The 57,671-nt window shown below is 42.0% G+C and carries 42 protein-coding genes and 1 pseudogene (2 of these 43 cut by a window edge); 18 read left to right on the forward strand and 25 right to left on the reverse strand.

Features of this window, described 5'->3' with window-relative positions:
• A protein-coding gene (locus PROVALCAL_RS10880) for a TcdA/TcdB pore-forming domain-containing protein (protein ID WP_006659301.1) crosses the window boundary here: on the reverse strand, positions 1-1,400 show its 5' portion. It extends 4,912 nt beyond the left edge of the window; the window shows 1,400 of its 6,312 coding nt (coding positions 1-1,400); its start codon is at positions 1,398-1,400; its stop codon lies off the left edge, out of view.
• Between the two features lie 283 nt (positions 1,401-1,683).
• Between PROVALCAL_RS10880 and PROVALCAL_RS10885 the strand changes: the two genes are divergently transcribed.
• The gene (locus PROVALCAL_RS10885; RefSeq protein WP_006661067.1) at positions 1,684-2,295 is read left to right on the forward strand and encodes a hypothetical protein; all 612 of its coding nucleotides are present in this window, start codon (positions 1,684-1,686) and stop codon (positions 2,293-2,295) included.
• Positions 2,296-2,399: 104 nt separating this feature from the next.
• Here the strand turns inward: PROVALCAL_RS10885 and PROVALCAL_RS10890 are convergent, their stop codons facing one another.
• The 9 genes and pseudogenes from PROVALCAL_RS10890 to dgt all read right to left on the reverse strand — a co-directional run bounded on the left by PROVALCAL_RS10890 (position 2,400) and on the right by dgt (position 20,970).
• On the reverse strand, positions 2,400-3,785 hold the full coding sequence (locus tag PROVALCAL_RS10890) for a DASS family sodium-coupled anion symporter (RefSeq protein WP_006659303.1): 1,386 nt from the start codon (positions 3,783-3,785) through the stop codon (positions 2,400-2,402).
• Between the two features lie 375 nt (positions 3,786-4,160).
• On the reverse strand, positions 4,161-8,213 hold the full coding sequence (locus tag PROVALCAL_RS20040) for a TcdA/TcdB pore-forming domain-containing protein (protein WP_006659304.1): 4,053 nt from the start codon (positions 8,211-8,213) through the stop codon (positions 4,161-4,163).
• Entirely contained in the window at positions 8,108-11,008 is a 2,901-nt protein-coding gene (locus PROVALCAL_RS20045) for a T3SS effector HopA1 family protein (protein WP_006659305.1), read from the reverse strand. Before PROVALCAL_RS20045 ends, PROVALCAL_RS20040 begins: the two co-directional genes overlap by 106 nt.
• 207 nt (positions 11,009-11,215) lie before the next feature.
• Positions 11,216-12,517, reverse strand: a complete 1,302-nt coding sequence (eno, locus tag PROVALCAL_RS10900) for a phosphopyruvate hydratase (RefSeq protein ID WP_006659306.1) — start codon at positions 12,515-12,517, stop codon at positions 11,216-11,218.
• A 64-nt stretch (positions 12,518-12,581) separates the two neighbouring features.
• Entirely contained in the window at positions 12,582-14,219 is a 1,638-nt protein-coding gene (pyrG, locus tag PROVALCAL_RS10905) for a glutamine hydrolyzing CTP synthase (RefSeq protein ID WP_006659307.1), read from the reverse strand.
• Between the two features lie 333 nt (positions 14,220-14,552).
• Positions 14,553-15,347, reverse strand: coding sequence for a nucleoside triphosphate pyrophosphohydrolase (gene mazG, locus PROVALCAL_RS10910; RefSeq protein WP_006659308.1), 795 nt, complete (start codon positions 15,345-15,347; stop codon positions 14,553-14,555).
• 323 nt (positions 15,348-15,670) lie between these two features.
• Positions 15,671-17,902, reverse strand: coding sequence for a GTP diphosphokinase (gene relA / locus PROVALCAL_RS10915; RefSeq protein WP_006659309.1), 2,232 nt, complete (start codon positions 17,900-17,902; stop codon positions 15,671-15,673).
• Between the two features lie 16 nt (positions 17,903-17,918).
• Complete coding sequence (gene rlmD / locus PROVALCAL_RS10920; protein WP_006659310.1) at positions 17,919-19,250, reverse strand: 23S rRNA (uracil(1939)-C(5))-methyltransferase RlmD; 1,332 nt, start codon at positions 19,248-19,250, stop codon at positions 17,919-17,921.
• A 191-nt stretch (positions 19,251-19,441) separates the two neighbouring features.
• Positions 19,442-20,970 (reverse strand): annotated as a pseudogene (dgt, locus tag PROVALCAL_RS10925) (dGTPase).
• 131 nt (positions 20,971-21,101) lie between these two features.
• Here dgt and mtnN point away from each other — a divergent pair.
• On the forward strand, positions 21,102-21,794 hold the full coding sequence (gene mtnN / locus PROVALCAL_RS10930; protein ID WP_006659313.1) for a 5'-methylthioadenosine/S-adenosylhomocysteine nucleosidase: 693 nt from the start codon (positions 21,102-21,104) through the stop codon (positions 21,792-21,794).
• Between the two features lie 77 nt (positions 21,795-21,871).
• Positions 21,872-22,705: a vitamin B12 ABC transporter substrate-binding protein BtuF gene (gene btuF / locus PROVALCAL_RS10935; protein WP_006661060.1), complete on the forward strand. Its 834-nt coding sequence runs from the start codon at positions 21,872-21,874 to the stop codon at positions 22,703-22,705.
• Positions 22,706-22,891: 186 nt separating this feature from the next.
• Here the strand turns inward: btuF and erpA are convergent, their stop codons facing one another.
• Entirely contained in the window at positions 22,892-23,236 is a 345-nt protein-coding gene (erpA, locus tag PROVALCAL_RS10940) for an iron-sulfur cluster insertion protein ErpA (RefSeq protein ID WP_006659315.1), read from the reverse strand.
• 237 nt (positions 23,237-23,473) lie between these two features.
• Here erpA and hemL point away from each other — a divergent pair, with 237 nt between their 5' ends.
• Positions 23,474-24,763 carry a glutamate-1-semialdehyde 2,1-aminomutase gene (gene hemL, locus PROVALCAL_RS10945; RefSeq protein WP_006659316.1) on the forward strand — a complete coding sequence of 430 codons (1,290 nt, stop codon included), beginning with the start codon at positions 23,474-23,476 and terminating at the stop codon, positions 24,761-24,763.
• A 198-nt stretch (positions 24,764-24,961) separates the two neighbouring features.
• On the opposite strand, the gene mrcB is transcribed toward hemL, so the two are convergent.
• The gene (mrcB, locus tag PROVALCAL_RS10950) at positions 24,962-27,508 is read right to left on the reverse strand and encodes a bifunctional glycosyl transferase/transpeptidase (protein WP_006659317.1); all 2,547 of its coding nucleotides are present in this window, start codon (positions 27,506-27,508) and stop codon (positions 24,962-24,964) included.
• A 191-nt stretch (positions 27,509-27,699) separates the two neighbouring features.
• The gene (gene hrpB, locus PROVALCAL_RS10955; protein WP_006659318.1) at positions 27,700-30,159 is read right to left on the reverse strand and encodes an ATP-dependent helicase HrpB; all 2,460 of its coding nucleotides are present in this window, start codon (positions 30,157-30,159) and stop codon (positions 27,700-27,702) included.
• A gap of 143 nt (positions 30,160-30,302) precedes the next feature.
• Between hrpB and sfsA the strand changes: the two genes are divergently transcribed.
• The 7 genes from sfsA (at position 30,303) to panD (ending at position 36,626) form a co-directional block, all read left to right on the forward strand.
• Positions 30,303-31,019, forward strand: a complete 717-nt coding sequence (sfsA, locus tag PROVALCAL_RS10960; protein ID WP_006659319.1) for a DNA/RNA nuclease SfsA — start codon at positions 30,303-30,305, stop codon at positions 31,017-31,019.
• 190 nt (positions 31,020-31,209) lie between these two features.
• Positions 31,210-31,665 (forward strand): RNA polymerase-binding protein DksA, encoded by a 456-nt coding sequence (dksA, locus tag PROVALCAL_RS10965; protein ID WP_006659320.1) that lies wholly within the window; start codon positions 31,210-31,212, stop codon positions 31,663-31,665.
• A gap of 380 nt (positions 31,666-32,045) precedes the next feature.
• Positions 32,046-33,554, forward strand: a complete 1,509-nt coding sequence (pcnB, locus tag PROVALCAL_RS10970; RefSeq protein WP_006659321.1) for a polynucleotide adenylyltransferase PcnB — start codon at positions 32,046-32,048, stop codon at positions 33,552-33,554.
• Between the two features lie 57 nt (positions 33,555-33,611).
• On the forward strand, positions 33,612-34,094 hold the full coding sequence (gene folK / locus PROVALCAL_RS10975) for a 2-amino-4-hydroxy-6-hydroxymethyldihydropteridine diphosphokinase (RefSeq protein ID WP_006659322.1): 483 nt from the start codon (positions 33,612-33,614) through the stop codon (positions 34,092-34,094).
• Between the two features lie 67 nt (positions 34,095-34,161).
• Complete coding sequence (gene panB / locus PROVALCAL_RS10980) at positions 34,162-34,953, forward strand: 3-methyl-2-oxobutanoate hydroxymethyltransferase (RefSeq protein ID WP_006659323.1); 792 nt, start codon at positions 34,162-34,164, stop codon at positions 34,951-34,953.
• A gap of 34 nt (positions 34,954-34,987) precedes the next feature.
• Positions 34,988-35,851 carry a pantoate--beta-alanine ligase gene (panC, locus tag PROVALCAL_RS10985; protein ID WP_036961573.1) on the forward strand — a complete coding sequence of 288 codons (864 nt, stop codon included), beginning with the start codon at positions 34,988-34,990 and terminating at the stop codon, positions 35,849-35,851.
• A gap of 394 nt (positions 35,852-36,245) precedes the next feature.
• Positions 36,246-36,626 carry an aspartate 1-decarboxylase gene (gene panD, locus PROVALCAL_RS10990; protein ID WP_006659325.1) on the forward strand — a complete coding sequence of 127 codons (381 nt, stop codon included), beginning with the start codon at positions 36,246-36,248 and terminating at the stop codon, positions 36,624-36,626.
• 82 nt (positions 36,627-36,708) lie between these two features.
• Here panD and PROVALCAL_RS10995 read toward each other — a convergent pair whose 3' ends face one another.
• A complete protein-coding gene (locus PROVALCAL_RS10995; RefSeq protein ID WP_006659326.1) occupies positions 36,709-37,479 on the reverse strand; it encodes an ABC transporter permease in 771 nt (256 codons plus the stop codon).
• Positions 37,479-38,417, reverse strand: coding sequence for an ABC transporter ATP-binding protein (locus tag PROVALCAL_RS11000; RefSeq protein ID WP_006659327.1), 939 nt, complete (start codon positions 38,415-38,417; stop codon positions 37,479-37,481). Before PROVALCAL_RS11000 ends, PROVALCAL_RS10995 begins: the two co-directional genes overlap by 1 nt.
• A gap of 269 nt (positions 38,418-38,686) precedes the next feature.
• Between PROVALCAL_RS11000 and can the strand changes: the two genes are divergently transcribed.
• A complete protein-coding gene (can, locus tag PROVALCAL_RS11005; RefSeq protein ID WP_006659328.1) occupies positions 38,687-39,340 on the forward strand; it encodes a carbonate dehydratase in 654 nt (217 codons plus the stop codon).
• Positions 39,341-39,406: 66 nt separating this feature from the next.
• Here can and hpt read toward each other — a convergent pair whose 3' ends face one another.
• Positions 39,407-39,943, reverse strand: a complete 537-nt coding sequence (hpt, locus tag PROVALCAL_RS11010) for a hypoxanthine phosphoribosyltransferase (protein WP_006661051.1) — start codon at positions 39,941-39,943, stop codon at positions 39,407-39,409.
• 114 nt (positions 39,944-40,057) lie between these two features.
• Positions 40,058-41,689, reverse strand: a complete 1,632-nt coding sequence (gene cueO, locus PROVALCAL_RS11015) for a multicopper oxidase CueO (protein ID WP_006659330.1) — start codon at positions 41,687-41,689, stop codon at positions 40,058-40,060.
• A gap of 313 nt (positions 41,690-42,002) precedes the next feature.
• Here cueO and PROVALCAL_RS11020 point away from each other — a divergent pair, with 313 nt between their 5' ends.
• Entirely contained in the window at positions 42,003-42,350 is a 348-nt protein-coding gene (locus PROVALCAL_RS11020) for a YacC family pilotin-like protein (RefSeq protein ID WP_006661049.1), read from the forward strand.
• A 65-nt stretch (positions 42,351-42,415) separates the two neighbouring features.
• Here the strand turns inward: PROVALCAL_RS11020 and PROVALCAL_RS11025 are convergent, their stop codons facing one another.
• Together PROVALCAL_RS11025 and PROVALCAL_RS11030 are read right to left on the reverse strand one after the other, a co-directional pair.
• A complete protein-coding gene (locus PROVALCAL_RS11025; protein WP_006659332.1) occupies positions 42,416-43,456 on the reverse strand; it encodes an AbrB family transcriptional regulator in 1,041 nt (346 codons plus the stop codon).
• A gap of 170 nt (positions 43,457-43,626) precedes the next feature.
• The gene (locus PROVALCAL_RS11030; protein WP_006661047.1) at positions 43,627-44,265 is read right to left on the reverse strand and encodes a TetR/AcrR family transcriptional regulator; all 639 of its coding nucleotides are present in this window, start codon (positions 44,263-44,265) and stop codon (positions 43,627-43,629) included.
• Between the two features lie 379 nt (positions 44,266-44,644).
• On the opposite strand from PROVALCAL_RS11030, the gene PROVALCAL_RS11035 reads away from it, so the two are divergent.
• Both PROVALCAL_RS11035 and PROVALCAL_RS11040 read left to right on the forward strand, forming a co-directional pair.
• Positions 44,645-45,865, forward strand: coding sequence for a Tm-1-like ATP-binding domain-containing protein (locus PROVALCAL_RS11035; protein WP_006659334.1), 1,221 nt, complete (start codon positions 44,645-44,647; stop codon positions 45,863-45,865).
• Positions 45,866-45,875: 10 nt separating this feature from the next.
• Entirely contained in the window at positions 45,876-46,703 is an 828-nt protein-coding gene (locus tag PROVALCAL_RS11040; RefSeq protein WP_006659335.1) for a phosphoenolpyruvate hydrolase family protein, read from the forward strand.
• 83 nt (positions 46,704-46,786) lie between these two features.
• Here PROVALCAL_RS11040 and PROVALCAL_RS11045 read toward each other — a convergent pair whose 3' ends face one another.
• Positions 46,787-47,536, reverse strand: coding sequence for a hypothetical protein (locus PROVALCAL_RS11045; RefSeq protein ID WP_006659336.1), 750 nt, complete (start codon positions 47,534-47,536; stop codon positions 46,787-46,789).
• Positions 47,537-47,719: 183 nt separating this feature from the next.
• On the reverse strand, positions 47,720-48,616 hold the full coding sequence (locus PROVALCAL_RS11050; RefSeq protein WP_006659337.1) for a diaminopimelate dehydrogenase: 897 nt from the start codon (positions 48,614-48,616) through the stop codon (positions 47,720-47,722).
• A gap of 192 nt (positions 48,617-48,808) precedes the next feature.
• On the opposite strand from PROVALCAL_RS11050, the gene PROVALCAL_RS11055 reads away from it, so the two are divergent.
• Both PROVALCAL_RS11055 and PROVALCAL_RS11060 read left to right on the forward strand, forming a co-directional pair.
• Positions 48,809-50,155 (forward strand): MATE family efflux transporter, encoded by a 1,347-nt coding sequence (locus tag PROVALCAL_RS11055; protein WP_006659338.1) that lies wholly within the window; start codon positions 48,809-48,811, stop codon positions 50,153-50,155.
• Between the two features lie 196 nt (positions 50,156-50,351).
• Positions 50,352-51,677 carry an L-cysteine desulfidase family protein gene (locus PROVALCAL_RS11060; protein WP_039861890.1) on the forward strand — a complete coding sequence of 442 codons (1,326 nt, stop codon included), beginning with the start codon at positions 50,352-50,354 and terminating at the stop codon, positions 51,675-51,677.
• Between the two features lie 148 nt (positions 51,678-51,825).
• Here the strand turns inward: PROVALCAL_RS11060 and yjiA are convergent, their stop codons facing one another.
• The 4 genes from yjiA to PROVALCAL_RS11080 form a co-directional block, all read right to left on the reverse strand.
• Complete coding sequence (yjiA, locus tag PROVALCAL_RS11065; RefSeq protein ID WP_039861892.1) at positions 51,826-52,791, reverse strand: GTPase; 966 nt, start codon at positions 52,789-52,791, stop codon at positions 51,826-51,828.
• 55 nt (positions 52,792-52,846) lie between these two features.
• A complete protein-coding gene (locus PROVALCAL_RS11070) occupies positions 52,847-53,050 on the reverse strand; it encodes a YbdD/YjiX family protein (protein WP_006659341.1) in 204 nt (67 codons plus the stop codon).
• Positions 53,051-53,151: 101 nt separating this feature from the next.
• Positions 53,152-55,305: a carbon starvation CstA family protein gene (locus tag PROVALCAL_RS11075; protein WP_006659342.1), complete on the reverse strand. Its 2,154-nt coding sequence runs from the start codon at positions 55,303-55,305 to the stop codon at positions 53,152-53,154.
• A 394-nt stretch (positions 55,306-55,699) separates the two neighbouring features.
• Complete coding sequence (locus PROVALCAL_RS11080) at positions 55,700-56,188, reverse strand: WG repeat-containing protein (RefSeq protein WP_006659344.1); 489 nt, start codon at positions 56,186-56,188, stop codon at positions 55,700-55,702.
• 358 nt (positions 56,189-56,546) lie between these two features.
• Between PROVALCAL_RS11080 and PROVALCAL_RS11085 the strand changes: the two genes are divergently transcribed.
• Positions 56,547-57,671, forward strand: partial view of a GMC family oxidoreductase gene (locus tag PROVALCAL_RS11085; protein WP_006659345.1) — the 5' portion only. The gene runs 483 nt beyond the window's last position; 1,125 of the gene's 1,608 nt are visible here — the first part of the coding sequence; the start codon lies at positions 56,547-56,549; the stop codon falls past the right edge of the window.

Below are 57,671 nucleotides of genomic sequence, written 5' to 3' on the forward strand. Positions count from 1 at the left end.
ATATAAAGCTCTCGCATTTTTGATCCCGACATTCCCTCATCGAAATTTGTAATGCTGAATTCTCTGTAGTGCTTAATACCTTGATTAAAATCACCATGATCATTCCATATATCATTGTTTAATAGAACCGTATATTTTTCTCTATTACTCACAGATTCTGATTGAATACCTGATTTAATACTCGGTTCATCTAATTTAATAACCGCTGCAGATCCATGGTGATTTTTAATTTGTAACCATAACCAACTACGTTCGACAGATGCACTTTCAGATAAAATCACATCATATTTTTGTTTATAATATTCTTTTAATTGTTTATTTAACTCAATTGTTTCTTTTAATTCGCCAATTCTAATTCTATCTTCTTCTGAGGGTAGCACTTTATTTGATTTATTTATTTTATCTTGTAATTCAATAAGCTCATCTCGCGCATTTTTTATTTTTATATCTATTTTTACCCTCTCAATACTGAGGTCTTGTTTTATTTTATTTCGTAATTCTATCCAAGAAAGAATCGCTTGATGATCTAATGAAAAATCGCCTCCTGTATAAATACCTTGTCTGAAATTTTCAGTGTCAATATTAATCTCCCTCGCAAGATTAAATAATTCTTTATGGATATGACTACGGTATTGATTAAATTGTTCTAAACGTGATTGATAAAATGTATCATCCGGATATAGCAAGATAACGGATTCATCTTGTATTCGTTGTTGTGGAGTAGGAATGCCATTCATCACCTCATATTGTTGGCGCTGTAAAATTAATTCCCATTGGTCTTTGTGAAACCTCATGTAAACCATAGCAAGACCTTCATCAGTACCTGCAACCTGGTAATCTTGAAAATCAAATGCCATAACCACATTGTCATAGAGCACTGAACTATTTACTCTTCCATCATGGTACACTCGATATGTTGTAGCATTATGTTTTGTAACGATAACTGAGCATCCCGTTAAAGACCCCGTAAAAAGAAAACTGTTTTCAGCTGCCTGTATAGGGATATCAATATAAGCCGGTTTTGCACTTAATTGATTACCGCCATTGTAACCTAGAAAGTAGGCATCAACCGTTAACTCTGGGTCAAGATTTGAAGCTCCGGATATAGGATTAATAACATAAGTCTTAGGTGATTTTTGCGTGAATTTGACTAAACCTTGTGGGGGTAATTTCCCCATATGAGTCATTTCATCAGCGCTAATAGTATTGGCATGAGAAAACACTATCGTATTTTCCTTAAATAGCTTGATATCACGACTTGCTGGCGTCTCTTTAGTTGATGAGCCCCACCACAAAGGAGATTTTAACTTCAAATCACTGAATGCTTGAGATATCACTCTAGGATTAATGTTCTTTTTGTTAAACGATTCAAACGATGAATAATAAAGATTATTTTTCATTTCTATAACTCCATTTATTTAATAATAAATTCCAGAATAGTTTAAATGTCACTTCAAATATGATTATTTCACATCAAATTTAAATTAATAACAAAAAAAACCATAATTTTAATTTTAAGATTAAATATAAAATGAAATTAATTCATTATCATTGAAAAACAAAAATTTATATATAATTAAATTTTTTAATAGTTCCATCTCAATTTTTGATAGCTTCAGAATAAAAAAATAGCGTTATAGTCATTCTCGTTAAGGACATTTAATAGCAAGGAACTTATAATAGATGACTCACTCAATAATGCTAACTACACCTTTTTTGCTCAGTGGAAATTTTCTTTCAACATCTGCTATTGAGCATGATTTTTTCTTGAGTAATGAAAATAATGATCAACGGAATTTGATCATCAAAATAGCCAAGATGATGTTGGCTCAAATCACTAAAATGGAGGATACTTCACAAGGACAACGAGTCATCAAACTAGCTAATACAATCACGGCTAGTCAATCCTCATCATTCTCACCTTTTCAATTAGCAACGCGTATCTCGTTTGCTAATCGCTTCAATCAACAAAATGCCCCTTATATCACATCTTCTATACACATTAACTTAGAACCATCAAGAAACTCCTCTAATCCCCCTCATGACGGTATTTTGAGCTCTGGTTGTTATACAAAAATCGAGATTTTTCATCAGCAAGTCTTTCTTTTAATAGTAGACAAGGACGTCGTGATTTTTGGTAAAACCTGCACTCTTGAAAGCCATCAAAAATTATGCAAAGTATGTTTTATTTGCCCGCTGGATACAATTGATATTAAAGGACTTATTCAAATTATGAATTTCTCACTACGTAATATGGGTGAGAACTCACTGACAAAACAGGAGCCTTTCAGCTAGAGAAGAACCAAAAAAGTGATTGTCTCATTGACAACACTAGAAATAAAAAAACGGCCTCATTCTCTGAGGCCGTTACTATTTTTAATTTATTTTTCTTAACGTTGTTATATCCAAAAAAACCAAGCAAATAAAGAGATAACAATAATACATGCCACGTTGAGTACAGCACCCACTCGAACCATCTCAATTTGGCGAATATAGCCAGAACCAAATACAATCGCATTCGGAGGTGTCGCGACAGGCAACATAAAGGCACAAGAAGCACCAATACCAATAATCATCGTTAATGCCATTACTGGCATACCTAATGCTTCAGCGACCGTCGCAAAAATTGGTACTAGCAGTGCGGCACTTGCTGTATTACTGGTAAATTCAGTCAGAACAATAATAAACGTTGTAACCGCAAGAATAATCACAAACCAATGGCTTTGCCCGAATGTCATTTGCATCCAATCCGCCATGATTTTACTAGCGCCTGATGAGCTTAAAATTGCACTCAGCGTTAAACCACCGCCAAATAACATTAATACGCCCCACTCAGTGTTTTTCTGGATCTGTGACCAGCTAGCTACTCCGGTGATCCCAATTAACACCGCCGCGCTCAGCGCGATGATAGTATCTAAATCTTTAACGCCGCCAAGCGCATCACTAATGAACGTACTGGTGATCCAACATACAACCGCTAACAAGAAAATACTCATCGCAGTAATACGTTTTCCATTCCATTCCACTTTTTCTAATTCAATTTCAAAACGGTGTTTTAAGTTAGGACGTAACATCATGTACATCAGGACAAACATCATTGGCAGTAAAACCACCATGATTGGGATGCCATATTTCATCCATGATAAGAAATCCAAACCTAGCGCGGAAGCTGCAATTGCGTTAGGCGGGCTACCAACAATTGTCCCTAAACCTCCGATACTCGCACTGTAAGCTACCCCTAATAACACGAAGACAAATGTATTACGTTCGTGTCGAACATCAAGGTTAGACAAGATCCCTAAAACTAACGGTAACATCATTGCGGCAGTTGCTGTATTACTGATCCACATAGATAAACCTGCAGTAACACCAAACAACAAAATGACAGCAACAGATAAACGCCCACGTGCAGCCATTAATAATCGGTTAGCGATCAGGCGATCAAGACCTTGAATATGCAGCGCGGTTGCTAACGCAAATCCACCGAAAAATAAGAAAATGATTGGGTTCGCGAAGGCTTTTAGCGCATCTCCCGTCCCCATCAAACCAAGCCCTACCGCCAACAATGGGATACAAAGTGCGGTAATTGTGACGTGAATCGCCTCAGTTAACCAAAGCACACCGACGAAAACCATTAAAGCCAGTCCAGCATTTGCTTTGTCATCAAAAGGCAAATATTTCAACAGCAAAATCAGCAGTACAATATCAACAGCCAAAATTATCCAACCACGCTTGTTAGAAGGGGTTGGAGGAACTGCTGGTGTCAAAGATTCAGAAGCATCCATGTTTACTCCATAGCTCGGAAGCAATTTAAGTTTTCAAGTAATTTTTGTTAATCTTTTTTTACAGGAAGTAAAATATAGAGTTAATTGAATGAGATGGAAATGTAGATAACCTAAAACTGCGATCTGCGCCCCGCAATTTACTTGTTTTAAAGCTAAAAACTTAAAAATCTCACTAGTCATTCACAAAAATAGCAATTTAATTACCTAAAATAAGATATAGGTAAGCATACTGACTGCTTTCACTCCTATAAATTATTCGCTATGAAAATATATAACAATTTGATAGTTCAGATAAATCATCCAATATTCATTTTGTGAGCTGTAAGCCAGCTCACTGTGTAATTTCAGCTAGCTTACATTTTTCTTGATTTACCCTTAAGAAAGATAACTTAGCAAGACATTATGGGTATTCACATTAGGTAAAAATGGAGAGTCCATTCCCGGCATGACCAATCCATCTTTTTTCGCAAATCCCGCTACGTGCTCAGACAGCAATGATGAGTGAACATCGTGTTCAATATGCTGATAATTGTTAAGTTCTATGTGAGTTTCAGCTAGATCAATCGCCAAATTCAATGAGTGATTCTGAATAAATTGTTCCAATGATACGTCTTGCGTTTGATCGACAAAACGTAACTGTAAATGCTGATGAGCTTGTTTTTGATCACCAAAAACTTTCCTAAAGACTAGCGTGGTATTTTGCTTCATATCGGTGATAAATAGATCGTCATTATGTTGGCTCACGACCAACTCATCATTCTCTGAAACGGGTAGAATTAGCGTATCCATCAGTGAATCAAGCGCATTATTATCGATAATAATGGAGTGATAATGCCCCCACACTGCTTTCGAAATAGTATAAGTATCCTGCCCATTCCCTGCACTCAACACAATATTTTTCACAGACTGAATAACAACGGGAGATAACTTATCATTTTGATCACTCCCACGAATAATCAATGAAGAACCGAGGTGACTACTTGTCGTGTTGTCTTTATTCTGTAAAAGATCGACAAATAAAATTTCGCCACTTTTAGCAAACATCAGTACTCCATCACCAACCATTTTCACATTCGAAAATTGCAAATCCGGGTAAACATCGACAACGTTTGGTAATGCTGACTCATCAAGAAGCTCTCGTCCTTGTCCAAATGCGGAAGATAATTGATTCTCCGTCGCAAACTGTTGGCGATACAGTTTTTGAGTTGTCGGATCAAAAATTAATGCCCCCAAATTATCCGCATCTAATCCTAAAAGCTGGATATTATTTTCTAATGATAATTCATGAGCAATAATCACTTTCCCATTCAAAGACCAGGCTGGAATTGTTTTTTCGGCGCTTCCTTTATTAAGTCCAACCAAGGTTATTGTTTTGCAGCAATAGTAATCTCCTAATTCTCTCCACCAATTTGCACGTTCTTTGAACCAATTCTCAGTTAATGCAGATGGATGGTAATTTCCTTTATCATCAATTTGACAAATAACACCATCAATATTAGATATAAATAAATTACCTTGCCAAAAGGCAGCATTTTGCATGCCATACGGGGTATTTAAAAACCATGCAGTTGGCTTCGTGACATTTAAAATGTCCTGCCCAGGACCTTCTTGACGGTACAGTTCTTTATTTTTATGACTGTAAAAATAAAAAATTTCTGTTCCTTTTTCATCAAATAGGCTTCCCATTAATGCTAAATCAGGTGGGATAGCCCAATGGCTCTGATGTAACCGGATATTGGTCGGGGTTTCTCCATAACCAAGAGAGGGGGATAAATTGGGCTTAATGAGTAGGCTGTCAGCCACTCTTAACCAATAACGATGCAGAGCTTGATTGCTATCTACACCTGAAATAGCCACCACTGACCCTAAATCTGCTTCAATCTGTACAGGTTGTTCACCATTTGTTTTGTAAGTGCTACTTAACATATAGTTTCGTAGGAACGCTTGAGGCGATATTGCTGAAAACTGGGTAGGTGTTTGAGCTAAGCGCTCTAATAACGTTGAATCTGCGTCTAAGCTAATTAATTTAATTATATTTTGTTCGATTTGAAAATTAACGACCTCATTGGTATCAGTATATCTACATGAAAAATAAATATGCCCATAACCTTTCCACAATTGTAAGATTTCAAATGGTCGATTATTTGGATTTTCAAATTGATATTCAGAACTGATAGTGCCAGTCGCAATGTCCACCGCCCATATTTGCTTTTGTGTTGGCAAGTAGAAATACGCAACATCGCCTACCACTGAACTTAAAATAGCGTATTGCTTATTAGCATCCAGAGTATCGATAAAAATATATCGCTGATTGCTTACATCATAGAATGCTCGTCCCACATCCTTGCCGTTGTACTGGTGATTAGCGATAACAATGAACTGCCCATGTTTTTTATGCTGCTCTGCATAATGATTTAAATGTTGTGCTAGATCTTTTGCATCGCCTTGACATAATTTTTCATCTTCGCTTAGAATCGTTGACTGAGCCGATGACAAATCAATTCTCTGCACTTCTTTATGTTTATTCACGACGATGATTTGACCTTGCACACTGTCAACATCAACGTCTATTTGAATATCACCGACAGTGAATTGATTATTTTGTATTTTGACTGTGCTGTTTTCCAGTTGGCTAGCATCTATAATCCACTTCGAATTTTGATTATTTTTTGTATCGTCCGTTAATTTGATACGAATACCGCTGTTTAAGCTGAGCTTATACGTTCCACCATTGCCTTTTATTTTATACTCAATTTTTCCATGCCACTCCCTCGCTAATTGGGGAACAATCAATGCGCGATTTTTTTCATCCAAAATAATCTCAATCGGCGTATCAACATATTCATGGAAAATCTGTGTAATCGTATTTTCGCTGGGGAAGATATAGAAATCATAATCAAAATTATCCTCCTGTTCTAATCGCCGAATGACATCAAAACCACTATCGTGGCGCAATGTACAACCAGGCCATAAATTATAACTGTATTTAATATAAGACTTAGGAATAACAGGCAACATAAGTGTATCAGTATCAAAAAAATCCAATTTATGTATCGCTAATGGATAACCAATACCTTGGCGAATATTAATAGCTTGGGCTCGATTTTTAACCATTGTAGGGTTGTTTCCTGCCCAAAAAATATAATTACGGCGGCCACCACCCGATGAACGCTCACTCGTGCGATATATATACTGGCTATCAAATTGAATTTGATTATGTTTAAGATCAAGAGTGCTAAATATCGCACCAAATTTTGGAATCAGTATCTTTTGGTCTGGAATATAATTAAATCCATTTCCTTTATAAGCCTCATCGAGCGCGTAAAAATAGCGTCCAACTGCTTTTGCATCCTCTCCAATGATGGCAAAATTGCGAGCTAAACCAATAAATCCTATTCCAAGCCCCGCTACAAGAACACTGGCACCACCTAATGCGGTTGCCGCCCCCGCATACCCTGCGGCGCCTAACCCTATTCCACCTGAGACTGCGGCGAAACTCATAGAGTCAAAAGCGAGTTGAGTACCAAATATAATGCGTTCAGAGTCACTTTCCGCATTTGATAACTCATAAATATCAAACCCCACGAGTGCGCCACTAAAAATTACCGCCAGCCCTTCATTCGCTGTTTTTGCCATTGATGAAAAGAAACTGTTCATCTCCGTAGCGGTGATTTCACGTCCAGTTTTTAAACCGATTTTAATAATTTGATTGATTTTCGCCATATCATTGGCGATGCCATACGCTATCATTGAATAATTCAAATAGGTATGAATTTTTAACGCCAATAACAAATTCGGTGAGTTTTTTCTCTCTGAAGCTTCATTACGATTTTTATTTTCTACCCACTGAATAATCGATTGAATAGCTATACCCACATTCAAACCATCAACTGAAGTAGCATCAGCCTCATTAAGTTGTGCTTTTATTTTACTTTCTTCAAAACGATAATATTTGTTGAATAACTCCATTTGCTCGATAGAGTATTGGTGAAATTCAATAAATGTTTTGTCCGTAGTCTCAACCCAATGAGTAAGATCGGGATTTTCAATATGAATAAATTTAATTCGATACAGGTTATCTGAGGCTTGCTCTACACTTGAAAATAGTGGAATCCATTTTCCATTAAAATGTTTTTCTGCTGAGAGTTTTAATGTGGCGTCATTGACTCTCTCCCCCCATTGCTGAGCATCCAATATCGTCAATGAAGCTTTCAATCTTGTATCTTCAATAATTTCTTTTTGTTTAAAAATCAATTGTTCAACTTTTTTTCCTCTTTCGCTTAAATCAGATAATTTTTCATCAATACTTAAATCATTAACTGTTAGATGGTTGCCAATAGGCACCTTCGCCATTTCATCCGTATTAATAAAAACCAATTCAAATGCAGGTTTATTATCAATTTCATAGGCTGAATAGTAATCAGCCATTTTCTTTTCCTTAAAAATTTATTTAAAGATGAAAATAATCGCTTACTATTTTTAAATGAGAAAAGACCAAAATTAGGATCATAAAAATAATAAGTACTTTGCTCTCCACTTACTGTTTTACCTACTAACATTGAATGGCTTTTACTATTGATGGCAAACATCATGGTTTCAGACTTTAACTCTAATAGAGTTTGGATCTTTTTCAGATCCATAATTCCATGGGAAAATGAAGCCTCTACCGCTTCAACATTAGAATGTAGTCTTTTCAGAGAATCTTGCAATAATAAGGCATCACGACCCTCAGGATCGGCAGCTGCAATATATAGCTTATCAATGAGTTTATCCGCACCCAGGTGTCCTTCTCGCGCCAATCCCACAGACATTCCTCTTACCAATGGGTAGCAGCGCCCGCCAGATTCACTTCTCACTAATGATAAGTAGAAGTCTTGAGGAATTAATCGATTCGTTTTACTACCAGCTTCAGAGAAGAATTCACTAATTTTTCCGGTTTGAGTTAATACATGACTAATATACTCTTCATACGTGGTTTCTTGAATGACACGATACAAAGCACCTCGTTCTCTCGCCGTATACTCGTTTGTGACATACATTTTTTTCAATAACTGTGAAGGCACTGTGTCATTCACATCCAGTATGCTAATTTCTTTATACTGTTTAATTCCCTCACTAAATTCATTTTTAAACCGCATATTTCGCGTTAATTTATGCAGGTAAATTAAATTCTCATACCGTTCATTAATTGTTAAATGATAAGCATAAGGTGAATTTATTCCCATATTCGGATCAAACTCTTTAATCTTAACTACTGCACTCATGCCTTGATTCGCTTTAATACGTTGCCATAACCAACTGTATTCCACTTCACGTAAATGGTAAAAAAGCTCGCCATATTGTCTATTTTGCATTGAAATAATGGTTTTATTCATTTCAATGGCATTTTCTATTTTCTTTTTGCGCGTTATGTCCATAACGCCAATTAAGCTTTCCTCTAATATCTGCCGATTTTTTTTAAGCTCCTGAATTTGAATATCTAATTTTTGTTGTAATTGACTACCAATATCTAGCCATGTTTTTAATGATGAATGACTTTCCAGTAACTCTGAAGGCTGTGTTTCTGAATACTGGGATTCTGCTAGAAATACAGTTTCACTCGGGATATCACCAATTTTCACATTAACCTTTTTTGCCAGCATTTTTAATTCACGATGAACGCTATCCCTAGCATTTTCAAAACGCTGTGTTCTATCTGATAGATTGTAATCCCCCGCTTTTTGGACTTTAACGATGTTGTCCTCTGCACTTAGAGATATCCGATTACGTTGTGGCTGAACAATTAATTTCCACTCATCGCCATTAAAATGCATGAATGCATTAGCTTTGCTAATATTTTTCTCGGGGAGAATATAATCCCTTGCATCAACAGCCATCACGACATTGTCATAAAGTAATGAGGCGTCAGCGCGATTATCTCGATAAATTCTATAGTGTTCGCTGTCTAATACAGTCACCACAATCGATTCACCACGCAATAGTCCTGTAAATAGAAAATCTTTTTCGGGATGATCCTTTGGAATATCGATATATTCGACATATTTACTTTCTTTATTTCTCGCCCTTGAGTCTAAAAGATAGCAATCTATTATGTAACGCTGATTTTGTTCATCACTTGAGTCCACATATTCAACTTGATAACCTTTACCAAAAATTTTACTGAATGATATGTTTCCTTCTGATGGTATTTGCAAAATAGAATTAAGTACTTTGGTATTAATATTGTAATTGCGGGAGAATTCAATTGGGTCTTGCTTAAATTTTTCAATATCAGGGCTAGAATGATTATCTGAATGAGTGCCACTGCCTGTAATTGAAATATCAAAATACGTTTCTTTAACTGATTGAGAAAGTAAAGCGGGTTGCTCTGCATCGTAACCATGAACCCTTAATACCTTAGTCAGGCTCTGCTCCAAGGGTTTGTCTGAAATCAATGAAGAAACAATCCCTTTAGCGATCATTTCTGCTCTTGACTCACCATGACTACTGGATTGCCCTTCAAGGGTTTCAGAATAGGAAAAACCTTTATCAATGCGGTACATTCCCATAGGAACATGCTCAATCATCGCATCGGCAGGCAATAGCGTTTTTAGCTGCTGGCTAATTTCTGTAGCACTTTGTAAACTTGCTTCAGAGAAATAAATCACAGCTTGGTCCGTTATTCGCCCTAATTTTTTGGGTCCCATGATCTTCGCTTGCATCACTTTTTTATTCGGATCATTTTCGTAGAGTTGCATTAATGCTTTAGCTAAATCTGCGAAATATTCTTTTTTCACATTGACTGTTAATCGAGACATTAACATTGTTCGGCTATTATACCGCTCACGATAATTCTTCGGTAAAATTCGATATGCAGAACCATCTAATAATTCATCATCCGTAAGGGATGAAAATTTATTATCATTTTTCCCTTGAACTTTAACTTCAATATTTTTATTTTCTGAAAGATACTGTTTAAAATCCGCTAAAAATTTTTTCTGCTCAATAATATTCAGACCTTCAATACCAACAGGAGTAGTACGGCTGTAATTCATATATATAATATCGGTAATTTTTTCTTCTAATGCCACTTTTTGATTAGTTAGCGATTCATTCCATTCACCATGACGTTTATACCCAGATTTAATATCACTAACTTTATTCATCAAATCCGCATCTTTTTTTATATGCGTATACACTTGTTTTGCCGCGGTAAATAATGACTCATGACTATCCTTTCCCATAATAATATCCTTATTTAATTTTCATGTTAATTATCTAAATAATCAATTTAGACTGGCGTTATATTAGTAGCATAAAAAATAAGAAGGGCTTGGTGGAGTTATTCCGCATTATTTATAGGATTTGAATACTTTGGAAGGTATTTATTTTAAATAAAAAAAGGGACGATTTCTCGTCCCTTTTTTCAATTTAATCTAAGCGAATATCAATTACGCTTGACCTTTAACTTCTTTCAGACCGTTGAATGGCGCGCTGTTACCCAGAGCTTCTTCAATACGGATCAGTTGGTTGTATTTAGCAACACGGTCAGAACGGCTCATAGAACCTGTTTTAATTTGACCTGCTGCAGTACCCACTGCTAAATCAGCAATCGTTGCATCTTCAGTTTCGCCTGAACGGTGAGAGATAACCGCTGTATAGCCAGCATCTTTCGCCATTTTAATCGCAGCTAACGTTTCAGTCAGAGAACCGATTTGGTTGAATTTGATCAGGATTGAGTTAGCGATGCCTTTCTCGATACCTTCTTTTAAGATCTTAGTGTTAGTTACGAATAAATCGTCACCAACTAATTGGATTTTGTCGCCAAGAACTTTAGTTTGGTATGCGAAACCATCCCAGTCAGATTCGTTTAAACCATCTTCGATAGAAACGATTGGGTATTGTTTAGTCAGTTCTTCTAAGTAGTGAGTGAACTCTTGTGAAGTGAAGGTTTTACCTTCGCCTTTCAGCTCATAGTTGCCAGTTTCTTTGTTGTAGAACTCGGAAGCTGCACAGTCCATCGCCAGAGTCACATCTTTACCCAGAACGTAGCCCGCTTGCTCAACCGCTTCTTTGATAGCAGCCAGTGCAGCAGCGTTAGATTCTAAGTTAGGAGCATAACCACCTTCATCACCAACAGCCGTGTTCATACCCTTAGATTTCAGTACTTTTGCTAAGTGATGGAAAATTTCAGAACCCATACGTACCGCTTCTTTCAGAGTCGGTGCGCCAACTGGTTGAATCATGAATTCTTGGATATCAACGTTGTTATCTGCGTGCTCACCACCATTGATGATGTTCATCATTGGCAGAGGCATAGAGTATTGACCGTGAGTACCATTCAGATCAGAAATATGCTCATACAGAGGCATACCTTTTGCCGCAGCAGCCGCTTTCGCGTTTGCTAAAGATACTGCCAGAATTGCGTTTGCACCGAATTTAGATTTGTTTTCAGTACCATCTAAGTCAATCATGATTTTATCGATATTAGCTTGATCTTTAGCATCTTTACCGATAACTGCTTGAGCGATTGGACCGTTAACAGCGGCAACAGCTTTCAGAACACCTTTACCCAGAAAACGTGATTTATCACCATCACGCAATTCCAGAGCTTCACGAGAACCTGTAGATGCACCTGATGGAGCTGCGGCTAAACCAACAAAACCACCTTCTAAATGTACTTCAGCTTCAACAGTTGGGTTACCACGAGAATCAATGATTTCACGACCGATCACTTTAACAATTTTGGACATTAGGTTTTCCTCAGTACAAGTTAAATTTCGGAAAGTTGGCGAAAATTGCCGACTTCCCCGTATCTTATTTCAACTCACCTTTCTGGTACTTACCAGCGGCTTTAACAAAACCTGCAAACAATGGATGACCATCTCTTGGGGTCGAAGTGAATTCTGGGTGGAACTGGCAAGCCACAAACCATGGGTGGTTTGGATTTTCAATGATTTCAACCAGTTTATTATCCACAGAACGACCTGCAATGTTCAGACCCGCATCTTCGATACGTTTCAACAGCAGATTGTTCACTTCGTAACGGTGACGGTGACGCTCAACAATCGTTTCTGCGCCGTACATACCGCGCACTAAGCTTCCATCGGTTAAATGACATTGCTGACCACCAACACGCATTGTACCGCCAAGGTCGCTCTCTTCAGAACGCACTTCAACGTTGCCATCTTCGTCACGCCATTCAGTAATCAGCGCAACAACTGGGAATTTGCAATCTGCATCAAATTCAGTGGAGTTCGCGTCTTTCATATTCGCAACATTACGTGCGAACTCAATCAGCGCCACTTGCATTCCCAGACAAATACCTAAATAAGGGATTTTATTCTCACGGGCATATTGTGCCGTCAGAATTTTGCCTTCAATACCACGAGAACCGAACCCGCCTGGTACTAAAATCGCATCCAGACCTTTGAGCAGCTCAACCCCACGGGTTTCAATATCTTGAGAATCAATTAACTTAATATTGACCGTTAAACGATTTTTCAAACCTGCATGTTTCAGTGCTTCGATAACTGACTTATATGCATCTGGTAATTCAACATATTTACCCACCATACCAATAGTGACTTCACCTGCTGGATTGGCTTCTTCGTAAATAACTTGTTCCCACTCAGATAAATCAGCTTCTTTGCATTCAAGACGGAAACGGTTACAGATGTATTCATCTAAACCTTGCGCCTTCAGCATGCCAGGGATTTTATAGATTGAATCTGCGTCTTTCAGAGAGATAACTGCTTTTTCTGGAACATTACAGAATAGGGCAATCTTCGCACGCTCATTCGCAGGAATCACGCGATCGGAACGGCAGATCAGTACATCTGGTTGAATACCAATCGACAGTAATTCTTTCACTGAATGCTGTGTTGGTTTCGTTTTCACTTCGCCCGCAGCCGCTAAGTATGGCACTAATGTTAAGTGCATATACAGCGTGTGTTCACGACCCACTTCAGCAGCCATTTGACGAATTGCTTCAAGGAATGGCAGAGACTCGATATCACCGACAGTACCGCCGATTTCGACTAATACAACATCATGACCTTCACCACCACGGATGATGCGATCTTTGATTTCATTAGTGATATGAGGAATAACTTGGATGGTCGCGCCTAAGTAGTCGCCACGACGCTCTTTGCGCAGGACTTCAGAATAAACACGTCCAGTCGTAAAGTTGTTGCGACGTGTCATTTTGGTACGAATAAAACGCTCATAATGACCTAAATCCAAGTCAGTTTCAGCGCCGTCTTCTGTAACGAAAACTTCCCCGTGTTGGGTTGGGCTCATTGTACCTGGATCTACGTTAATGTAGGGATCCAATTTCATAATGGTTACATTGAGTCCACGGGCTTCGAGTATAGCCGCCAAGGAGGCTGCGGCAATGCCTTTACCCAGAGAGGATACGACCCCGCCGGTCACAAAAATATAATTAGTTTTCATGCTGAACCTGAACGTTTAGGTTTAAAAGATGATGGATATAACAGGACGGGAAAACAGTATACCCGAACCTTAAATTTCCTACAAATGTTCTAAGCGCAATAAGGCTAGTTTTCATTAATACCTTAAATAAATCAGCAAGTTAAAAATAAAAATATTTATCGTTTGATAAATAGTCACTTTCTAGAGTGCTATTCAACTGTTTTGCAAGGTTAACACATTTTTACCTAAAAGCTAAATCCTTTCAGCTCAATCTATCACTGAAAAAACATCATTTCGCAGATTGTTTGATTTTGAATAACTATTTCAATCCGTGATTATCATCAAAGGCGAACCCTACTCATCTAATTTGATAGAAACCCATAAGGCTTCCATCTCTTCAAGTGTAGCAGTTTCTGTTGATTTACCAGTTTTTGCTAATCTTCTTTCGATTTCACGAAAACGGCGTTCAAACTTATTGCAGGCTTTTTGCAACGCGAGCTCAGGCTTTTGCCCTAAATGACGAGATAAATTCACCGTGGCAAACAGCAAATCGCCAATTTCTTCTTCAAGATGCTGTTCATCCACGACAACCTGAGTCGCTTCCTCCATCACCTCGGCGAGCTCTTCCGTCACTTTGTCAGCGACAGGTCCAAGGGTATCCCAATCAAAGCCCACTGAAGCGCAACGTTTTTGAATTTTATAGGCTTTCATTAATGCGGGAAGCGCGTTAGGAATATCATCTAAAACAGAATATTGGTCTTTCTCAGCACGTTCTTTGGCTTTACGTTGTTCCCAACCTGCAATCGCTTCTTGGCTACTGAGAGCGTTATTTTCGTCAAAAATATGTGGGTGGCGACGTTCAAGTTTGTCGCTAACGGCTTGGCAAATATCATCAAAATCAAATAGATTTTGCTCTTGCGCCATTTGTGCGTAGAACACAACTTGAAAGAGGAGATCCCCCAACTCGCCTTTTAAGTCGGTAAAATCTTCTCGTTCAATGGCGTCTAGAACTTCATAGGTTTCTTCTAGGGTATAAGGGGCAATGGTCTTAAACGTTTGCTGCGTATCCCACGGACAGCCATTTTGCGGGTCACGCAAACGCGCCATAATAGAGAGTAACCGTTCAATTTGTTTATTGCCCTGCTGCATATTTAACCCTTATCAAAAAATAATTACATGGTGATTTAATGAGGGTTATACCTTAACCAAATTAAATTGAATACGCTAAATCTTTCAAGCTTTTGTTATAGCAGCCGTCAAAAAGTATTTTCAAAATAGTTTGGATGAGTAGCTAGGCGGTAAGTAAGCACAGCCAACAACGCTGCACGCCAAAATATGAAGAAAATGCATTTTCAAAATAGTTCGAGTTGTAGGTAGGCGGCAATTGAACTAATCCCTAGGAGCATACATAAGTATGTGACTAGGGTTAGTGAATGTAGCCAACACCCCTACAGCTCGAAATATGAAGAAAATCAGGAGGAGTGACGTTTCGCCTCGATAACATCCGGCAACTGATTCAATTTCGAAAGCACCCGACCCAGCACCTCGATATTGTACAGTTCGATAGTCATATCGATGGTCGCTAATTGCTGTTTCACATCGCTACGGCTACTTACCCCTAATACGTTCACTTTTTCGTTTGCGAGGATTGTGGTGATATCCCTTAATAATCCACTACGGTCATTCGCTATCACTCTGACGACTAATGAGTAACCGCTGGAGTAGTTTTCTCCCCAAACCGCATCGATGACACGCTCTGGTGCATGGCTTTGTAACTCTGCAAGCTGTTCACAATCGGCACTGTGAATAGAGATCCCTCGACCTTTGGTAATAAATCCGACAATTTCATCACCGGGAATTGGCTGGCAGCAACGGGCAATATGATGCATGAGGTTACCAACCCCTTCGACCACCACACGACCACTCCCGTGAGATGGTGCTCTCGGAACGCCTGATTTATTCTCTAGCGACTTCATCGCCGCGCGATCTTCTTCCTCTGCCGTCGCTTTATTAAACTTGGCTTGCAGGAAGTTAACTAACTGATTAATACGAATATCGCCGCCGCCAATTCCGGCTAACACTTCATCCAGTGAATGTACGTTATAACGCGCGATTAACTGCTTCTCCGCATCTCGTAAACTGATATCCAGATGGGATAATTCGCTGTCGAGAATTTGGCGTCCCGCCAGAATGTTTTTATCGCGGTCTTGTTTACGGAACCAGTTTTGAATTTTCGCCCGTCCGCGGCTGGTCGTCACGTAACCGAGGTTAGGATTAAGCCAGTCACGGCTCGGGTTTGGGTGTTTTTGGGTGATAATTTCAATTTGGTCACCCATCTGTAATTGGTAGCTAAATGGCACGATGCGCCCACCAATTTTCGCCCCAATACAGCGGTGTCCGACATCACTGTGAATATGATAAGCAAAATCGAGTGGTGTCGAACCTGTAGGTAAATCAACTACATCGCCTTTTGGCGTAAACACATACACACGGTCATCAAACACTTGGCTACGCACTTCATCCAGCATTTCGCCAGAATCTGCCATCTCTTCTTGCCATGAGATAAGTTTACGCAACCATGCAATTCGGTTTTCGTAGCTGCTGCCTTTGCCTACACCACTTGCGCCTTCTTTGTATTTCCAGTGCGCAGCAACGCCGAGTTCAGCATCTTCATGCATTTGGCGGGTGCGAATTTGGATTTCTAAGGTTTTACCGTTAGGACCTAAAACTACGGTGTGAATCGATTGATAACCATTCGGTTTCGGGTTCGCCACATAATCATCAAATTCATCGGGCAGATGACGGAAATGGGTGTGAACAATCCCTAACGCGGCATAGCAATCTTGCAGTCGCTCCACCACAATACGCACCGCACGCACATCGTATAACTCGCCAAATGCTAAGGACTTTTTCTGCATTTTGCGCCAAATACTGTAAATGTGTTTTGGTCGTCCATACACTTCGGCTTGGATTTGCTCTTTCAACATATATTTGCGCAGTGTACTGACAAAGTTATCAATATATTCTTCGCGGTCAATACGGCGCTCATGCAGCAATTTGGCTATTTTTTTGTATTCATCTGGATGCAAATAACGGAAACAGAAATCTTCTAATTCCCATTTTAATTGCCCAATTCCTAAGCGATTTGCTAAAGGTGCATAGATGTTAGAACACTCTTTTGCCGCTAAGACGCGTTCATCTTCACTGGCATCTTTTACTTCACGCAAATGCGCAATACGTTCCGCAAGTTTAATAACGACACAGCGAAAATCTTCCACCATCGACAGTAGCATACGGCGGATATTATCCACCTGCACAGAGCTGGTTTCATTCGATTGAGTTGCTTTAAGTTCACGGATAGCATCCATCTCAATCACGCCTTTTACCAGCGCATGGATAGATTGCCCAAAATCATCGATAACGGATTGTTCATCCAATTTTCCCTCTTCAACCAGAGGGAACAATAATGCGGCTTGTAAGCTACCAATATCCATGCTGAGCGTGGATAAAATTTCGGTCATTTCTATGCCGCGCCACAGTAGCAAAGGCGCGATATCTTGCCCCGATAATTTATCGTGACAATACTGCCAGGTATGGATGAGTTTTTCTTCTGATTGTTTATTATTCAAACCCAAATCATTAACCCATTTTTCGGGGTCAAATTCACCTGCTGGGGTTAGATGTGCACTTCTTACTGCAACCATATATTCTCCCTACCTGTTACTCCTCTGGGCTACGAACAAATAACGCCATAGATTCCAGATGACTTGTTTGCGGAAACATATCCAACATCCGCAATTGAGATAACTGATACCCGCCTTCAAGCAAAACCTTACTGTCTCTTGCTAAGGTTGTTGGATTACAAGAAACATAGACAATTTTTTCTGGCATCAGTTTAATTAAATGTTCCATTACGCCGGCGGCACCTGCACGAGCCGGATCCAATAACACTTTATTGAAGCCTTCTTGTGCCCACGGCTGAGTGTGAATCTGCTCTTCCAAGTTTTCATTATAGAACGCAGCGTTCTCAATTGAGTTGCGCTGGGCGTTATTTTTCGCTTGAGTGACTAAATTTTCAACACCTTCAACACCCACGACCATTTTCGCTAAACGAGCTATCGGCAGGGTAAAGTTACCCATCCCGCAGAAAAGATCCAATACTCTATCTTCTGGGCTTAGATCTAACCATGCTATCGCTTGCGCGACCATTTGCTGGTTAATTTCCCCATTAACCTGAATAAAGTTAGCAGGACTAAACTGTAAAATTTCACCTGCCACCTGATATTCCGGTAACGTAGCATCAGCCTGAAGAGTCTGTAGTTGCCCATTATCGCCAGCCAACCAAATAGTGACTCCGTGAGATTGAGCAAATTCTAACAGCCGTTTTCTATCTGATAAGTCAACAGGGGCTAAATGACGTAACAGTATAAGGTTGCCGTTATCACCATGAATAAGCTCTACGTGCCCTAATTTACTGGCAATTGATAACTGATTTAAACAGGTTGATAACGGCGCTAGCAACACATCAAGTTCCGTGTGTAAAACTGGGCAACTGTTGATATCCACCAGCGTATTCGTTTGTGTCTGGCGAAATCCCATCATTAGGTGATTGGATTTGTTTTGGTATTGCAGCCCTAAGCGGGCACGGCGGCGATAGCCATATTCTTTCCCACCAATCACCGAAATGGCGGGTAGCATAACACCTGTTTCTCGCTTCATTAAATGTTGTAAGGCTTGCGCTTTGCTTTCCCGTTGGAGTGCAATATCGACATGTTGCTGCTGGCAACCACCGCATTGGTTAAAATAACGGCAGTTCGGTTGCACACGTTGAGCGCTTGTACTGAGACGTTTAATGACTTTGGCTTTAGCAAAATGGCGTTTGTCTTCAGTTAATTCGACTTGCGCATCTTCCCCAGGCAATAACCCCGTAATAAATATGGCTTTGCCATCGTGGCGAGCAACGCCTTGCCCAGCGGCATCTAAACTATCGACATGAACCGTGATTTGACGGCGTTGGGTGGTACGGCGATTTGGCGAGTAAAATTGGGCCATAAAGTAGTCACTAAACAGGGTTAAATAAATTCTATTTTAAGTCGCTAGTGGGTAAGTGTTTACTCACATTAACACTGCAACTGCCAGATAATTAGAGAGACAAATTAACGGGCTATCATAGCATTTTTTTCCTAAAATTAGTGACCACTTAGTTTTTTTGTCACGCTATACACTAATTTTTTTTATCAGAACTAATTGGTGACCATAAATTTTCGATACTCTTCATATGCATAATGATCGGTCATCCCACTAATGTAATCCTGAATAAGCCTGGCGCGGTAATAAAACTCCAACATTGATTTATCGGCTTCATGAGTTGCAGATATTTTTTCTAAGGCTTCGTTATAAGACAGACGATGTTTATTGGATAATTTATGAAATAGGCGAGTTTCGATAAAAAAATGTTTATGGTAATTTTGTTCAACTAATGAGGCAAAATCGTCTCTATCCATCATTAATAGCGGACTATAAACATCCAATAATCCACTGATAATTCGGTAACCTTGTAGCTCTAACTCTTCCACCTCATGGTGGTTAAAGACATGTTTGAATGCCACGGTTTTCAAGGCTTTTAAGAGGCGATGTTCTTGGCTTTTATCTTCCAGTAACGCACTATTAAAACGACCGTGATAAATTTCAGGCAGATGTTGAATAAAACGCTGGGCGCTATAGTGAGCAAGTTTTCCCGTAATATTCACACGCAAGTACATAAAAAACTGGTCTTGCTGAATGCGTCTTGTATGGTTATCACTAATATTATTGAATGCGCGCAAGATGGTTTGCTCGAATAAATCGCCTGATTTTACCTCTCCCCATTCTGCTTTTAGGTATTCGATCAGCTGCTCAACAGTATAAATTCCCTTCTCTGCCGCATCATCCAAATCAGCAATACAATAGGAAATATCATCCGCTGCTTCCATGATATAAGTGAGTGGAAAGCGGCAATATTTGTCCATCTCTAGTTTTTTCGTTAATTCGCTAACAAAATCGACTTCAGACCAGTAATAGCCTGGTTTTTTCATTAAATAATCAAATTCTGACGGAATAGGTTCAAGGTCATAGGCGCCGCGAGTATATTTCAAAATCGAGCCAATTTGAGCGTAGGTTAAATTCAGCTTCAATAGACGATGAGCCATTCGCAGCCCTTGTGCATTTCCCTCGAACGAACATAAATCTCGCTTCAGCTGTCGACGAAATAAGTCTTGTTTTTCATTTCCCGTCAGTTGCAACGCTTTAATTTTACAAGGGTCAGGAGACTCAGGTGTGAACACGTAATCCGGTGCTAATAATTTACTAAACCAGCGCTGAATCGCAGCTTCACCAAAATGCCCAAATGGTGGGTTACCAATGTCGTGCATCAAACACGCCATCTCGACAAGGCTTTCAAACGCATCACAGCGTTCGGTCAGTCCATATTCATCCAATAATTTTTCTTTTTAAGCTCACCCAGCACTGTTTTGCTGATGTAACGCCCGACTTGCTGGACTTCAAGAGAGTGAGTTAAACGGCTGCGTACTGCGGAATTTTGTTCGAGGGGAAAAACTTGGGTTTTCTGTTGTAAGCGACGGATTGCGGCAGAGTTAATGATACGTCCACGATCACTTTCAAATAAACGGTTTACCGCGTCTTCATCCTGTGCGGAAATTCGTTGGCTTTTGGCACTAATATAATTACGTTGAAAACTCAGTTTTCTAACAAAGTTAATCTCTTTTTCCGCCATGCTTACCTCTATACCTCGCCTTTTAATTCCAGAGTACCCAAAGAAAAGGCAGAGGAAAACCCACCTTTCGATGTTACACTTTAGCCATCTACAGCATAAGTGTCTAATTAATCAACAGTGAGTATGACATAATGAAAATCGGTATCATAGGTGCGATGGAGCAAGAAGTTGCGACCCTGCGCGAAAGAATTGAAGGTTGCCAAACATTGAGCCTTGCTGGCTGTGAAATTTATACAGGAAAAATGAACGACGTTGATGTTGCCTTATTAAAATCAGGTATTGGTAAAGTGGCAGCCGCCATCGGCACCACGTTACTGTTAGAACACTGCAAGCCAGATGTGGTCATCAATACAGGTTCAGCGGGTGGTTTAGATCCGCGTTTAAATGTCGGTGATATTGTTGTCTCTACCGAGGTACGCTACCACGATGCCGATGTTACTGCATTCGGATATGAACCTGGTCAAATGGCACAGTGCCCACCTGCATTTATTGCAGATGCCAAATTAATTGAAACAACCGAACAATGTGTTAAAGCCTTAGATATGAACGCAGTGCGTGGTCTGATTTGCAGTGGTGACGCATTTATTAATGGCGCAGAGCCTTTAGCTCGCATCAAAGCGACCTTCCCAACCGTTGCTGCCGTTGAGATGGAAGCCGCTGCTATCGGTCATGTCTGCTACCAGTTTAACGTGCCTTTTGTGGTGGTCCGCGCAATTTCAGATGTGGCGGATAAAGAATCCCATACTAGCTTTGATGAATTTTTACCTGTTGCTGCACGCCAATCCTCATTGATGGTTTCCGCGATTATCGCAGCATTAGCCTAATTCATTGTTAATCTTATTAAGGCATAATTGAGTCCCTTTTATGCCTTTTCTCTAATACCTATTTGTGAAGTAATGATATGAACTCAACCTCCAAATTCATGCGCTCACTAATTGGTTTTCTGCTTTTCTTTACCTTAGCAAGCCATGCATTCACCGCGCCAAAGTACCGAGTCATTAGCTTATCACCAGCCAATACCGAGCTCGCTTACGCAGCAGGATTAGAAGACAGCTTGGTTGCTGTTAGCGCTTATTCTGATTATCCAAAAGCTGCTCAAAAGCTTGAACAAGTGGCAGATTGGCAAGGTATGAATATTGAACGCATTGTTGCCTTAAAACCGGATTTAATCTTGGCATGGCGGGGTGGAAATCCACAGCGTCCGTTGGATCAACTGGCGTCGTTGGGCATTCCAATTATCTATTTTGACCCACAAACTATTGATGGCGTTATTTCGTCTCTAGAAGAGCTTTCACAATATAGCCCTCACCCAGAGATTGCTAAAAAAAATATTATGCAAATGCGCAGCCGTTTAGAAGCGCAAAAAAACACATTGGTGAATCATGAAAAACCTAAGCGGCTATTTATTCAATTAGGCACACAGCCTTTATTTAGCGCTGGCGATCAGACCATTCAAAATGATGTCGTGAAAACCTGCGGCGCTCAAAATATTTTTGAAAATAGCGCAGTTCAATGGCCTCAAGTCAGCCGTGAGCAAGTCCTTACTCGCAAACCCGACGCTATCATTATGACTGGCTCACCGGAGCAAGAAAAAACGGTAAAAGCCTTCTGGCATTCTCAACTCAACATCCCAATTATTCGCTTAAATGAGGATTGGTTCCACCGCGCTGGTCCCCGCATCATTAATGCTACCGAACAGCTGTGCGCTCAGTTAAATGCACTTCCGAATAAATAATAAAGACAGGTATCCAAGAAGTAGAACTTAAGAATTAAGGATTGAATATCAAGAAAGGGTTTTTCTAAATAGTTCGCAGTTGTAGGTAGGCGGCAAAGCAAAGATATCCCTAGGAGCATACACAAGTATGTGACGAGGGGAGCTGAGCGCAGCCAACACCCCTACAACCCGAAATATGACGAAAAATCAGACACTGAAGGACGACCCACACCCACATGTTGATTTGGCATTTGGGTTGGTCACAATAAAGCGTGAACCTTCTAACCCTTCAGTGTAGTCCACACTACCACCGACTAAATATTGCAGACTCATTGGATCGACAACCAACGCGACACCTTGTTTCTCAATGGTCATATCCCCTTCATTGATTTGGTCATCAAAGGTGAAGCCATATTGGAAACCGCTGCAACCACCGCCTGTAATGTAGACGCGCAGACGCAGGTTTGGGTTATTTTCATCGGCGACTAAGTCTTTTACTTTAATTGCTGCTGCATCCGTAAATTGCAGTGGCAGAGCTGCATCATCACTCATTTATTACTCCAGACCGATAATCGGTAAATTCATATGTAAGGCTAAGCCTACTTAGATCAATATTTCAATTATCCGTCACCTGACTGATTGGTTCAAGTGTTGTTATACAATAGAGCACAGAGTTACTATTAATCACTGTGATTGGTTCATCATTGTGATTGATAGCATTGGTTTAATCAGTCTTGTGCTTTAGAATAGCGGCAACTTTTTATTTCGTCTCTTTTCAGGAGCCCTGCAATGCACCATTCCGAAGAATTATATAAAGCAGCTCAACAGCTAATCCCTGGCGGTGTTAACTCCCCTGTTCGCGCATTTAATGGTGTCGGCGGTACTCCGTTATTTATCGAACGCGCTGATGGCGCTTACATTTATGATGCCGATGGCAAAGCTTATATTGATTATGTCGGCTCTTGGGGTCCAATGGTATTGGGTCACAACCATCCAGCCATTCGCGATGCGGTCATTCAAGCGGTTAACAAAGGTTTAAGCTTTGGTGCACCAACAGCGGCTGAAGTAGAAATGGCAAAACTAGTGTGTGATCTGGTTCCTTCTATCGATATGATCCGTATGGTGAACTCTGGTACTGAAGCAACCATGAGTGCCATCCGCCTTGCTCGTGGTTATACGGGTCGCGACAAAATTATTAAGTTCGAAGGTTGCTACCATGGTCATGCCGACTGCCTATTAGTGAAAGCAGGGTCTGGCGCTTTAACCATGGGTGAACCTAACTCTCCGGGTGTACCTGAAGATTTTGTTAAGCACACATTAAGCTGTACTTACAATGATTTAGATTCTGTTCGCCAAGCATTTGAAAATTATCCTGATGATATTGCTTGTATCATTGTAGAACCTGTTGCGGGTAACATGAACTGCGTTCCGCCAACAGCTGAATTTTTACCGGGTCTTCGCGCACTGTGTGACGAATTTAATGCTCTGCTGATTATTGATGAAGTCATGACAGGCTTCCGCGTTGCCCTTGGTGGTGCTCAGAGTTATTACAATGTCCAGCCTGATTTAACATGTTTAGGTAAAATCATCGGTGGCGGTATGCCAGTAGGCGCTTTCGGTGGTCGTTCTGACATCATGGAAAAATTGGCGCCAATCGGTCCTATTTACCAAGCGGGAACACTTTCTGGTAACCCTGTCGCAATGGCTGCGGGTTTAGCGTGTTTAAACGAAGTATCCCAATTGGGCGTCCATGATCGTTTAACTGAACTGACAGATAAACTCGCTCGTGGTTTAGAGCGTGTCTCTAAAGATCAAGGTGTACCAATGGTGATTAACCATGTGGGTGGAATGTTTGGACTATTTTTCACTGACGCAGAATCCGTTACTTGCTACCAAGACGTCATGAAATGTGATGTGGAACGCTTTAAGAAGTTCTTCCACTATATGCTAGAACAAGGCATATACCTAGCACCTGCAGCATTCGAAGCTGGATTTATGTCTATCGCCCATAGTGATGAAGATATCCAGCGCACCATCAATGCTGCTGAAATTGCACTGGCAAAAATTAAAGCCGAGTAATTTCTCACACTAAAATCCAAAAAAATAGGCGCCATCTGCACAAGACGGCGCCTATTTTTTGTTCTATTTTCTTTTCAAACTTATGGCTTACCTCAACATTTGCCTAAATCCCGTGCGCTGTAGCAAAACGGCAAACGAGGATAACTCGGGGAGCATACAAACGTATGTGACCCGAGTATCCAAATGGAGCCAACAACGCTACGGCGTGCGGGATGATGGAGAATTGGATGGGGAATCACCGAACATATCTTTCACCCAATCTGGTGCAGCCTCTTCTTGCGGTGCCTCATTATTCCCATTTAAATTCCATGCAGGGTCTTGCGATGTGGAACCTTGGCATAGGCTTTGAGGGTCATCCGTCCATACTGGCAACATCCTACCGCCACCAAAGTCAGAACAGCTAAATTGTCCATCCATCATGACGCGCATGTCAGTAATGCCTTCTGGTGCACGGTTGATTAATGTCAGTGGCGTTTGATTATCTAAATAACGTTGATAAACCCTTAATGCCCCTGTTGAACCAGTTAATTGGGTTGGTCCGTTGTTATCGCGCCCGACCCAGACAATAGCAACTTCTTTACCGTCGATTCCAGCATACCAGCTATCACGCAAGTCATTCGTCGTGCCCGTTTTACCCGCCAGATTGTATTTTCCATATTTATTAAGTAATACGCGCCCAGTCCCTTGCTGTACCACTTGCTGCATACCAAATAGTGTTAAATATGCGGCTTGAGACGGTACTGCACGTTCTGCAGATGGGTAACTTTGGTACAGCTCTTTTCCGTCACCATCAATCACAGAGCGTAACGCAGATAATTTCGCACGGTTACCTTCACCACCGATGGTTTGATACACTTGTGCGACTTCTGCTGGCGTTAAGTTCACAGCCCCCAATAACATCGCAGGGACTTTTTCCATCGCACTTTCTGGTGCGCCTAAACGGATAAAGGTGTTCATCACTTGGTCAAGACCAATTTCCATTCCTAAGTTTACGGTTGGAATATTTTGTGATTTCGCAAGCGCATCCACTAGCATCATACGTCCGTTAAAATTACGGCTATAGTTTCGTGGGCTCCAGCTTTGATTACCCACTTTTAATGTCAGTGGTTCATCGGATAGCCATGTATTTAGACGGAAGCGGTCTGGCTCACTTAATGCAGCTAAGTAAACAGGGGGTTTCGCCAGTGAACCAATGCTACGACGAGCATTCAGTGCACGGTTAAAGCCTGAAAACTGCGGGTCTGACCCGCCAACCATTGCACGAACTTCGCCATTGATGCGGTCAACAACAACCATTGCGCCTTCGATATCATCTAATTTACGAGATTTACGCAAATCAGCCACACCTGATTCAACCGCGTTTTCAGCGGCTGTTTGTGCGACAGGATCAAGTGTTGTAAAGATTTTCGCACCAGAGAGATCTTTAACTTTATCGCCCAATTTCTCATTTAGCTCTTGTCTCACCATCTGCATAAATGCAGGTTGAGATGCGACTAACCCCTCTTTGTTTTTCACACCGAGCGGTCTTGCACTGAGAACTTGGTACATTTCGCTATCAATCACACCGCGCGTTTCAAGGATTTTCAGCACAATATTACGACGTTTAATCGCATTTTGAGGCTTAGTCCATGGATTGTAGGTGGATGCACCTTGCACCATACCTACCAATAACGCTTGTTGGTCAAAACTTAACTCATTGATTGGACGACCAAAATAATACAGGCTTGCTAATGGGAAGCCGCGAATTTCATCATTACCATTTTGCCCTAAATAGACTTCGTTCAAATACAGCTCAAGAATGCGCTCTTTGCTGTAGTTGTAGTCGAGAATCAGTGCCATAAAAGCTTCATTAGCTTTACGTTTTAGGGTTCTTTCGTTGGTTAAAAATAAGTTTTTCACCAACTGTTGAGTTAAGGTACTTCCCCCCTGCACTGAACGCCCAGCCGTGACGTTCGCCACCACCGCACGACCGATAGAATATAAGCTGACACCATCATGCTCATAAAAGTTTCTATCTTCCGTTTCAAGGAGTATTTTAATTAGAGATTCAGGAAAATCCGCCATTGGTAGCACTAAGCGCTGTTCATTGTTGGCAGATTGCATCATGGTGATAAGCTTCGGATCTAAACGGAAAAAGCCAAATGAGCGTCCATTTTCGATGTTTTCAATCTTGCTTAACATGCCATTTTCAAACACCAAACGTGCGAGAACTTGCCCCTCTTTTTGGTCTGGGAAATTAAATGGTCGACGCAGAATTTCAATCGTATTGCCTTTCACCACAAACTCACCAGACGTCGTGATTTTGCTGACTTTGCGGTACTGCATTCCTTCGAGCAAGTTGGACATTTCAGCTTGGCTGTAATCCATGCCAGGTTCAAGATTCACCATGCGACCATATACCGCCGCGGGCAGATCCCACACCTTACCATCAAGGCGCTCTTTTATTTGTTGGTTTAGATAAAAACCATAAGCTGCCAGTATCACAGCGAATACCAACATTAATTTAAACAGCAGCCAGAACCAGCGCCATTTACTCTTACGAGGTTTATTCTTTTTTGAGCCTTTTTTAGTCATTTGCTCTTCTTCATCGTCTTCATCATCAAGATATTCGTCATCAATATCTTCATCATCATATAAATCGTCATCATAATCATCGCGGCGTCTACGGCGGCGTGAAGAGGATGCATTTTTTTCAGCAGCGCGTCTTTTTCGTCTACCAATGGGTTCAAAATCTTTACCGGACATGGTCGCTCCATATCTCCTATACCTAAATAGGCATTAAAATCTAACTAAAAATGCGTAGATGTAATCTAAGACTAATTTTGGCTCATAATTCAAGGAATTTCACGGAAGAAAGCTCCTAATTACACTTTCTTACGCTACCTATCGAGACCGACCGCCTAATTTACAGCCCGTTATTAGAGCACAAAATTAGGTTATTTCGCACTCATCATCGCTTTTTTTGTTTGTCGAGTTGGCTGCGCATTTGCAGGATCATCTGGCCAAGGGTGTTTGGGGTAACGACCTTTCATCTCTTTTTGCACCTCTTTATAGCTACCTTGCCAAAATGCGCCAAGATCTTGAGTAATTTGTATCGGGCGCCGAGCCGGTGAAAGTAGAGATAGTGTCAGCGTCAGATTTCCCATTGCCACGGTCGGATTCGCTTTTTCACCAAAGACCTCTTGTAGACGAATTTCAGCTATCGGAGGTTTATCCAGAGAATAGTGAATACTTACCTCGCTACCCGATGGCGCGGTGTAAGTCATAGGAAAAAACGCATCAAGCCATTGACGTTGCTGCCAATCTAATCGATTTAATAATAAATTCATTAAATCAATACCCTGCAATTTTTTCTTGCTTGTCACGCCATCAAGATACGGGGCTAACCACGTATCCAACGTTTCTCGTAGCGCGGCATCATCCATTGCAGGGAGCGAATTATCAGGAAAATAGCGAGCAGCTAACGCACAGCGAATGCGTAATTGCAGCGCATTATCTTGCCAATTTAGCGTCTGTAAACCGTTTTGCTGCAACCAATACACTAACGCATTTTTAATTTCTTGAGGTTCAGGATTCGTCAGCCGTTGAGATTTTACGACTAACGGCCCACACTGTAAGCGGCGCCACGCCAGCAAGCTGCCACGTTGCTCATCCCACTCAACCGTTTCTTGGGAATTGAAAAGATGTGGGCAATCCTGTTGAAGTTTTTCAATCTCAATGGGATAGGCTAGGGAGATCCGCGCATCCGCCGAATTTTCTGATTGCCAAAGTCCCGCAACCATTAACCAAGCGCTCCCTATCAATGGGTCACTGTCGTCTAAAATTGCCCCTAAGCCACTTGCGAGTTGATAGCGAGTTTGGTTATCGCGGGATTTAGCAATATAGTCCGGAAACCCTGCCGCTAGTAGTGTTGGTAACCACTCACTAATCAATGAGTTCGTTTTGTACAATGCCTGCGTGACTTTCTCACCACTTAAAACTGATGCCCGCTTACACCAATTCTCGGTGGGTTTTTCTAAATAAGTATGAAGATCCGTTACGCCGTTACGAGGTGGTTCCTCAATAATTGCCACTAATAATGCCGCAAGCTGCACAACCTGTTTATTGTGAGTTTGCTGTGCATGGTACAACATAGCAGCCGTACGGACTGACGTTCCCATACCTGCCATTTTATTCCCCATCGAGGTGAGTTTTCCTTGACTATCTGTCATGCCCAGCTTAAAGAGCAAGGTTTTAGCGGCAGACAATGCCGCATCAGGGGGAACATCCAACCATTGAAGTTGAGAAACGTCATGACATCCCCATTGAAGAAGCGCTAACCATAACCCACTTAAATCACTATTGTTGATTTCTGCTTCGCTAAATGGCGCAGCACGTTCAGCTTGCTCTGCGCTAAATAGATGCCAACATACCCCTGCCTCTAAACGCCCTGCTCGTCCTGCCCGTTGAGTCATGGAAGCTTGGCTAATCCGTTTTTTGACTAATTTGGTTAAACCACTTCTGGGGTTAAACTGTCCCACTCGCTCGAAGCCACTGTCCACCACTAGCCGGATCCCTTCGATAGTTAAGCTCGTTTCTGCAATATTGGTGGCAAGCACCACTTTACGTTTACCTTCTGGTGCAGGGAAAATGGCTTGTTGCTGAGCTTGGATAGATAAAGCGCCATACATTGGGCACAAGAGTACATCCTCACTCACCCTCTTTTCTAGCTCACTTTTGGTACGTTCAATTTCACCAACTCCGGGTAAAAACAGCAATAAGGAACCACTTTGTTGCTGCATTAATTGCCAAACCGCGCTAGCGACTTCCTGATGGAAAGGTTTATTCGGATTGATGGGTCTATACTCTCGCTGAACGGGAAATGCTTTTCCTAGAGAACTTATCACAGGTGCATCAGGGAATAACTGGCTAAGTCCCTGATTATCAAGAGTTGCAGACATTAATAGAATTTTTAAATCATCCCGCAATGCTTGTTGAGAGTCCAATAACAGTGCTAACCCTAAATCCGCTTGTAAGTTACGCTCATGAAACTCATCCAAGATGACTAACTCGACACCCTCAAGCATCGGGTCATTTTGTAATTGACGCGTGAGAACACCTTCAGTGACCACTTCTAGCCGTGTTTTAGCACTAACCTTACTTTCAGAGCGCATTCGCAAGCCAATGGTTTCGCCTATCGATTCCCCTAACTGTTGTGCTAAACGAGCAGCCACCGAACGCGCAGCAATCCGCCGCGGTTCTAGCATAATGATCCGCCCATTGAACTGCCCACTTTTGAGAATTTCTAACGGCAGTACAGTGGATTTACCTGCGCCAGTTGGCGCATGTAAGAGAACTTGCGGAGATTTCGCTAAAGCAGCGAGTAAGTCATTACTTACTTCTAAGATAGGGAACACTAAGGGGCGACTCCATGACGTTTAACTTTTATGTTAAGCATTGTAGCATTAACCAATATGACGCATTAATACTGTCTATCACATAAGCCTATATAGCATGAGGCCATGTTATATCACGAGCAACGCAGTAAAACGGAGAAGACATGGAATTTATCCCCCCATTAAAATCAGCGACTTTAATTAAACGCTACAAGCGTTTTTTAGCGGATGTCGTCACCCCCGAGGGAGAGGAAATAACGATACACTGCGCGAATACGGGAGCCATGACAGGTTGTGCCACGCCTGGAGATACGGTGTGGTATTCCACCTCAGATAATCCGAAACGAAAATACCCTTATAGTTGGGAGTTAACGCAAACTCAAAATAACCATCTAATTTGTATTAACACAATGCGGGCAAATCAATTAGTGGCAGAAGCGTTGGCAAAAAAACATATTCCAGAATTATCTGACTACAGTATAGTGACTCCCGAAGTGAAGTATGGAAACGAAAACAGCCGAATTGATTTTTTTCTTGCTCAAGATGGGTTAATTGATTGTTTTATAGAAGTAAAATCAGTTACTTTACTAGAGGATGGTCATGGTTATTTTCCTGATACCCAAACAATTAGGGGGCAAAAGCACCTTCGAGAGCTGACTCAGATTGCTAAAGAAGGAAAACGCGCCATACTTATGTTTGTTGTTTTACATAGCGGCATCCACGTAGTATCCGCCGCTGCACATATTGACTCTCAATATGCAGCGTTGTTAGAACAGGCTATTGCCAATGGCGTCGAAGTTCTGTGTTATCAAGTGGATATATCTAAACAAAAAATGCAAATAGGGACATCAGTTCGCTTCACCCCGACTAAGTCATTTTAGTTTAGTCGATATTTAAACAAGGTCATCGAGTTATGAGTGCTAGTGAAGGGAAGAAACACGCTTGCCCTCACAGCATTACAAAACTCATCACATGAACGATTGCCAAGACGGCTGTCTTCTGATATTTATAGCGACCTTAAATTTTCCCCCTTGGGGTTTTTGTAAAATTTGCGTGTGTAGGAGAAGCATTATGCAAGAAGGGCAAAAACGTAAGACATCGTCCTTAAGCATTCTCGCCATTGCCGGGGTTGAGCCCTATCATGAGAAGGCTGGCGAAGAGTACATGAACGAAGCCCAATTGGCGCATTTTAAGCTCATTCTCGAAGCATGGCGCAATCAACTCAGAGATGAAGTGGACCGGACTGTTACTCATATGCAAGATGAGGCAGCTAACTTTCCAGACCCCGTTGATAGAGCCGCTCAGGAAGAGGAATTCAGCCTCGAATTACGTAACCGCGACCGCGAACGTAAATTGATCAAGAAGATCGAAAAGACGCTGAAGAAAGTTGAAGATGAAGATTTTGGCTACTGCGAATCTTGTGGTGTGGAAATTGGCATCCGTCGTTTGGAAGCGCGTCCAACTGCAGATTTGTGCATCGACTGTAAAACATTAGCAGAAATCCGCGAAAAGCAGATGGCTGGCTAATTGTTGTATTGGGAGTCCTCAACGGCGCATTAACCCTGCGCCGTTATAAGGATTCGCACCCTCAAAAAAATTCAAACTCCCCCTTTTCGCTGATGTTTCCATTCTCATTTTTGCTGCTTTTGTTATCGTTTGCGTTACATGATAAAAATCTACAATTAGTATAATATTCACTGAGTTAATTGATATAAAATATAATTAGCCATGACTTTTATTCGTTTAACCATTCTCAAAGAAACTTCAGTGAGCTATGATTAGCCGCTTATTTTGTTTTATGAATCTATGTAATGACATCGAGGTGTACTATTTTTAACCGAGTAGCAAATTTCTGCCGTAATATTTTATCTCGCAATGAACCAGCATCGTCCACAGAACAGGACGCGATGCCAAAGCGCGGTGTGCGAGACACACAGGCAGCCAGTGAAAGGCCAGTCACTCCTTCTGCATCAGAAAAAAAATCTGAGAGGAACACTCGGCATGAGCAGAATACTAGGCAAATAAAGAAAACGGTTCGTCATCCTAAGCGTTCCGATGTTCAAACACAGAAGCGAACACCCGTGACGAAACAAGAATCCATTACGGTTATCCCACGAGCAGATCACCCAATCTCGCGTGATGACATCAGTGATAATGCACTGAAAGTATTATATCGCCTCAATAAAAATGGCTATGAAGCCTATTTAGTTGGGGGCGGCGTCCGTGATTTATTATTGGGTCAAAAACCCAAAGATTTCGATATCACGACCAATGCAACGCCTGAGCAAATTCGCAAGCTGTTCCGTAATTGCCGACTGGTCGGTCGCCGATTCCGCCTTGCACATATTATGTTTGGTCCAGAAATTATTGAAGTTGCCACTTTCCGTGGTCACCATGATCAAGAAGTAGATGACAAAAATCTGTCATCCCAAGCGCAAAATGGCATGTTACTTCGCGATAATATTTTCGGCTCCATCGAAGAAGATGCAATTCGTCGCGACTTCACCGTCAATAGCCTGTATTACAACATTGATGATTTCTCTGTACGTGATTACGTTAATGGCTTGCAAGACTTAAAAGATGGTGTCATTCGCCTAATTGGTGACCCAGAAACTCGCTATCGTGAAGATCCCGTTCGGATGATCCGTGCTGTACGTTTTGCCTGTAAGCTCAATATGCGTATCGAGCTAAAGACCGCAGAACCCATTCACCGCTTAGCCCCACTGCTAGGTGAGATTCCATCTGCTCGCCTGTTTGAAGAGTCATTAAAATTACTTCAAGCGGGTTATGGCTACGCCACATATAAAATGCTGAATCAGTACCATTTGTTTGAGCAACTGTTCCCAGTGATTGCAAGCCGCTTCACCGAGAATGGCGACTCTCCAATGGAAAAAATCATTGAACAAGTGTTAAAAAATACTGATTTCAGACTAAAAAATGATAAGAGAGTCAACCCTGCATTTTTATTCGCAGCCATGTTATGGTATCCCGTCACTGAACATGCTGAGAAATTAGCACAGGAAGGTGGGCTGGCTTACTACGATGCTTTTGCACTGGCCATGAATGATGTACTGGATGAACAGTGCCGCTCTATTGCAATACCAAAACGTATCACCACAACCATGCGTGATATTTGGATGCTGCAATTGCGCCTACCTCGTCGCCAAGGTCGCCGTGCGAATAAGTTAATGGAGCACCCGAAATTCCGTGCAGCCTTTGATTTATTAGAGCTAAGAGCAAATGTTGAGCACCGTAATGAGCTACAAGAACTCGCATTATGGTGGAGTGATTTCCAGCAGTCTAACGCACAGAAACAACGTGAAATGATTTCGGAATTAGGCAGTGCACCGACTCGCCGTCGCCAACGTCCACATCGTTCATCGCAATCTGGCAATAGAAAGCCTAACAAATCATAATTGTGTCAGTCGCAACGACTTAAACTGTCGTTGCGATCACTGTAGAGAGATAAAGAAATGGAGCAGGTGTATATTGCCATTGGCAGCAACTTAGGCGAGCCACTTAAGCAAGCACAACAAGCGATTACTGCATTAGATGCAATCCCAAACAGTCGCGTTGTGAGCACTTCATCTATTTATCGAACCAAGCCGCTCGGTCCACAAAATCAGCCTGATTTTCTCAATCTGGCCGTTTTACTGGAAACAGAACTCGAACCCGAAGAACTTCTCAATTACACTCAAAAAATTGAGTTAGATTTAGGGCGTGTTCGTAAAGATGAGCGCTGGGGACCAAGAACGTTAGATCTCGATATCATGTTGTTTGGTAACCGCATCATGAATACAGAACGGTTAACCATTCCACATTATGGGCTAAAGGAGCGTGAATTTATGCTTTATCCGCTCAGTGATATTACCCCTTCCCTGATTTTTCCTGATGGTGAATTACTGTCAGAAAGACTTATACACGTCCCTCGTAATGGCCTAATGCTTTGGGAATAAACGCCTGACGTATTTAACCTCTTTTAAGGTATGGTCATAAGAGAAATCATTTCCGGAGGTTATTTTAATGAAACCCATTTCTCTCGCTGATTTGTGTCAATATAAGAAAGAGAAACACAAATTCGCCACCATTACTGCTTATGATGCCAGCTTTGCACAACTATTTGCGGAGCAAGGTATCCAAGTGATTCTCGTTGGTGATTCCTTAGGAATGACTATCCAGGGAGAATCAAGCACCCTGCCTGTCACTGTCGAACAAATTGCGTATCACACTCGCTGTGTTCGTAAAGGCGCCCCTAACACATTTATCATCGCTGATATGCCATTTATGAGCTATGCCACGCCAGAGCAAGCGTGCACAAATGCCGCTATTTTAATGCAGGCAGGTGCTAACATGGTCAAAATTGAAGGGGGCAGCTGGCTATGTGATACGGTCAAAATGCTGTGTGAACGTTCCGTGCCTGTCTGTGGTCACTTAGGCTTAACCCCACAAGCTGTCAATGTATTGGGGGGCTATAAAGTCCAAGGTCGTGATGAAGTGACCGCTAACCAATTGATTAAAGATGCGATTGCCCTCGAAAATGCAGGTATTCAACTGCTCGTTCTTGAGTGTGTTCCTACCTCCCTCGCGAACCAAGTCACTGAAGAATTACTGTTACCTGTCATCGGTATTGGTGCGGGAAAAGGCACTGATGGACAAATTTTGGTGATGCATGATGCCTTAGGGATCACAGCCAAACCACCCAAGTTCGCGAAAAATTTTCTGGCTGAAGCAGGGAATATCAGTGATGCTATTCGCTTGTATATTCAAGAAGTTGAGCAAGAAATTTACCCGAGTGACGCCCACTCATTTTCTTAATTCTATATAACGTATAACGATAAGGATGGGAAGTATGCGGATTATTGAAACATCGCTAATCTTGCGCCGTGAAATTCGCCGCTGGAAACAAGAAGGCAAACGTATTGCGTTTGTCCCTACGATGGGAAATTTACATGATGGGCATCTGACGCTGATTGACCAAGCAAAACAGCAAGCGGATATTGTGATTGCCAGTATTTTTGTTAATCCAATGCAATTTGACCGTCAATCCGATTTAGCGAATTATCCACGCACCTTGCAAGAAGATTGCGAAAAGCTCAAACGCAAAAATATTGATTTAGTTTTTGCGCCTTCTGCGACGGAATTCTACCCTGAGGGAATGGATAATCAAACTTATGTTGAAGTGCCTGAAATCTCTACCATGTTAGAGGGTGCTAGCCGTCCTGGGCATTTCCGCGGTGTTGCGACCGTTCTGACTAAGCTGTTTAACTTGGTTCAGCCTGATATTGCGTTATTCGGCGAAAAAGACTTCCAGCAACTTCAATTGGTACGTAAATTAGTCACGGATCTCTCTTTCGATATCCAAGTTGTCGGTGTCCCTATCGTCCGTGCCAAGAACGGTTTAGCGCTCAGCTCGCGGAATAATAACCTGTCCGCAGATGAACTCAAAATAGCCCCTCAGCTATTTGCCATTATGCAAAAAGCGGGCGAAAAGCTGGCTGATTCTCCCGCCGCAGCAACCCGCTTAATCGGTGAAATGGAAGAATCTTTACGTCAGGCTGGATTTACACCTGATGAGCTGTTTATTCGTGATGCCGATAACCTCGGTGAGCTAACGGTTTCCAGCCGCCGCGCCGTAATTTTGATGGCCGCATGGTTAGGAAAAACCCGTTTAATCGATAATCTACAAGTCGATTTGCCGCTCGATATCGCTTAACTAATTTAAACATCATTGATGTCACCGTTAGGTAGTAAGAGAACGAACCAACAACGCTGTGGCATACAATGAGTAAGAATAAATATGATTACGCAGCCAACAACGCTGGGCTTGAATGAGAAAAAATAACCTGAGATTTATTCAAACTCATTCATATCACAGCTAGGCGGCAAGTAAACGCGACCCTAGGAGCATACATAAGTATGTAACTAGGGCAAGAGCGCACAGCCAACAACGCTGGGCTTGAATGAGAAAGAATAACCTGAGATTTATTCAAACTCATTCATGTCACAGCTAGGCGGCAAGTAAACGCGACCCTAGGAGCATACATAAGTATGTGACTAGGGCAAGAGCGCGCAGCCAACAACGCTGTGGCTTGAATGAGGAAGAATACATGCAAAGAAAAATGCTATTGGGCAAACTCCATCGTGCCACCGTTACCCAAGCAGATCTACATTACGAAGGCTCTTGCGCTATCGATCAGGATTTTTTAGATGCGGTTGGTATCTTAGAGTATGAAGCGATCGATATTTATAATGTGGACAATGGCGAACGTTTCTCGACTTATGCAATTGCAGGAGAACGCGGTTCTAAAATTATCTCCGTTAATGGTGCAGCGGCTCGCCGTGCGGCTGTTGGTGATAAATTGATTATCTGCACTTATGGCATGCTGCCTGACGAAGAAGCCCGCCAGCATCAACCTAAAGTCGCTTACTTTGACGCGAATAACACCATGAGCCGTATTGCCAAAGCAGTGCCGGTTCAAGTCGCTTAATATCAAAAAATGCCCCTTAGAGGGGCATTTTTCATTCTCATCACCGTTTTACTTCCTTTCTTAATTCTGCCCTTCCGCTAAATTAGCTTCTTAAGCCTCTTCCTTGCTCAATTAAATACCATGTCAGTGCATAGAAAATAATTAAAAATACCATTAATACGCTTAAGGTAACGACAATAGACACATCGGCAATGCCTAAAAAGCCATATCTAAAGCCGCTGATCATATACACAATCGGGTTCAGCTTGGACACTGCCTGCCAGAATGGTGGCAATAACGATAAGGAATAGAATACCCCACCCAGATACGTCAACGGGGTTAAAACGAATGTTGGAACAATGCTGATATCATCAAAGGTTTTGGCAAAAATCGCATTCAAAAGCCCCGCCAGAGAAAACACTATTGCAGTTAGCAATAATGTCACCACAACCATTGACCATGAATGAACTTGCAACGGGATGAAGAATAGCGAAACAATGGTGACTAAGAAGCCAACTAGAATTCCGCGTGCAACACCACCGCCCACAAAACCTGCGATAATCACATGAGTTGGAACTGGTGCCACTAATAACTCTTCAATATTTTTCTGGAATTTAGAACCAAAAAACGATGAACAGACGTTTGAATATGAGTTAGTGATTACCGCCATCATGATAAGACCGGGGACGATAAACTGCATATAATCTACACCACCCATTTCACCAATTCGAGACCCAATTAAGTTCCCGAAAATGACAAAATAGAGCGACATCGTGATCACTGGAGGCAACAAAGTTTGTACCCAAATACGACCAAAACGAGTCACTTCTTTAATCCAGATAGTTTTTAAGGCAACCCAATACAGAGTGAACATTACACACTCTCCTTCTGAGAGACTTGATTATCTTTTTTCACTAAGCTAACAAATAGCTCTTCTAGACGGTTCGCCTTATTACGCATACTCAAAATTTGAATTCCTTGGTCACTTAATTGACTGAATACCCCATTGAGCCCTTGCTCTCGCTTCACATCGACTTCAAGGGTTGAGGTATCCACCAAGCGAGACTCATATCCGACCAAATCGGGAAGCGGGCTTTTCGGCATTAAGTCAAAAATAAATGTTTCTGACTCTAATTGGCTTAAAAGCTGCTTCATACTGGTATTTTCCACCAGCTCACCATGCTGAATAATCCCGATATTACGGCACAGCATTTCCGCTTCTTCCAAATAGTGGGTCGTCAAAATAATGGTGGTGCCTTGTGCATTCAATTTTTTCAAAAACGTCCACATAGAACGACGCAGTTCAATATCAACACCGGCGGTTGGCTCATCGAGAATGAGTAATTTTGGCTGATGCATTAAAGCACGAGCAATCATCAGGCGGCGTTTCATCCCGCCAGATAAATTACGTGCACGCTCATTGCGCTTCTCCCACAAATCCAGCTGAGTAAGATATTGCTCAGCACGCTGGTTCGCTAAATTGCGAGGAACGCCATAATAGCCAGCTTGGTTTAAGACTATCTGCAATACCGTTTCAAATGGGTTAAAATTAAATTCTTGGGGAACTAAACCAAGCTGCTGTTTAGCTTGAACAACTTGCTTATCTAGGTCATAGCCAAACACGCTGACTGAACCACTGGTTTTATTCACCAATGAGCTAATAATCCCTATCGTTGTCGATTTTCCTGCACCATTAGGTCCAAGCAAGGCATAGAAATCACCATCTTCCACGCGTAAATCAATTCCACGCAACGCTTTCACACCACCTGCATAGGTTTTCGTTAGCTGCGATAGTTCGAGTGCGTAAGTCATATATTAAAAATACCTTTATTCTTGGGACTGTTTGGAGGCAATATAGAACAATGATGCCACTTTTTCTTGTCGGATGTTATGCAGAAAAGTGATAATAATTTAACAAGGTATTATTCAGCATCCCCCTAATTGAGGGTTGTCATGTATAAATGAGTGGTTCATCATAGATATGAAATTAGTATAACTAATTATTATTTAATCAATAAATACTGTATAAGATTTTATCGCAAAGTCACACAATTAAGCTACAAACAACTAGGCTATAAGTCATGATGAGAAAAATTGAAGAGCTGTTTGCTAATAACGAAGCATGGTCAGCCTCTGTAAAAGAAAAAGATCCTGAATTCTTTAAAGAATTATCAAAAGCTCAAAGACCTAGATTTTTATGGATAGGCTGTTCAGACAGTCGAGTGCCTGCCGAAAAACTGATCAACGCAGCCCCTGGGGATCTCTTCGTTCACCGTAATGTGGCGAACTTAGTTATCCATACGGACTTAAACTGTTTATCCGTTATTCAGTATGCGGTTGATGTTCTGCAAGTCGAACACATTATTATCTGTGGTCACTACGGATGTGGTGGTATTGAAGCCGCGGTGGATAACACCGAATTGGGCCTGATCAATAACTGGTTATTACACATCCGTGATATCTGGTATCGCCATAGCTCTATGTTAGGTGAACTAAAACCTTGTGAGCGCTTAGATCGCCTTTGCGAATTAAACGTCGTTGAGCAAGTGTATAACTTAGGTCACTCGACTATCATGCAATCTGCGTGGAAACGCGGTCAAAATATCATGATCCATGGCTGGGTTTACGGTATCAATAATGGTCGTTTGCATGATTTACACATTACTTCAGATAGCCGAGAAAAATTAGAGTTAGGCTATCGTGAGGCTATCTCTAAGCTTACACAGAAAAAATAATTTCCTGATGCTAAATAGCAAAAGAGCAGCCTAGGCTGCTCTTTTTATTGCAAAGAATAAAGTTAATTACTCTTCCAGCAAAGTCACGTGTCCAATATAAGGCAGATGACGATACTGTTGTGCGTAGTCGATACCATAACCTACGACAAATTTGTCTTCGATTGAATAACCGATCCACTCAACTGGCACGTCTACTTCACGGCGAGATGGCTTATCAAGTAGCGTACAAATTGCCACAGATGCTGGCTCACGTAAGCCAAAAATCTCACGGACTTTATTTAAGGTATTGCCTGAGTCAATGATATCTTCCACGATCAGCACATGCTTACCGCGAATATCTTCATCTAAATCTTTCACAATTTTCACATCACGGCTTGATGTCATCGCATTGCCGTAGCTTGATACCGTCATGAAATCAACTTCATGAGGTACTGTGATTTTACGGCATAGATCTGCCATAAAAATGAAAGAGCCTTTTAGCAGACCAACCAGAACTAACTCACCGTGTTTATCTTGGTAATGAGCACTAATGCTGTCTGCTAATTCACTGATTCTTTGAGCAATCTCTTCTTCAGAGATCATTACATCCAGAGTATGTTTCATCATCTATTACGCATGTGTGGGAATGGAAAGCGCGTAATTTTAACATAAGCCACACAAAGACGCGACGACAAAACCAATGGCAGTGACCACGTTGCCACTGCCACATTGGCAACGTTAACTTACGGTAAAGCCCATCATCATGCCTGTATCCTCATGTTCCAACAAATGACAGTGCGCCATATAAGGGTGCTGAGGTGTTGCCGTATGTTTAAACTCCACCAAGACCTCACTCACTTGCCCTTCCACTTTTACGATATCTTTCCAACCTTGACGATGTGGTTCGACAGGGCGACCATTTTCTTTGAGAATTCTAAAACGCGTGCCATGTACATGGAACGGGTGCAACATCATATCGCCACGCCCTGAAATCACCCATATTTCCTGCTGATTCAGTGGCGCATTAAACGCAGGGTGAGTCATGGAGAAAACCTGACCATTGATGGTATTGGCATTATGAATATCCAGTTCATCCGCACCGGAACCACAGTGACCACCACGGTTCTGCATGCCGGACATATTACCGTGATTCATATTGCCGTTATTCATATTGCCATGGTTCATGTTTCCATGATCCATATTGCCCATCATCCCGCCATGTCCCCCCATACTCCCCATAGCTTGCGGACCATATTTTTCACGCAGCATCATCATGCCTTGCATATCCAAACGCATGTCCATCATCAAATGGAATTTACGACGATTCAGCCCTGTCAAAGACGGTATAGCGGCAAGCGTTGCTAACTGGCTCGGTAATTTGCCTGTTCCGTCACTGAGCGTGGTTTCGATACGTAAAACAGGAAGGGGTTGGTCGAACGGAGCAAGGGTCATTCCCATTTGCCCAACAGGTAGTGTCACAAGATCAAAGGCACGACCATCTGAAGCATCAATCAGTACTTCAAAACGCTCGCCCATTAAGATAGGTAATTCGGTCAAGGCAATAGGTTCAGCGAGCAACCCGCCATCACTACCTATCACGTACATTTTGCGCCCATCGCTGGTCGATACATTTAAACTACGAGCATTACAGCCATTTAATAATCTCAGACGGATCCAACCTTTCGGTGCGACATGTTTAGGATAAACAGCCCCGTTGGTGAGCATCATATCCCCAAACCAGCCTACCGCCGCACTCATCACATCCAATTGATAATCAATCTGCCCATCATCTTTCAAACGCTTATCTTGTAAAATTACCGGAATGTCATCAACACCCCACTCGCTCGGTAAGCCATGTTTTTGACTATCTTCATCTTTGACCAGCACCAATCCCGCTAATCCCATTGCCACTTGGTGCCCTGTTTTTCCATGAGTATGAGGGTGGAACCAACAGGTCGCTTCTGGCTGATTAAGTGTGAAATTGACTTTACGACTGGCGCCAGGGGCAATAATTGCTTGAGGTCCCCCATCCTGTTCCCCTGAAATTTCTAATCCGTGCCAATGCACTGTCGTCTCTTCAGGAAGCTGGTTGGTGATATTAATATTCACTGACTGCCCATTTTTTAAACTCAAGGCAGGTCCTAATAAATCGCCGTTATATCCCCACGTTGTGGTCTTCTTACCCGGCACAAACTGAGAAATACCTTGCTTGATGGCGATTTGAATATTTCCTTGAGCATCCGGTTCCACTATTGGTGGAATAGCGAGCGTAGGGTAATTCCCTGCTGCGACAGCCATGCGGCTCCAAACTGGCAGTGCGCTAGCCGCATAGGCAATGGCACTCAGCTTAAGAAAATCACGACGTAACATAGATAACCTTCCTTTTATTTATCAAAATCAACAATCGGTGAGCACGGTGTGACAAGTCTAAAATTGCCCTTGCCAAGCAAAACGTGGTTTAATGATTGAGATGATAAAGCTTCCCCTTACAGGAAGGTCAATAAACCCATTCAGTTAATATGGATTTATTACATAGATTTAAGAAAGTTAGAATTGACTAACGAATCTATACACAAAATAATCTAAAGTGCACAGTAGCCGTAAAGAAATAAGGCAACTTGATGTAATGCGAGTATGTTCTTATGCTAATGTAACTTGACATAAAAACCAGATAGAATATCGAATGCAAAAATTTATATTAATGTCATGCTTAATGATGCTTTTGGGGATAACCAACGCCGCTAAAGCACTCTCAACCAATGAAGCTGAAGACCTCGCTGATCTGACTGCTGTGTTTATTTATTTAAAATACGACTGTGGCTATTCCCAAATTCCTGATAGAGAAATTGAACGCGCTATTGTCTATTTTGCAAAAAGTAACAAATGGGATTTAGGCAACTACAACTCAGATAAAATGAGCAAGCTGAATAAAGAAAGTTATGACGATTTAAAAGGCATTCCCCTCACCCAAGAGTTCAAATGCCAATCTTTAGCGAGGGATTCTCTAGGTCTATTTGCTTACGTAAAATAATCAAGCAATCCGAATGCGGAAACATGCCGGCAACACCATCGACAAAATCGAACCATGTTTCCTTCTTATCCTTCTTTCTTTCCTTTACGTTCCTGCCAAAATAACACGACCGATGGAATGGTTTGAATGATCACCATCCGAATAATATGGTTAGACATGACAAACCCTGCATCTAAATTCATCGTGATCGCCGCAAAGGTCATGGCTTCCATACTGCCCGGAGCCCAAGCCAGCAAAAGTACTGCAATATCATACCCCGTGATCCATGCTGCAAATACAGTGATCAAAAAGGTCAAAATAATATTAATAATCACCACTTGCGCTGAGGAGTAAATATTTTTAATCAAGGCTGATAACGGGAAGACAATAAAGTGGTTACCAATGTTCATGCCGATTAAAACCATGCTCAGCTCAGTCAGCATCAACGGAAAATGAAGCTGAACATCAATCCACCCTTGAATTAAGGTCGCCGCCCCAAGGGAAGTCAGCATAAATGGTGCGGGCACTCTGAGTCGTTGTAAGAGCAATCCCATCACCACCCCCACTGTCACAATCACCAGTAGCCAGAATGTGGATTCCAGGGTTAACGTTGGCCATTCAATTAGCGGCTGAGGATCGCCCTCGCTTCCTACTACCAAACCTGCCAATAAAATAAGGATAATCAATCGAATAGTATGGGAAATGACAATTTTTTGTGGCGGTGTATGAGTGTGATCTGTTAACGCAAGAATAGCAGCCATCGCTCCCGGCACCGAGCCTAACATCGCTTCCTGTTTTGTCCACCCTACCTTGCGGTGAAACCAGAAAAAACTAAACGAAAACTGCACGGCCAAGCACACCACCAGCATTAACAACAACAGCAATAAATTATCCGCGTCCGACAATGAAACCTGATTGAACATCAAACCGACAGAGGTTCCTAGCGTGACTTGAACAAAAGTGATGGTGTGTTTCGGGATAGGGAATAACAGGCCAAAACGGTGAAAAATGATAATGGCAAGGATAGGCCCGAACATTAATGCAAGAGGAATGCCGATATAAGTGAGTGCACCACCAATCATGGCACAAAGAATAATTCCTACACCCATTTTTATCAGCTTCATCATCGGACAATAACCATTGAAATAATTAATTATGAGAATAAGTTACCTCATAATCATTCAAAGTTATAAAGCTAAGTGTGCCTAAATTATCGCCTACCCGATATTCACGATTTCACACTTCAAATGTCCCTACAAACAGAAGGATATTAGGTAAATTTAGGCAGAATTAATTTCTAAGGCTTTTCAATGTGCTGTTTATCCGCAATAGCCTGATTAATAATTGCTTTTGCCATCCACTGTGCAATCTCGGTGACTTGGTCATTATCCAATTTCCAAATATCTTTCAGTACCAAGAATATTTCCGAACCATAAATGACAGAAAACGCTTTGATGACCTTATTAATGATTTCTTCAGGAAATTCAGATTTCATCGGCAATGTTACCATCGCCAAAATGTCTTTACGGTTACCACGCTCTAATCGTTTTTCTTCAGGTTCTGGTGTTGGGGATGAGCGACCGAGAGCCCATTGCTGAAGTGATGTTTGCAGAGCGGCTCGTAATACCCCTTCATGGGCAAACATGCGCGGAAATGCGTAACGTAGCAATTCATCAATCCGCTCTTCTGTTTTTTCGCTTTGAGGTTTCCACGTCAAAATAGGTCCAAGGCTAACATTAACTGTCGCCGCAATAAGGTCACTTTGAGTCGGAAAATAACGATAGGCAGTTGCTCGAGAAACCCCAGCTTCTATCGCTAATTCGGAAACTGATGGCATCGCCCCTTTTTCAAATAGCTCAACTGCTGTTGAAACTAATAAGTTATAAGTGCGTTTACGCGTTCCTTTATAATCTGGCATTAAATGACTCAATGGCATGTTTTAGTCCTTAAAATCGCCTTTCTATGAGCATAGCAAGATGATTAACAACACGAAGATGTTAGCCACTCTATTACTCATTTGACATGTATATGATTATGTTTGTTCTCGAAATTACGCTATAAATACAGTACGGTAAATCATTATATTTAAATATTCATGGACAAAAACCACTACTCTAAGTTTACCATTTTGCAATAACCATCTTATTTATAATGCTTTATCAAAAAGATACAAATCATTCTTCGATTATCCAAGTAGACAATTTAAAAAATGAGACTGCAGTCTCATTATTGACTTATCGCAAATGATACGATAATCTCATTAAGATGAAAAATTCAGCACCTCCCCCCTACATAAAAAATAAAAGGATTTTTCTATGCCAAAGCATCAGGGTTTTATTTATGTTGCAAGTACCCTAGACACTAAAAGTGCTGAGCTTTTTTATGTCAGTGACTTAATTAAAAATGCAGGGCTTGCTGTACGTACCGTTGATCTAAGCACTCAGCCACTAAAATTAGACAAACATGCGGATATCACCGCAGATATGGTTGCCAGTTTCCATCCTCAAGGAAACAGCGCCGTTTTCTGTGGCGACAGAGGAAAAGCAATAGAAGCGATGGCGCAGGCTTTCAGCCTCTATCTAGCTGCACAAACTGACGTCGCCGCAATACTTGGGCTAGGCGGCTCAGGTGGGACTGCACTGATTACACCAGCAATGCAAATCTTGCCGGTGGGTATACCAAAATTAATGGTTTCCACCATGGCATCAGGCGATATATCTGGGTATATCGGCGCTAGTGATATCTCCATGATGTATTCCGTCACCGATGTTTCTGGACTGAATGTCATTTCACGCAAGGTTCTAAAAAATGCAGCAAACCAAATCGCAGGCGCAGTTTGGTTTGATAACGGCGAAACTGACGTCACTGAAAATAAACCCGCCATTGCATTGACCATGTTTGGCGTGACAACACCGTGTGTCCAGCAACTGACTGCTAAATTAGAATCTGACCATGATTGCCTCGTCTTCCACGCAACCGGAAGTGGCGGTAAAGCGATGGAAAAATTGATTGATAGCCGTTTATTAGATTCGGTTTTAGATATCACCACGACTGAAGTATGTGATTATCTTTTTGGCGGCGTTTTAGCTTGTGATGAAGATCGTTTCGGCGCTATCGCTCGCACGCAAACGCCTTGCGTATTATCCTGCGGCGCACTGGATATGGTGAACTTCGGTCGTCCATCCACCGTACCAGAGCAATATAAAGATCGTCAATTTTACCATCATAATGCTCAAGTCACGCTGATGAGAACCACCGTTGAAGAAAACCGCCAGATGGGACATTGGATTGCCGAAAAGCTCAATGTATGTGAAGGCGAAATTCGCTTTATTATCCCAACAGCTGGTTTCTCTGCTCTCGATATTGACGGGGCTCCATTCTGGGATCCTGCCGCTGATCAAGCCTTTATCGATGCATTAACCAAACACTTAGTCATAACAAAAAAACGACAATTAATATTAAGCCCGCACCACATCAATTCAGCAGAATTCTGTGATCAGGTTATTGAATTACACCAGGAAATAACAAATAAGTAGAGGTTCATTAATGAAACATAACCGCGAAGACTTACTGAAACATTTCAGAGAGATGATTGCTCGTGGAGAACCCATCATTGGCGGCGGTGCCGGTACAGGTCTGTCCGCTAAATGTGAAGAAGCAGGTGGTATCGATTTAATCGTTATCTATAACTCAGGTCGCTATCGTATGGCGGGACGCGGTTCTCTAGCGGGTCTGCTCGCTTACGGCAATGCTAACGAAATCGTAATGGATATGGCGAAGGAAGTTCTCCCAGTCGTGAAGCACACCCCCGTGCTGGCTGGCGTCAACGGTACTGATCCATTCTGCCAATTCGATAAATTCCTTGATGATATCAAGGCTACGGGCTTTGCTGGCGTGCAAAACTTCCCAACCGTGGGTCTTATCGACGGTAACTTCCGCGCTAATCTAGAAGAAACTGGTATGGGCTATGGGTTAGAAGTCGAGATGATCCGCATGGCACACGAAAAAGGGTTATTAACCACACCATACGTTTTTAGTCGCGAAGATGCTATCGCGATGGCGCAAGCAGGGGCTGATATCATTGTACCACATATGGGTCTGACTACCGGCGGTAACATTGGTGCCGAAACGGCGGTGACACTGACCGATTGCGTTAAACTAATCAATGATTGGGCAACCGCAGCGAAATCCGTCCGTGATGATGTGATTATTCTGTGTCATGGTGGACCTATCGCGACCCCAGCTGATGCCGAATATATTTTAGCTCACTGTCCTGATTGCCACGGCTTCTACGGTGCAAGCTCCATGGAACGTTTACCGACAGAAGTGGCATTAAAAGAAACCACACAGCAATTTAAATCTATAACCCGCTAATATTTATTCCTTATTTTGTTTTACTTTATTTTTGCCAACACCAGGACGCCTACTTCGGTAGGCGTTTTTCTTTATTTTTTTGCTTACACATTCCTTTGATGCATCCTCTTCTTACGTAATTTGAACAGTCCAAATAGTGCAGGTAAAACAACGGGTAGCGAAAAATAGAGCACCCCGAACGCAAAAGCCACATGGGGTTTTTCAGGGAATTCCCCGCCTGTACCAATCGAGTCCAAATAATGGATAGATTCCAGATACTCGGGTGTCAGCCCACCATATGGCACCATCCACGATAACAACAGCGCAGTAAAGATACTGAACATAAAGTTCATTGCCATTAAGGCGGAATACCCAAGATTTTCTTGGCGTTCTTGGTCGGTTCGGCTGGTTAATCCAAACAGCATCCGGTTTACAACGGTCGCACTGTAGAGATAGAGGATTACAGGCGAGTCCCCCAACACTGAGGCATTGATAGCCAGTGCAAAAAGCCCATAAACCAAGGCGAATCCTAATATCACAAAAAAATTCTTAAATACCGACATAAATACGCCGGAATGCACCAAAATAAACTCGAATATAAGGATCAATGTGAGGTTATAAATAATCTCTACACTGTAATTCTCAGGGAAAAACCAAACTGAAATAATAAAACCGACATAGAATAACGAAAATCCATAATTCATCATTTTGGAAAAGGCACGAATGATACTGAATGAATTGTGGGTCTCTTTGACGCTTTTTACCGCTTTATTCCTAGGGAAAAAACTTGCCGATGAGGATTGGCGCCCTTTATTTTTATTCGTAACTGGTTTCTTTTCCTTTGGTGTTTCCATTCCATTTCTCCGCTGGCACTCTTTTATGCTTGTTTCGAGCCAATCCTAAATAATGGCGTTATTCTGAAGGGGAATAAAATAAAAAGCGAGGAGAGAAAATGGTACGCGGTCACAATGCTATTCATCATTCTGCGCACCATTAGAACGTGATTCTATCGACTAGAGATTAACGCTATCAATAGATTAAACAAGCTTAGCAATTAAGCTATCTAAATCACCTTGTAGGAAATTCACGGGTGGAATTTCAATAACGGTATAAGCCCCTGCAGGCTGCTTCATGGTCGCGCGAGCCGCTGATACCATAAATTGAGAGGTTAATGCGGGGTTATTGATACGCATTGAGTATTCAAATAATTGGTTATGCGTTGCGCCAGAAACGCCTTTATGAGTCATCTGCACGCCGTGTCCTACATCTTTTAATGCATCAATACTATCAACTTGGCGAATATGCGTTTCATCGGAAGAGAAATAGCTGTCTTGTTTGATACCGCTGACCACATCGTTAAAATTAGCCCCAGCGTCAAGTTCCACATAGACCATACGACGATGAACGCCTGTCCCTAATGGAATGGTGACAGAAAGTGCATCTTTTACACCGTCGACTGCTTTTGCCGCAACACTATGTCCCATGCTCATACCGGGACCAAAGTTGGTGTAGGTCACCCCTTTCGGCGCCATCGCCAACATCAACGTACGCATGATAGAGTCAGAACCCGGATCCCAACCAGCCGAGACAATCGATACACTGTTATGTTTCTTCGCCACACCGTCAAGCTGATGTTTTAATGCCACAATATCAGAGTGCACATCAAAGCTATCGACGGTATTGATACCTAGGCTTAAAATTTTCTCTGCTAAAGAACCAATTGCACGCGTCGGGGAACACAGTAATGCAACATCCACACTGCCTAATTTCTCGATATCATCAACCACTTTATATGTCGCCAATTCCGCTGGAATATCTTGGGTATTACGACGTACAATTCCGACTAATTCGAAATCATCAGCGGCTTGAACAGCTTCTAGTGCATAACGACCAATATTGCCGTAACCCACTATTGCTGTTTTAATTTTTGTCATTGTGACTCCTCGGTCATTCTGATGTCATATTTCAAATACAAGATACATATCAATAACAAATTTATGTAGATTAAACAAAGCTTAATTATCTAAAAACATCCGGCTTTTATTACTAGGTTACTTCACTGATTAGAGGTAGAATCCGAGCAAATCTCGTTCTTTCCTTTATTTAAACATATACAAAGGTTCTTAATGCATCAGTCCGATGTCACTGAGAGGTCACTCTATTCCCTCAGTTGGCCAATCTTTATTGATATTTTCCTTCATTTGGCCACCTTATTAATTAATACCTACATGGTGAGCCATGTATCCACTGCCTACCTCGCCGCTATGGGGGTGGGAAACCAAGTTTTTGACCTTTTTATTACTATTTTTAACTTTATTAGTGTTGGTTGCAGTGTGGTTATTGCCCAATACCTTGGGGCGGGTCGCCGTGACAAAGCCAGCCAAGCAATCCATATCTCCATCGCCTTTAACTTTATTTTAGGTTTTTCCAGTGCCTTAATTGCACTGTTTTTTGGCTATAAAATTCTCACCATCATGAATACGCCATCCCACTTAATGGATGATGGGTATGCGTATTTACACATTTTGGGTATCTGTTTAATTCCTGAAGCTATTTCTATCATTCTCGCAGCTTGTTTACGCGTTTATGGTAAAGCACAGCCTGCCATGTGGGTCACATTAATCGCCAACATCATTACTGTGATAGGTAACATGATTGTGCTCTATGGTTTCTTTGGTCTGCCACAATATGGGTTAGAAGGCGTCGCATGGTCAACGGTAGTTGGACGTGTAGTTGCGGTGATTTTACTCTTCGGCTTGCTGTTCTATGGTTTAAGAATCAAATTTACACCAATGATGCTGATCCACTGGTCAAGCAAAATGCTGAGTAAAATCCTGCATATTGGTTTACCTGCTGCGGGTGAAAACTTAGTGTGGATCCTGCACTTTATGACCGCATCTGCGTTTATTGGCTTAATGGGTGAAACCGCTCTTGCGGCGCAAACTCTCTACTTCCAGCTGTCGTTATTTATTATGCTGTTTGGGATCTCTATCAGTATCGGTAATGAGATTATGGTGGGGCATTTAGTCGGTGCTAAACGCTTTGACGATGCATACCGTCGCGCCTTTAAGAGCCTGAAATGGGGCTTTTACGTCACGATTGGTGTGGTATTTATGTTCTGGTTATTCCGTTCACCGATCCTGAATAGCTTAACTGATGACCAAGGCATTATTCAGCTACTCCTGCCGATTTTCTTATTATCCGTTTTCTTAGAGCCGGGACGCACGATCAATATCGTTATGGTCAATGCCTTACGCGCCTCTGGTGATGCGAAATTCCCATTATTCACTGCCATCCTGTTCATGTGGGGCATTGCTATCCCGCTTGGCTACTTCCTCGGTATTAAAATGGAAATGGGGTTAATCGGTATTTGGATTGGTTTCTTTGTCGATGAATGGGTTCGTGGACTCACCAATGCGTGGCGCTGGCGCTCGCGTAAATGGCAAAGTAAACGCCTCGATTTAGAAAGCTAATTTCACAAAATCCTACCAATGAAAATAGGTAGGATTTTTGTGATCGGCATCATATTTAAAAAAATATTCTATTAAGAATCAGAGTTAGAGATAAATTTTCTCTCCCATCCCGATTTATCCATAAACATTGTGAAGTTTTTCTCCGCCCTCTTTATTAAAATAATTTCATCACCACATGACTTTTAGGGATATCACCATGGCAACGCAAACTGAAGAACTCCTTTGGCAATATTTTATCAATGCTGTTAAACAAGACGTCAAGCCTGCACTGGGCTGTACTGAACCTATTTCCCTTGCTTATGCAGCGGCAAAAGCAGCATCTTATCTGCCATCACCAGTCGTTCGCGTTGCCGCGTTTGTTTCTCCAAACTTAATGAAAAATGGAATGGGTGTCACCGTCCCTGGAACAGGAATGGTGGGTTTACCCATTGCAGCAGCTCTGGGTGCAATTGGTGGTGATGCCGATGCAGGTTTAGAAGTATTAAAATCCGCCTCACCGGAAGCTATTGCACGCAGTAAAGCGATGCTTGCGGACGGCTCCATCACCGTTGATATTAAATCCCCTTGTGATGATGTTATTTATTCAGAAGCGACAGTCTATAGCGAAAATGATTCTGCCACGGTGATCATCGCAGGCTCTCACACGCATATTGTCAAAATTATCCACGGTGATCAGGTTCTGTTCGATATTACTGAGAGTAAAACAGAAACGAGGGATCCCGTTGATTGTGGTACCGATGTCAGCTTACCTAAAGTCACTGCTAAGGCTGTTTATGAGTTCGCAACTCAAGCACCCTTAGACGATATTCGTTTCATTCTTGAAGCCGCTCACTTAAATGATGCGTTATCTCAAGAAGGTTTGCGTAATAGCTACGGCCTGCATATCGGCAAAACGCTACAGGCTCAACGTGACCGCGGTTTATTGTCCAAAGATTTATTATCCGAAATTATGATCCGCACAACGGCAGCCTCCGATGCACGTATGGGTGGTGCGGTACTCCCCGCAATGAGTAATTCCGGTTCCGGTAACCAAGGTATTGCCGCAACCATGCCTGTGGTTGTTACCGCAGATTATTTGCAATCTACTGAAGAACAATTAGCCCGTGCACTGATGCTTTCGCATTTGATGGCAATTTATATCCATAACCAATTACCTGCATTATCTGCATTATGTGCAGCCACCACGGCGGCGATGGGTGCTGCAGCAGGGATTGCATGGTTATTAGAAGCTCGCTATGAAGTGGTCGCAATGGCAATTTCCAGTATGATCGGCGACGTGAGCGGCATGATCTGTGACGGTGCATCCAATAGCTGTGCAATGAAAGTTTCCACCAGCGCAAGTGCGGCATATAAAGCGGTACTGATGGCGCTAGATAATAGCTGCGTAAGAGGCTCAGACGGAATTGTGTCAGATGATGTGGATCAGTCGATTGCGAACTTGTGTTCGTTAGCGGCGGGGTCAATGCGGCATACGGATATTCAAATCATAGAGATCATGTCCTCAAAAACTCTTCGTTCTTAACGCTGCTGGTGCGTTGACTTCTCTTAGCTACCCTAGTCACATACTCTTGTATGCTCCTAGGGATAGCTGGCGTTTGTCGCCTTCCTTCAGCGCTAATAACTTTGAGTTTGATTATCTAATTTCTATTACTGTAAGTTTAATTCTGATCTCAATTTCTGGTTTCTAGTGCTGCGAATTTTTCGCGAATTTCGGCTTCGGGAAGATCAATGCCGATGAAAACGAGGACGCTACTGCGCTTTTCGCCCTCTTCCCAATCCCGATCCCAATCGGCGCTATACAGGCGCTGGACACCTTGAAATAACAGACGTTTAGGTTCATCGATAATGGATAGAATACCTTTATAACGTAATAAATTATCTGCGAAACCAAGCAGTAAATCTTCCATCACTTGAGATACCGCCATCAACTCAACGGGATAATCAAACTCCAAGACAATGGAGCCCACCTCATTTTGCTGCTTAGGTGCAAAACGGAAAGTCGGCTGCTTAACATTGAGTTTTGAGTCCAGCAAAAAGCCTTCAATATCTAACAACAAATCTAAATTAATATCCCCATGAACCACCGGATAAATCGGCGCTCGGGCATTAATTCTCTGTAAACGCTCAATTAAAGCGTCGTTATTTGGCTCGATATCGGTTTTAGTCAGTAAAATTCTATCGGCGTAGCCAATTTGGGCTTGAGCAATAGCGAAATCATTTAGCTGTTTATCAGCATGTACCGCATCCACTAACGTAATGATGCCATCCAATAAATAACGTTCACACAGAACATCATGGGAGAAAAAAGTTTGCGTAATAGGTCCTGGATCAGCCATTCCTGTGCACTCGATGACTAAACGGTCAAAATCCAGTTTACCGCTGTCCAAACCATCTAATAGATCCAGTAGCGCGTTCTCTAATTCATTGGAACGACTGCAACAAATACACCCATTACTTAACGTCGTAATTTGAGTGGCGCGATCGCCAATCAACGCATTATCGATAGGCACTTCACCAAATTCATTTTCAATCACGGCAATTTTATGTCCATGATCCTCATTGAGAATATGGCTCAATAGCGTCGTTTTCCCTGCCCCCAAAAAGCCCGTTAAAATCGTTACATTGATTGGTTTCATTATTGCCCTCATCACGCTATTCATTTATAGGATCATTCGTTTACAGGATTATCCGTTAACAGCAGCGAAATCCGCCTTTACCACCACCGCCGTAGCGAGCATCTTGTCTTTCACGAAAAAATTCCTTATAGGTCATCACGGGTTTATCTGGGTGATTGTCTTTCATATGCTGCACATAGGTATCGTAATCGGGGATCCCGACCAGCATTCGAGCCGCCTGACCTAAATATTTTCCGGTTTTACCCAAGTTTCCAAACATAACTCTCTCCAAAGGCAAAATGCCCGACACTGCATTTTTGTACAATGTCGGGCTTCCCTTACTGTTTCGAGTGAATAAAATCTCGAATCATTTTTGTGTCCTTAGTGTGATGATGACACTTTCACACCCTCTTTAGGAACAGGAACATAAGGGGTTTCTTTATCTGTACGATTTGGGTTTTTCTGGGCTTTCATTGCCACACGGATACCAAAGAAGATAATACCGTAAACCACCACTAAGAACAGAATACTCAGACCCGCATTGGTGTAGTTATTGATAATAATGTGATTCATATTCGTAATTTCTTGTGCAGTTAAATCAGCACCACCTGCGGCGATTTTCTCTTTGTAAGATTTCGCTAAGTATAAGAAACCTTCCAGTTGAGGATTATCGCTGAATAATTTCAGTCCTAATGCCCATGTTGTACAGATTAATAACCATACTGCTGGTAACACAGTCACTAAGATATATTTGCTGCGTTTCATCTTAATCAGTACAACAGTACTCAGGACTAACGCCACCGCTGCCAACATCTGGTTGGAGATACCGAATAGTGGCCACAAGCTCTTAACGCCGCCCAGAGGGTCAACAACACCTTGATACAGCAAGTACCCCCATAAACCTACGCATCCTGCAGTGCCGATGATACCCGCAAACAGAGAGTCGGTTTTCTTCAGGAATGGCACGAAGTTACCCAGTAAATCTTGCAGCATAAAGCGACCAGAACGGGTACCCGCATCCAGTGCGGTTAAGATAAACAGCGCTTCAAACAGAATACCGAAGTGATACCAGAAGCCCATGTTGGCAGCTGGCATAATTTCGTGGAATACAAACGCAATACCGACAGCTAAGGTTGGCGCACCACCCGCACGGTTCAGAATAGAAGGTTCACCGATGTCTTTTGCTGTTTGCATGATTTGTTCAGGCGAAATCACAAAGCCCCATGAACTCACTGTTGCTGCCGCATGAGCAGAAACATCTTTCAGTTGCGCCATAATTGCAGCGCCATCTGGACCACCCAGCTCATGCAGGTTAGGCATAGTGATACCTAATGCTGATGGTGGAGTGTTCATTGCAAAGTACAGACCTGGTTCGATGATAGAAGCGGCGACTAACGCCATGATAGCCACGAAAGATTCCATTAACATCGCACCGTAACCGATGTAACGCGCATCTTTTTCGTTCGCGAGCAGTTTTGGCGTCGTACCCGAAGAAATTAAGGCGTGGAAACCAGACACCGCACCACACGCAATGGTGATGAACAGGAATGGGAACAGTGTACCTTTCCACACTGGACCTGAACCATCAACAAACTGTGTCACCGCTGGCATTTTCAGCTCAGGGTTCAGGATAACAATACCCACCGCTAAACCAACGATAACCCCGATTTTCAGGAATGTCGCTAAGTAGTCACGAGGAGCCAAAATCAGCCATACTGGCAATAACGCTGAAACAAACGCATAACCGACTAATGCATAAGTAATCGTCGTATCTTTAAAGGTCAGCGCTGGACCCCAGTATGGGTCATGAGCAATCACACCACCAAACCAAATAGAAGCGACTAACAGTGCAATACCGATAACAGCAATTTCACCCACACGTCCTGGTCGGATATAGCGCATGTATATCCCCATAAACAGCGCAATCGGCACAGTGGAGCAAACCGTGAACACACCCCATGGGCTTTCTGCCAGAGCCTTAACCACGATCAATGCTAATACCGCAAGGATAATGATCATAATTAAGAAGCAGCCAAACAGTGCCAGTGTACCTGGAATTGGCCCCAATTCTTCTTTAACTATCTCACCAAGGGATGCACCATTACGGCGTGAGGAGATAAACAGCACCATTAAGTCCTGCACTGCCCCCGCAAGGACCACCCCAGCTAACAGCCATAACGTTCCCGGTAAATAACCAACCTGAGCCGCCAATACGGGTCCCACTAATGGCCCCGCCCCTGCGATAGCCGCAAAGTGGTGACCAAACAGAACGTTCTTATTGGTTGGAACATAGTTTAAGCCGTCATTATTAATGACCGCTGGCGTAGCACGTGTTTCATCCAGCTGCATCACTTTTTTAGCGATATATAAGCTATAGTAACGATATGCAATCAGATACACCGCCACGGAAGCGACGACGATCCACAGTGCACTGATGTGTTCGCCACGTCTTAACGCGACAACACCCAAACAGATTGCACCGATGATCCCGAGGATCATCCATGGAATGTGTTTTAAAATACCATTTTTGTTCATAGAACACCCTTCTGAGGTAGAACGAACATGCCATTAATGCGTAATTGCGATTTATTAAACGGCGAAAGCGTTGGTTTTAGTCGCTTTCGATGAATAACAAATAATTTTTTAATAGGCAGTGGTTGAATGATTTTGAATGTGAAAAATTGAGTTCTGCCATAGTGGGTATGGTAAGAAATTACTATCAGGAAAAGAGAAAAGTTACCTTGAGTGGTGGCATACAGAATTAAGCGGTTAGTTTTTTGCAGTGAATGGTTTTCAAGCGACGCCAAACCCTTGAAAAATGTGATCTATATTGCAAATATTTTTCATTTCAATAAGTTAAACAATATTTAAAATCATGTTTGCATTGTGACTTTTGTTAAATTTATACACTTAACACATGAATAAAACGCTAATTTTTCATATTCAAAGGATTAACAATTTCTTGCCATTCACCGCCTACCCACCAGCGATGTTCCCCATCTGTTTGTTGCTGACACTTCATACCAACCTTGGCCTTACCGTTTTCGAATGGATATGCACAATCGTAGATTGGCTTAATCACAATCTCTCCAGTTCTTGCGTTGGCATAACCAATCTTTTCACCCTGACGAATTCGGTATAGCCCTTCACTCTCAGGGTCGAGACCATTATCAAAATAGTAAAATTGATACACTTCATTACCGTGCTTATCCACGAGTCTAATACCACTTTTTGTGTATACGCTTCCTTTAAGACAATAAAGGAAAGGCGAAGAAGATTCAAAGCAACGGATTTTTTCACTCTCACCTTCCGCCATTAGCTGAAATTGGTCCTCAATCGGCATGGCTTGAGCCACTGTTGCCATGAACATCGTACCCCATAATCCCATCAAACTGCTTTTTATGAGTCTCGCTTTCATTGATAAACACCCATTCATTTTTATCGAGCACTCAGAATCTCCCAAAGTCACAAAAATGGGTATCAGACAATACGCAATTCCTTTATGGGACTGCACTTTTATTCTTACTTTCTAGCACTAAAAGTCGTCAAAAACGCAAAACATTAACTTATTAATAACAATAAAGATTAAGAACTAAAATCGAAAAATAAATATTTACTCCTTAAATAACAATAAATAGAGAAAATCAAAAATAGTTACATAGGAAATTATTTTTGAAGCCAATCACACTAACGGAACATTATTTATACATTAATAATTCAAGAGGGTATTGTTAAATAAATGATGATTTGATGTTAATTTAGATAAGAGAGTGAACATGAGCACACAAAAATATGACTATATTATTGTCGGTGCAGGCTCCGCAGGTTGTGTTCTCGCCGCTCGCCTGATCCAAGAAACCCAAGCTCGCGTGCTGCTCATTGAAGCAGGCGGTAGCGATAACCACATGTTTATCCGTATGCCTGCAGGGGTCGCAAAAATTATTGCCCAAAAAAGCTGGCCCTATGAAACCGAACCAGAACCTCATGCCAACAACCGCAAAATGCAAATTGCTCAGGGTCGCGTGCTGGGAGGCAGTAGTTCCGTCAACGGTATGATCTACATTCGTGGGCAAAAACAAGATTACGATAACTGGGAACAAAAGTACGGCTGTGAAGGCTGGGGTTATCAAGATGTTCTACCGTGGTTTAAAAAAGCCGAACGCAACGAAAGCCTAACGGGTGAATACCACGGCACTGAAGGACCCCTTCCCGTTAGTGAAAACCGCTATCGCCATCCACTTTCTATGGCATTCATTCAAGCGGCTCAAGAACATGGTTTACCTTACGTTAATGACCTTAATGGCGAGAGCCAACAAGGAACTAGTTTCTATCAAACCACCACACATAATGGGGAAAGAGCCAGCACCTCCAAAACCTATTTGAAATCAGTGACAAATAGCGACCGTTTAACTCTCAAACTTAATACCCAAGTTAATCGCATTATTATTCGCGATGGGCAAGCGGTTGGCGTGGCTTACCAAGGTAAAAATGGTCACGAAGTCGAAGCCTTTGCTCGTGAAGAAGTGCTGGTTTGCTCCGGCGCAATGGGATCCGCGAAGTTATTGATGCTTTCTGGTATCGGACCAGAAGAACACCTTTCCGCTTTAGGGATCAAAACAGTGGCTAATTTACCGGTAGGCGAAAACTTTCATGACCACCTACACATGTCCATCAACGTCACCACCAAAGAACCCATCAGCTTATTTGGTGCAGACCAAGGCTTTGCCGCTATCAAGCATGGTTTTGAGTGGATGGCATTTCGCAGTGGGCTACTCGCCTCTAACGTTTTAGAAGGCGCCGCCTTTAAAGACAGCTGTAACCAAGGCCGCCCTGATGTGCAAATTCACTTTTTGCCTATTTTAGATAGCTGGGATGATGTACCGGGAGAGCCTCTACCCGCC

The organism is Providencia alcalifaciens DSM 30120 (assembly GCF_000173415.1).
Lineage (GTDB): Bacteria > Pseudomonadota > Gammaproteobacteria > Enterobacterales > Enterobacteriaceae > Providencia > Providencia alcalifaciens.

What these genes read in the sequence shown, in the direction of transcription:
- PROVALCAL_RS10885 (WP_006661067.1), top strand. Translation starts at nt 1,684, where the DNA reads ATGACTCACTCAATAATGCTAACTACACCTTTTTTGCTCAGTGGAAAT.
- PROVALCAL_RS11045 (WP_006659336.1), bottom strand. Translation starts at nt 47,536, where the DNA reads ATGGAAACACCAAAGGAAAAGAAACCAGTTACGAATAAAAATAAAGGG.
- PROVALCAL_RS20040 (WP_006659304.1), bottom strand. Translation starts at nt 8,213, where the DNA reads ATGGCTGATTACTATTCAGCCTATGAAATTGATAATAAACCTGCATTT.
- sfsA (WP_006659319.1), top strand. Translation starts at nt 30,303, where the DNA reads ATGGAATTTATCCCCCCATTAAAATCAGCGACTTTAATTAAACGCTAC.
- pcnB (WP_006659321.1), top strand. Translation starts at nt 32,046, where the DNA reads ATGCCAAAGCGCGGTGTGCGAGACACACAGGCAGCCAGTGAAAGGCCA.
- mtnN (WP_006659313.1), top strand. Translation starts at nt 21,102, where the DNA reads ATGAAAATCGGTATCATAGGTGCGATGGAGCAAGAAGTTGCGACCCTG.
- PROVALCAL_RS11040 (WP_006659335.1), top strand. Translation starts at nt 45,876, where the DNA reads ATGAAACATAACCGCGAAGACTTACTGAAACATTTCAGAGAGATGATT.
- mrcB (WP_006659317.1), bottom strand. Translation starts at nt 27,508, where the DNA reads ATGTCCGGTAAAGATTTTGAACCCATTGGTAGACGAAAAAGACGCGCT.
- cueO (WP_006659330.1), bottom strand. Translation starts at nt 41,689, where the DNA reads ATGTTACGTCGTGATTTTCTTAAGCTGAGTGCCATTGCCTATGCGGCT.
- PROVALCAL_RS11025 (WP_006659332.1), bottom strand. Translation starts at nt 43,456, where the DNA reads ATGATGAAGCTGATAAAAATGGGTGTAGGAATTATTCTTTGTGCCATG.
- erpA (WP_006659315.1), bottom strand. Translation starts at nt 23,236, where the DNA reads ATGAGTGATGATGCAGCTCTGCCACTGCAATTTACGGATGCAGCAGCA.
- PROVALCAL_RS10995 (WP_006659326.1), bottom strand. Translation starts at nt 37,479, where the DNA reads ATGTTCACTCTGTATTGGGTTGCCTTAAAAACTATCTGGATTAAAGAA.
- can (WP_006659328.1), top strand. Translation starts at nt 38,687, where the DNA reads ATGATGAGAAAAATTGAAGAGCTGTTTGCTAATAACGAAGCATGGTCA.
- relA (WP_006659309.1), bottom strand. Translation starts at nt 17,902, where the DNA reads ATGGTTGCAGTAAGAAGTGCACATCTAACCCCAGCAGGTGAATTTGAC.
- PROVALCAL_RS11080 (WP_006659344.1), bottom strand. Translation starts at nt 56,188, where the DNA reads ATGAAAGCGAGACTCATAAAAAGCAGTTTGATGGGATTATGGGGTACG.
- PROVALCAL_RS11020 (WP_006661049.1), top strand. Translation starts at nt 42,003, where the DNA reads ATGCAAAAATTTATATTAATGTCATGCTTAATGATGCTTTTGGGGATA.
- panD (WP_006659325.1), top strand. Translation starts at nt 36,246, where the DNA reads ATGCAAAGAAAAATGCTATTGGGCAAACTCCATCGTGCCACCGTTACC.
- rlmD (WP_006659310.1), bottom strand. Translation starts at nt 19,250, where the DNA reads ATGGCCCAATTTTACTCGCCAAATCGCCGTACCACCCAACGCCGTCAA.
- PROVALCAL_RS10890 (WP_006659303.1), bottom strand. Translation starts at nt 3,785, where the DNA reads ATGGATGCTTCTGAATCTTTGACACCAGCAGTTCCTCCAACCCCTTCT.
- dksA (WP_006659320.1), top strand. Translation starts at nt 31,210, where the DNA reads ATGCAAGAAGGGCAAAAACGTAAGACATCGTCCTTAAGCATTCTCGCC.
- pyrG (WP_006659307.1), bottom strand. Translation starts at nt 14,219, where the DNA reads ATGAAAACTAATTATATTTTTGTGACCGGCGGGGTCGTATCCTCTCTG.
- PROVALCAL_RS11035 (WP_006659334.1), top strand. Translation starts at nt 44,645, where the DNA reads ATGCCAAAGCATCAGGGTTTTATTTATGTTGCAAGTACCCTAGACACT.
- PROVALCAL_RS20045 (WP_006659305.1), bottom strand. Translation starts at nt 11,008, where the DNA reads ATGGGAAAGGATAGTCATGAGTCATTATTTACCGCGGCAAAACAAGTG.
- PROVALCAL_RS11070 (WP_006659341.1), bottom strand. Translation starts at nt 53,050, where the DNA reads ATGTTTGGAAACTTGGGTAAAACCGGAAAATATTTAGGTCAGGCGGCT.
- PROVALCAL_RS11000 (WP_006659327.1), bottom strand. Translation starts at nt 38,417, where the DNA reads ATGACTTACGCACTCGAACTATCGCAGCTAACGAAAACCTATGCAGGT.
- hpt (WP_006661051.1), bottom strand. Translation starts at nt 39,943, where the DNA reads ATGAAACATACTCTGGATGTAATGATCTCTGAAGAAGAGATTGCTCAA.
- eno (WP_006659306.1), bottom strand. Translation starts at nt 12,517, where the DNA reads ATGTCCAAAATTGTTAAAGTGATCGGTCGTGAAATCATTGATTCTCGT.
- PROVALCAL_RS11055 (WP_006659338.1), top strand. Translation starts at nt 48,809, where the DNA reads ATGCATCAGTCCGATGTCACTGAGAGGTCACTCTATTCCCTCAGTTGG.
- mazG (WP_006659308.1), bottom strand. Translation starts at nt 15,347, where the DNA reads ATGCAGCAGGGCAATAAACAAATTGAACGGTTACTCTCTATTATGGCG.
- folK (WP_006659322.1), top strand. Translation starts at nt 33,612, where the DNA reads ATGGAGCAGGTGTATATTGCCATTGGCAGCAACTTAGGCGAGCCACTT.
- PROVALCAL_RS11030 (WP_006661047.1), bottom strand. Translation starts at nt 44,265, where the DNA reads ATGCCATTGAGTCATTTAATGCCAGATTATAAAGGAACGCGTAAACGC.
- PROVALCAL_RS11050 (WP_006659337.1), bottom strand. Translation starts at nt 48,616, where the DNA reads ATGACAAAAATTAAAACAGCAATAGTGGGTTACGGCAATATTGGTCGT.
- PROVALCAL_RS11060 (WP_039861890.1), top strand. Translation starts at nt 50,352, where the DNA reads ATGGCAACGCAAACTGAAGAACTCCTTTGGCAATATTTTATCAATGCT.
- hemL (WP_006659316.1), top strand. Translation starts at nt 23,474, where the DNA reads ATGCACCATTCCGAAGAATTATATAAAGCAGCTCAACAGCTAATCCCT.
- PROVALCAL_RS11075 (WP_006659342.1), bottom strand. Translation starts at nt 55,305, where the DNA reads ATGAACAAAAATGGTATTTTAAAACACATTCCATGGATGATCCTCGGG.
- yjiA (WP_039861892.1), bottom strand. Translation starts at nt 52,791, where the DNA reads ATGAAACCAATCAATGTAACGATTTTAACGGGCTTTTTGGGGGCAGGG.
- btuF (WP_006661060.1), top strand. Translation starts at nt 21,872, where the DNA reads ATGAACTCAACCTCCAAATTCATGCGCTCACTAATTGGTTTTCTGCTT.
- panB (WP_006659323.1), top strand. Translation starts at nt 34,162, where the DNA reads ATGAAACCCATTTCTCTCGCTGATTTGTGTCAATATAAGAAAGAGAAA.
- panC (WP_036961573.1), top strand. Translation starts at nt 34,988, where the DNA reads ATGCGGATTATTGAAACATCGCTAATCTTGCGCCGTGAAATTCGCCGC.